We start from the raw sequence: 56,802 nt of genomic DNA on the forward strand, positions 1-56,802 counted from the left end.
CGGGCCAAGTTCTTAGAGCCTGTTCATAATTAAGCCCAGGTTCGGCGACTTTGGCGGCGTTAGCGGCCGTTCCCAGATCCACTGTGGGAGCGCGCCATGCGCGCGAAAAATCGCGGGCATGGACTAGGCGTCCCCGCCCGCTCCCACAGATATTGCGCTGATGTCCGCTTCTGCCTTGGCGTTGCCGCTTCATGCGCAGATAAGACTTTGAACAGGCTCTAAGCGCCCAGAGAGTTTAGAAGGTACCGCGAAGGGTCAACATGTAGTTGCGCGGTGCACCGTACCAGTTGCCTTTGGCACTGCTATCGACAGTCTGGTAGTAGGTCTTGTCGAACAGGTTGTTGCCGTTTAGCGCCGCTGTCCAGTGTTCATCGAGGCGGTATTCGACCAGTGCATTCCAAACTGCATAGCCAGCTTGGGTGTAATTGTAGCTGTTGGTGCTGGGGCTCAGCGAGCCGTCGCCCAGGCGACGCTGGACATTGCCGCTAACGTAGTTGCTGCTCTGCACCGTCGCCCCAAGGCCGAGCTTCCAGTCTTCGAACTGGCCAGGCAGCTGGTAGGTGGTGAAGAACTTGAACAGGTGCTTTGGCGTTTGCGTACTAAGCGGCTTGCCAACTGCAGTGTCGTCTCCGACTTTACGCTGTTCGTTGATGTTGAAGGTGTAACCGGCGGTCAGTTGCCAGCCTGGTGTCAGCTCCCCGGATATCTCGGTATCCAAGCCCTTGCTGATATTTTCTCCGCCCGCGACATAGCAGCAGTTGTTGGCGGATGAGCCCTCGTAAAACTGCTGGATCGCGTTGTTTTCCTGTTTGGCGTAGTACAGCGCCGAAGACAGCTGAAGGCGCCCGTTGAACAGCTCGCCTTTGGTTCCCACCTCGTAGGTGTCACCGGTGATTGCTTCAAGTGGAGCGTAGGAGCTGTCGAGGAATTCAGTCTGTGACTTGTAGATTTGTGCGTAGCTCGCGTACAGCGACCACGCCGGATTCATTTCATACACGACTCCGCCATAGGGCGTGACGATGCCACTTTCGCGACCGCCATTCTTGCGGTCCGTGCCGAACGATGGCACGAGAACGTCGACGGTGTTGGCGTAGTCCGAGTAGCGAGCGCCGATTATGAGTTTAAGAGGGTCGGCAAGGTGCAGGCGGACGGTCGAATAGGCGCCACTCTTGCGGATGTTCCACGCAGGGTTTTCGTAATACAGCGGCGGGGTTCCCGGTTTCGGCAACGACCCGACATCAGTAGCGAAAATGTCGACCGGAGTCGTTACCGTCCAGTCACTGAGGTCCGAATAGCTGCGCTTGATATCGGAGTAGTCAACGCCGAAGAGCACTTCGTGGCTGCGACCGAATGCAGCGAACGCGCCCTGCAGGTTGGCGTCGAAAAGATCCTGATCATTGGTATAACCGCGGATGAAACGCTGGAATGTCGGGCCTGCCAGGGTGTCGGGATTGACGGGCTCCTCGACCTGGCCGAGGTCCTGCTGGGTATCGTATTTGGCGCGCATGAAACTGGCGTTGATTTTCCAGTCTTGCGTGAAGTTGTGGTCGACTTTTACGAAGGCTTCAGTTCTTTTGTAATTATTGCTCGACCAGTCCGCCGAGAGCTTCGTGCTGCGTGACAGACCCAGCGCTTCGCCAGTGCTGAAGCGCGGCAGGCCACTCTCCCAATAACCGTCCTGGTCACGCCATTCGTAGATTCCGCCGACACTCACTTGAGTGTCAGGAGTCAGGTCAGCTTCTAAAACACCGTAAAGCACATGCTTGTCGCTGTCGGCGCCACCGTAGAAATAGCGCTTGTCTTCTTGCGAGGCCGCCAGCCGCCCGCGCAGTGCACCGTCGAAGGCGAGTGGGCCGGTGACATCCACCTCGGTGCGGTAGTTGTCCCAGCTCCCGGCTGAAGTGCTGGCCTTTAGCTGTGGCTCGGACAGTGCGCGCTTGCGTACCAGGTTGATGGCGCCCGCAGGCTCGCCGGTTCCCCCGAACAATCCGTCGGAGCCGCGAAGCACCTGAATGCTGTCGTAGGCCGTCGTGTCTGCCAGGGTGTCGTAGGTCTGTTCCCTGAATGCCGGAGCGCCGCCATCGACCTGGATGTTGGTGAGGTTGAAGCCACGCGAGAGGATCTTGGTATTGCTGTCGTTACCGCCGATCAGGGTGATGCCGGTGGTTTGATCGAGCACTTGAGCCAGATTGGTCAGGTTCTGATCCTCGATTCGCTGGCGCGTAATGACGGAGACGGACTGCGGCGTTTCACGCAGGCTATGCGGTGCTTTACTGCCCACTGCGACCGAACCTGTAGTGTAGGAACCGGTGTTCTCGGTCGCTCCGGTCAGGTCGGTAATGCCGGTAATATCCGTGCCGGGCAGCTCGATGCTCCCGGCCGAAGCCGTACTCGGCGCTGGCGCCAGACGGTAACCGCCTTCACCCAGTTTTACTGCCTGAAGACCACTGCCTACAAGCAATTGCTTTAGTGCCTCGTCGAGGCTGTAGCTGCCATGTAATCCAGCGCTGCGCTTGCCTGCCAAATCGGCGGATTCGAAGGCAATGTTCAAACCGGTATCACGGCTCAGCTGAGTCAGCGCCGAATCCAGCGAGCCGGCGGAAATGGCCAACGCATGGTTCGCGCTGTTGGGCTGCGCCGCAGCCACGATCGGAGCGAAGGTAAGGCCGAGTCCGACACACAAGATGGCACGGCGGATGGCGAGGCATAGCGATGAGTTGTTGGGCACGATGATTCTCATTGGCATTCGGAGTGTTCTGACCTGTATGCCGGACCAGAACGAAAACTCCTTCACGATCACGAGATTTTTTGCGTGTGCATCGCGCTAAGCGCTCAGGCGGATCCAGTAACGAGTGAGAGCGTGCATACGCAGGCCCTGCGCCTGCACCAGAAAAAGTAGGGTGGCATCGGTATCGGCAAGATTGAAGTTGCCGTTGATACGGCGCTCAGCTATCTCGGGGGCGCACCCGAGATAGCCATTGCGATGGCGGCCAAGTTCGCGCAGAACCTGGGCCAATGGCATATCGCGCGCCACCAGCAGGCCATCGCACCAAGCGGCCACATCTGCTGCATTGCCCGGTTCCTGCTCAACGCCGGAAGTCGTCAGCCGCCAGATTTGGCCCGCTTGTGCGATGGTTGGATTACCTACTCGCGGCCGGATACCAACCTGACCTTCCATGACACTCAGACTGCAGGTCTGATCGTCCAGGCGCACGCTGAAGCGGGTGCCCAGCGCCTCGAATGCTCCGAGTGCAGTGGACACGGTCAACGGTCTACGCAAAGACGTTTTCGAATCACTGCCACTGATCACGTGCAGCTCACCTCGCAACAGTTCAAGCTCTCGGCTGACTGCGTCGAAGCGCAGACGCACAGCGCTGTCAGTATTGAGATCGAGCAGGCTGCCGTCCTCCAGATGCCAGCGTCGGCGTTCGCCAACCCTGGTGCTGAAGTCGGCCACCAGTCGCTGCCACGGCGTGGTCTCGTAAGCTGTCCAGCTTGTACCGCCTGCCGCCGCGAACAAGGTAAGAAACTTGAGCATCTGCCGACGTTGCAGCCTTGCCTCCGGCAGCCTGTCCATGGCCTGCATGGCCAGCCCGGCAGGCATACCTGCAAAACGACCACCCAGACTCTGGATGCGCTCCCAGGCTTGCCGATGCTCTTCTCCTCGGGCAAGCCAATCATTGAACGCCAGACGGGTGGCCTCTTCGGGCTGATTGTAAGTCAGGCGAATGGACCACTCGATGGCTTGATCGACTATCTCTTTCGGGAGCGCAGGAGGTGCCACGCCGCTCACGGGTTAATCTCGAACGCCAGTCGGTAGCAGTTGCGCAAGGCCATTGCAATGTCGCGCTCGACCGTGGACAGAGATACGCCCAGGCGCTCGGCGATTCGTGGACAGGTCATGCCGTCCAACTGAGCGAGCAGGAAGGCTTCCCGAGCCCTGGGCGGTATCTCATCGAGTAGCTGATCGATGGCAATCAGCGACTCGATTGCCAGGGCACTGGTTTCAGGTGAAGGCACTTCGACCTCAGGCAGATGTGCGAGGGTCTCCAGCCAGGCGCGTTCGACATCGCGTCGACGCCAAAGGTCGACCGCCAGCCCACGGGCGATGGTGCGCAAGTAAGCACGGGGCTCAAGCAAAGCTTGTGCATGGCGGCGCTGTAATACCCGCACGAAGGTATCTTGAGCGAGGTCGGCAGCATCGGCAGCGTTGTTCAACCGATGATTCAACCAACCCCGCAGCCAGCTGTGATGCTCGACATAGAGATGCTCGATGGGATGTCTGCCGGACATGCTATTCCTGCCAAAAGGCTGATAAATGATAAGCGATCGCATTATTGCTGGCATCATGCCGGTAGGCTAGCTCTTTTGGTAGTACGGCAATCGTTCAGCGCCCGAATCAGCCAATTGAGACCGATTGCTCCCATCTCAAAATCCCACCGTATAGGCGGCAAGGTCACAGCCCGCGCGCTACCTTTTGCTGGCAAAGCACTCATTTCCAGGGCATGTCATCAGGAATGTTCAGCGTCTTGACGATTGACTCAGCTGTAGAAGCTCGAAGGCGCCACGCCGAACTGCCGGCGGAACGCGGCGGCGAACGCACTCTGGCTTTCGTAGCCGTGCTGCAGCGCGACTTGCAGCACGGGTTGGCCTTCGGCCAGGGCTTCCAGCGAGAGCAGCAGGCGCGCCTGTTGGCGCCAGCGGCCGAAGGTGATGCCGGTGCTGCTCAGGAAGCGGCGGTGAAAGGTTTTCGGGCTCATGGCCAGGTGGTCTGCCCAGTGCTCGGCGCCATCGGCCTGCGCCGGGTTTTGTGCCAGTGCCAGGCACACGCGGGCGATGCGTTCGTCCTGCGGCCAGGGCAGGTGAAAGGGCAGTACCGGCAGGCTGCGCAGTTCATCGAGGAGAAAGCGCATCAGGCGTCCGTCCCGGCTGTCGGCGCTGTACTGGGCGGGCACCTGTGTGGCCGCCAGGATGAGTTCGCGCAGCAGGGGCGATACATCGATCACGCAGTTGCCGGTCGGCAGCCCGTCGACGGCATCGGGGTTGACGAACAGGCTGCGCATGCAGGCCTTGCCGCGGATGCGCAGGGCGTGCTCGACGCCTGCCTGCACCCACACGCCGCGGGTTGGCGGTATGACCCAGCGGCCCGCCGCGGTCTCGACCGACAGGATTCCGGATATGGCGTAGATCAGCTGCGCGCGCGGGTGGCTGTGGGCGGGCACCTGATGACCATTGGGATAGTCGACCGAAACGCCGGTAACCGGCATCACCAGGGATTCATAGGGCAGGTGGCTGTGGTCGACCATGGGCGCGTCCATTCTGTGCGGTCTGCCAGCTTAGCGGCAGTGATGACCATTTGGCGATAACGACGGACCATTTGTCGTGAGTGGTCAGCCGCCCGGCTGCCTATGCTGGGCACCTCTCTGACCGGAACCGCGCCATGAACCTTCTGCTGCCCTCGCTACCGCTACTAGCCCTGGGCTTCGGCCGGGGTCTGTCGCCGCGTGTGTGGCGCCGACTTGCGATCTCCCCCAGATCCCGGCCTTGAACAGCTCGCCATAGCGGGCAGGGGAGGTCGGCAACGCCCGTCTCCCGTTCGAGGTTCGCCCAATGCTGCGCAATCCACATTCCAAGTACCGTGCCTTTCCTTCTATCGACCTGCCCAACCGACGCTGGCCGTCGCGCCGTATCAGCCAGGCGCCGGTGTGGCTGTCCACCGACCTGCGTGACGGCAACCAGGCGCTGTTCGAGCCGATGAACCGGCAGCGCAAGCTGCAGCTGTTCGGCGAGCTGGTGCGCCTCGGTTTCAAGGAGATCGAGATGGGCTTTCCAGCCGCCTCGCGCACCGATTTCGAGATCATCCGCCAGCTCATCGACGAAGGCGGCATTCCCGACGACGTCACGCCCATGGTCATGACCCAGCTGCGCGAAGACCTGATCGACGAGACCGTGCGCGCCGTGGCTGGCGCGCGGCGGGTGATCGTGCACCTGTACAACGCCATCGCACCGGTCTGGCGGCGGGTGGTGTTCGGCCTGTCGGTGGACGAGGTAGAGCAACTGGTGGTGCGCCACGTGCAATTGCTCAAGGAAAAGGTGGCGACGCACCCCGAGACCGAATGGGTGTTGCAGTATTCCCCGGAAACCTTCTGCATGGCCGAACTGGAGGTATCGCTGCGCATGTGCAACGCCGCCATTCGCACCTGGGATGCCGGCCCCGGTCGGCCAATCATCATCAACCTGCCGACCACGGTGGAAGTGGCGACGCCCAACGTGTTCGCTGACCAGATCGAATGGATGCACGAGCGCCTGGCGCGCCGTGAGCACGTGGTGCTCTCGGTTCACCCGCACAACGACCGCGGCACCGGCGTGGCCTGCGCTGAACAGGCGCTGCTGGCTGGCGCCCAGCGGGTGGAAGGCTGCCTGTTCGGCAATGGTGAGCGCAGCGGCAATCTCGATCTGGTCACCCTGGCGCTGAATCTCTATACCCAGGGCGTCGACCCGCATCTGGATTTTTCCGATATCGCCGGTGTGGCGCGAGTCGCCGAAACCTGCACCGGGCTGCCGATCCATCCGCGTCATCCCTATGTCGGTGATCTGGTGTTCACCGCCTTTTCCGGCTCGCACCAGGATGCCATTGCCAAAGGCTTCGCCGCCCAGGATCCGGCGGGTTTCTGGGAAGTGCCGTACCTGCCGATCGACCCGAAAGACCTGGGGCGCACTTACGACAGCATCGTGCGGCTCAACAGCCAGTCGGGCAAAGGTGGCATCGCCTACCTGCTGCAGCGCGACCACGGCGTGTCGATGCCGCGGCGCATGCAGGTCGAGTTCAGCGCCATCGTGCAGAAGATGGCCGACAGCAGCGAAACGGAGCTGGCCAGCGCCGAGCTCTGGGCCCTGTTCCAGCGCCACTATCTGGCCCCGGCACGTGCCGGTGGCGAACTGGCCTATCTCGGCCACCAGTTGTTCAAAGACGAAGCGGGCCAGGGCGTGACGCTGGAGATCATGCTGCCGGACGGGCGCCGGCAGACGCTGCGGGGGATCGGCACTGGCCCCATCGACGCTGCCGTGGCGGCGCTGGGCCTGCCGATCCGTGTCGACAGCTACGAAGAGCGCAGCCTGGGTGGCGGTGCTGCCGCCGATGCCCTGGCGCTGGTCGAGGTGGCCTGGCCAGGTGTGGCCGGCTCGCGCTTCGGTGCCGGCAGCCACGCGAACATCGTCGTCGCCTCGATTCAGGCATTGCTGGTGGCGGTGTCACGTTTCGACGGCGGCCCGGCGCAGGTGATGCAGGGGCTGAGCTAGATCGCGGGTCGGTAGCCGTGATGCCGCAGCAGCGAAAGCGGGCGCCGCAAGGTGCTCGCCTTACACCGCCCCTTGGTAGCCTTCAATGCACAGGGCTTGCAGCAGCCTGGTTCTCCTGCGTCTGCTCGCCGGGCACGAAACGCTCGATGTCGATGACATCGATCTGGTCGGGGTGCAGGTGGCGCTGGGCGTAGCGCATCGGCAGTTCGCTGCGCAGGAACAAGGCGAACAGGTCGGCATCGATATGCCCCTTGTCGCGTAGCGTGGCGAGGATGGCGATCGACTCCGAGAGGGTCTTGGCCTGCTTGTAGGGGCGGTCGGAGGCCGTCAGCGCTTCGAAGATGTCGGCGATGGCCATGATGCGCGCCGGGATGGATAGCTGGCTCTTGTCCAGCTTGCGCGGGTAGCCGGTGCCGAGCAGGGTTTCGTGGTGGGTGCCGGCGTATTCCGGCACGCGCTTGAGGTTCGACGGCAGCGGCAGGTTTTCCAGCATGACGATGGTCTGGATGATGTGCTCGTTGATCTTGAAGCGCTCTTCGGCGGTCAGGGTGCCCTTGCTGATGCTCAGGTTGTAGAGCTCGCCATGGTTGTAGAGGTGCTCCGGCACGCTGACCTGGAAGCCGTACTTGGGGTCGAAGTCCTTGGTTTCGGGGCGTGGGAAGATGTGCTGTGGCTTGTCGGCCAGCAGCCGCTCGCGCGCCGGCAGTGGCTCGGCGGGCAGTTCGGCCACGCGCATCAATTCGGCCTGGGACAACCCCAGGCGATCATCGAAATGCCTGAGCCAGGTGCGCTCGGCAGCCTTTTGCAGGGTGCCGACGTGCTCGGGGTTCATCAGTTCGCTGCCGATGTTGCAGCCGGCGATGAAGGCGAATTCGTCCTGCAGCGCCTGGGCGGTAGCCTGGTATCGGGCGTCCGCCTGCGCCGGCTCCTGCCCGTCCCGTAGCTGCTGCAGCCGCTCGATCTGCGCGTCGCGCAGGAGCACCTCGAAGCGCATACGCACTTCGTGGATGCGGTTGTAGATGGTTTCCAGCTTGGTGGCCTTGTCGACTACGTGCTCGGGCGTGGTGATCTTGCCGCAGTCGTGTAGCCAGGCGCCGATACGAAACTCACGCCACTCGTCTGCGGTGGTGAAGCGAAAGCCCGCCAATGGCCCTTCGTTCACTTCACTGGCGGCCTCGGCAAGCATCATCGCCAGTTCCGGCACGCGCTCGCAGTGGGCGCCGGTGTACGGGCTCTTGGCGTCGATGGCGCCAGCGAGAATCTCGATCATGCCGTCGATCAGCGCCCGCTGCGAATCGATCAGGTTGTGGTTTTCCAGCGCCACGGCGGCCTGGGAGGCGAGGGCGCCGATGAAAGCGACCACTGGCGGCGAGAAGGCGATGACCTCGTCGGTCTCGACGTCCAGGGCGTTCATGAACTGCAGCACGCCGATCACTTCGCCGCCGCGGGGCGCCAGGGGCACGGTGAGCATGGAGACGGTATGGAAGCCCGAATCGCTGTCGAAGCGACGCGTCCCGCTGAGGTCGAAGCGGCTTTCGGCGTACACGTCGTCGATCACCACGGTTTCGTTGTGCAGCGCCGCGTAGGTCGACACGTGCCGTTCATTGGGTGCGCCGCTGTGCGGATCGTGCAGGGGAATCTCGACCGTCGGCAGCTCGTCGTCCATCGAGCGCAGGGCGAAGCGCAGCGTACCGTGTTCGGTCTTCAGGTACATGGTGGCGGCCTGGGCGTTACAGGTGCGTTTACCCTGCATCAGGATATGGCGCAGCAAGGCGTCACGGTCGCGTTCGGAGGACAGCAGCAGGCCGTTTTCCACCAGGCTGGCGAGCTTGAGCTGCGAGGCCTGCAGTGCCTGAGTCTGGCTTTGCAGGGCGGCCTTCATGTCGATGTGATTGCGGTTGAGGGTTTCGATCTCGGCGAACAGCGACGCCGGCGGCAATTCGCCGGAGAAATCCATCTGGCGGATTTTTTGCGTGTCCTGCACCAGCAGATCGATGGTGCGATCTATGCTCTGCATACCGCCCAGCACCAGCGGCATCGTGCACAACAGGATGCCCACGGACAGGCCCAGCACCAGCAATGGCGGGGCACCCAGCGTCAGGGCGAGCAGAGGCGCCAGCTGCAGCAGCAGAAACAGGGTGACGACCAGGCTCCTGCTCCTGAAGCGGAGTCTGAATCGCTGCTTGATTTGCCCTGATGACATACTGCAACCTGCGCTACGGTCCCATCGTGTACTTCACGTACCATCCGACCAGGCAACGGTGCTGCGGCTGGATGTGCAACGCTCAGTTCGACTCAGGGAATGAGAATGAAGAAGGAGAGTACTGTGTTTGCACCTTTCAGGATATGGCCACTAGCTGGCGTATTGCTAGTAAGTTCGGTTTTTGCCGCTGAACCCAGTTCGTCGATCGGTTACGTGATGAAGGTTCAGGGTGAGGCTAGCGTCACCCAGGGCGGATCGAGCGAGGCCGCGACGATCGGCACGCCGCTGTACGTCGGCAGCACGGTGAAGACCGGCCCGGCGGGCTCCATGGGCGTGACCCTCAAGGACAACACGGTGATGTCCTTCGGCCCCAACAGCGAGCTGACCCTAGACGAATTCATCTTCGACCCCGCCCAGGACGATCTGAAGCTGAGCGCCAAGATCACCCACGGCACGCTCGATTACATTTCCGGCACCATCGCCAAGCTCAAGCCGGAGGCCGTCGAGATCAACACCCCGACTGGCACCATCGGCGTGCGTGGCACGCATTTTCTCGTCAAGGTTGATTGAGGCCGACACGGCATGTTTTCCAATCCGATGCGCGCCGCTGCGCTCCTTTTCTGCGCCCTGCTGAGCACTGGCTGCGCCTCCAAATCCTACGTGGTGCTGATGGAGAGCCCCGATGGCAGCACCGGCGCCATCGAGGTTCGCACCGACAGGGGCCTGGCCCGCGTGGATCAGAAGGGTTACGGGGTCAATCTCGATGGCCGCAGCGCCACGCCGTATCAGGTCGAGCAGCCGCGCATCGACAAGGACTTCTCCGCCGCGCGGGCAGCCCAGCCGGCGCTGCCCAAGAGCTACCTGCTGTATTTCCGGACTGGCGGCGCCAAGCTGACTGCGAAATCCCAGGCGGAAATTCCCGAGATCTTGCAAACCGTGCGTGACCGCGGGCCGTCCGCGGTTTCGGTGATCGGCCATACCGACACCGTTGGCAGCAAGCTGGACAACGAAGACCTCGGCCTGCTGCGCGCCCGGGCCATCGCCCGCCAATTGCAGGACAACGGCCTGCAGGCACTGGAACTGGTGGTGACCTCCCACGGCGAGGGCAACCTGCTGGTGAAAACCCCGGACAACACGCCGGAGCCTGCCAACCGCCGGGTGGAAATCACCATCCGCTGAGCCCGCGTCACTTGCTGGCCATCACCAGCCGGCTGCCATGCTCGCCATGGCGCAGCCGTTGCAGGTGATAGGCCACCAGGCCGTCCCGGGGGCGCTGCTCGGCGAGGGTTTCGAACGCGACCAGGGCTTCGCTGGCGCCGCTCGCCAGCAGCCCGTATGCCGCTTCATAGGCGTCATCACGCTCACTCATCGGCACGACCATGGCCTCCAGCGGCTCGAACACCTGCACCGCCTCGGCCTTGCCCTTGAGCACCACCTCGCCGACCGGACGCATCGGCACCTTTGGACAGTGCTCGCGGATTGCGCCAGAGACGCAAAGCAGGGTGCCGACCTGCCCGTTCAGGCTTTCCAGCCGCGAGGTGGTGTTCACCGGATCGCCCAGGGCGCGGTAATCGAAGATCACCGAGCCGCCGAAGTTGCCCACCACCACGTCACCGCTGTGCACAGCGATGCGCGTCTGGCCGAAGGTGATGCCGCGTTCGCCCAGGGCGGCTACGTAACCCTGGGCGAAACGGTTGATCTCCAGGGCGCAGGCCAGGGCGCGCTGCTGATGATCGGCCTGGGGGATCGGCGCCGAGAACATGATCGCCACCGCATCGCCGACGATGCGATCCAGCGTACCTTCGTGGCGAAAGGCGATGCCGATAACCTGTTCCAGGTAGTCGTTGAGCAGGCTGACTGCTGCCTCGGGCGCCTGGCGCTCCATCATCGCGGTGAAACCGGTGATGTCGGTAAACACGAAGCTGCAGCTTTGCCGCTGCCCGCCGAGGGTCAGTTGCTCCGGGTGGGCGACCAGATGATTGACCAGGTTGGGCGACACGTAGCGTGAGAAAGCCGCCTGGATCCAGCGCTGCTCGCGCTCGGCAGCCATGTGGCGAACGATGCTCGCGGCGCCGTAGACCAGCATCAGGCCGAGCGACGGCGTGAACAGGTCGAGCAGTAGTCGGTGGGTCACGAAGCCGTACCAGGCCACCGCGTTCAGCGCGGCTACCAGCATGAGCATCAGTACGGCTGACACCAGGGCCGGCGCGTAAAGTGCCAGTATGCCGAGCAGCACGCCACCCAGCAGCAGGGCCAGGGCCTCCACGGCCAATGCCCAGCCGGGGCGCAGCAGCAAGGTATCGGTCAGCACCTGTTCTAGGGCCTGGGCGTGCACCTCGACGCCGGGAATGATTCCGCCCAGCGGGCTGAAGCGCAGGTCCTGCAGGCCCTGGGCCGAGGTGCCGACAAGAATGATGCTGCCGTCGACCGGCGGCGCCGAGCCGTCCAGCACCTGCCAGGCAGGAATGCTGCGACTCGCCTGCGGCCGGGAGAAATACACCCACAGCTCGCCGCTGGCTGCGGTGGGAATCTGCACACGGCCGATATCGACACGCTGCACGCCGGCCTCGCTGCTGACGATCCGGTAGCGCCCCGTGCGCTGCGCCACACGCAGCGCCTCGGCCACCAGCGAGGGGCGCAGCTCGCCGTTCAGCGACACGAAGAGCGGCACCCGGCGTACCACGCCGTCGGCGTCGGGCCTGAAGGTCATGGCGCCGATACCGCGGGCGGCCTGTTCCAGTGCCGGCAGCGGGCGCGCGGCGCCCTGGAAGGCGGGCACGAAGGCGATGGGTGAGGGGCCTTGCTGCACCATGCCGAAGCGGCTCAGCGGTGGCCCGCCATTGCGGGGGCTCTGCTCGGCGGCGAAGCCGAGCACGACATTGCTGCGCTTCAATACCTCGGCGAACTGCCCGTCATGGGCCGGCAGGGTTGCCAGCTGCGTGGCCAAGGTCGGCGGTAGCAGGTTGCCGCGAATGAGCTGCTCGGGCGAGGTGCGATCAGGCTCGGCGAACAGCACGTCGAACACCACCGCTGCCGCGCCAGCCTGCTCGAGCCGCTCCACCAGCGCCGCTACCTGGGTGCGCGGCCAGGGCCATTGGCCGATGCGCGCGAGGCTCTGCTCATCCAGGTCGACGACGCGCACCGGCGCTTCCTGATAAGGCCGCGGCTGCAAGCGTTGATACTGATCGAACACCGCATGGCGGGCCTTCTGCACCGGCACCGGGTCGAGCAGAAACACCATGAGCAGGCCCAGCAATACGGCCAGGCAGAGGCCGCCGCCTGTGCTGAACAAACGGGATCTAGGCATGCGCAAGGGCTCTGGGTGGGATGGGGAGCTGCAGCTGGGGCATGGGTTCGTACCTGAGATGCCGGGCGGACTGGGCGGCTTACCCAGGCACGAGCCTGTCGCGCAGCAGCCGTTTCCCGTTTCATCTGGCCGAGTCAGTCAGCGCGGCGATTCGCTCGGGTGCGACTTTGCCACATAAACCCCATTCATGGATGCTCAGCAGGGCGCCGCCTTGACGAAATCGATAAAGGCCCTGAGCGGCGAGGGCAGGTAGCGGCGCCCCGGGTAATACAGAAACGGGCCCGAGAAAGTCTGCCACCAGGGTTCCAGTACCGGTTCCAACGCGCCGCTCTGCAGGTGCGGGCGCAACCAGTCCTCGAACAGGTAGACCAAGCCCAGGCCATCGATCGCCGCCTGCACGGCCAGGTCGACGGCGCCGCCGATGCGTACGATCAGCGGCCCGGCGGGGTCGACGCTGATGATCTCGCCGTCGCGTTCGTACTCCCACAACGGCATCGCGCCGCTGGGGAACTTGCCGCGCAGACAGGCGTGCTGCAGCAGGTCGCGCGGGTGTTCGGGGCGGCCGTGGGCGTCCAGGTAGGCGGGCGAGGCCGCGGTGGCGCAGCGCTGCAGGCGCGGGCCTATGGGCACGGCGATCATGTCCTGTTCCAGGCGATCGTCGTAGCGAATGCCGGCATCGCAGCCAGCCGCCAGCACGTCGACGAAGCTTTCCTCGGCGATCACTTCAACGCGGATGTCGGGGTAGGCTTTCAGGAACGGGGTGATCAGCGTGGGCAGGACCAGCCGCGCGGCGCTCAGTGGCACGTTGAGTTTCAGGGTGCCGGTGGGGCGGTCGCGAAAGTCGTTGATCACGTCCAGCGCCGAGGTCACTTCGCCCAGCGCCGGTACGATGCGGTCCATCAGCAGGCGGCCCGCTTCGGTCGGCAGGATGCTGCGCGTAGTGCGATTGAGCAGGCGCACGCCAAGGCCGGCCTCCATGCGCCGCACGGCGTCGCTCAGGCTGGAGGCAGATTTGCCACTGAGCCGCGCACCCTCGCGAAAACCGCCGGCGTTCACCACGGTCACGAAGGCCAGCAGGTCCTGAATGTCGGTGCTCACTGTTCGCTCTCCCGTACGACCTGTGCTGATTGCACTCGATTATCGGCGCAGTGGTCAACGCCTATAGTGGCCTCGACATCCACTGATCGAGGCAGATGACATGAGCAACGCCAGCCAGGCCGGTACCTTTACTCTCGGTGAACGCACCGTCAATCGCATGGGCTACGGTGCCATGCAGCTCGCCGGGCCCCATGTGTTCGGCCCGCCCCGGGATCGCGCTGCGGCGTTGGCGGTACTGCGTGCCGCGCGCGATGCCGGGGTCGACCATATCGACACCGCGGACTTCTACGGCCCGCACGTCACCAACCAGCTGATCCGCGAAGCATTGCACCCCTATGGCGATGAGCTGGTGCTGGTCACCAAGGTCGGTGCCCGGCGTGAAGCGGATACATCCTGGCACCCGGCCGCGACGCCCGCCGAACTGACGCAGGCCGTGCACGACAACCTGCGCAACCTGGGGGTCGAAGCGCTGGACGTCGTCAATTTCCGGGCGTGGGGTACGCTGCATGCCCCCGACGAAGCGTCCATCGAGGAGGCGTTCGGCACCCTGGCCGACTTGCAGCGCCAGGGGCTGATTCGTCAGCTGGGCCTGAGCAACGTATCGGCGGTGCAGATCAGCCAGGCCCAGCGCATCGCGCCGGTGGTCTGCGTGCAGAATCACTACAACCTGTCGCACCGCAACGACGAGTCGCTGATCGCCGAACTGGCCCGCCAGGGCATCGCTTACGTGCCGTTCTTCCCGCTGGGTGGTTTCTCGCCGCTGCAATCGGAGGCGTTGTCCAGCGTGGCGGCGCGCCTGGAAACGTCGCCGCTGCGGGTGGCGCTGGCCTGGCTGCTGCAGCGCAAGCCGAACATCCTGCTGATTCCGGGCACTTCCTCGGTGGCGCACCTGCAAGAGAATCTCAGCGCCAGCGAGCTGATGATTCCCCCTGCGTTGCTGGCCGAACTGGACGCCCTGGCCTGAAAGAGGAGCGTTAAGGCTATAGCGCCTTCTTGTAGCCGATATGCGAAGCCTCGAAGCCCAGCCCTTCATAGAAGCGCTGGGCGTGCTTGCGGGTGTGGTCGCAGCTCAGCTGGATCAGTTGGCAGCCGCGTGCGCGGGCTTGCTCGAAGGCCCACAGGAACATCTCGCGGCCGATGCCGGCGCTGCGGCAGTTCGGGTCGATGTGCACTGCCTCGATCTGTGCGCGCCAGGTACCCAGGCGCGAAATGTTCGGCAGGAAGGTCAGCTGCAGGGTGCCGATCACCCGGCCCGCTTCAGCGACCACCGCCAGCACCTGGTTCGGCTCGGCGTCGATGGCCTCGAAGGCACTGACGTAGGCCGCTTGCAGTGGCGTGGAGGCATCTTCGCGAGCCTGGCCGAGCGAGTCGCTGGCCAGCAGGGCGACGATGGTTTCCAGGTCGGCGCGCTGTGCTTTGCGAAAGGTCAGGGTCGACATGGGGCGGTCTCCGGGACAGGCGATGGATGTTCGTTGCTGGAAAACTACATTAGCGCTAATGTATTTGGCAAAGGTGCTGATGGAGCCGTCGATGACCATGAAGATCGAACCCGGCCTGGGTGAGTTGCTGCGCTACGTATCCGAGTTGGTGGAGCGGGGCGCCGAGCAGCATTATCAGGACATGGGCCTCACCTACCGCGCGCGCTATACGCCAGTGCTGCGCGCCATCGAGGCGGGCGCGCAGACCATCACCGAGATCACCGCACGCACCCACCTGACTCAAGGGGCGATCAGCCAGACGGTGAGCCAGATGGAGGCGGACGGCCTGATCACCCGCCAACGCGGCGCCGATGCGCGCAAGAGCGAGATCCACCTGGCACCGGCCGGGCAGCGGCTGATGCCCGTGCTGATCGGCCATTGGGCGGCGACCTTCCGTGCCATAGAACGGCTCGAGCAGGAGATCGGCCATCCACTGCGCCTGGTGTTGCAGTCGGCTGCCCAGGCGCTCCAGGACCAGAACTTCTCGCAGCGCCTGAGCGCCGCCAAACGACCCACAGCAGCAGGAGTGACCAGCAATGCATGAGCCCCTTTCGACAGGTATCCGCGTAGAAGGCGGCGTGGTGGCCTTTCCCGTGCACTTCATGCGCGGCGGCACCTCGACCGGCCTGGTCATCGACGAGCGCTTCGCCCCTCAGGACATCGCCTTGCGCGAAGAACTGCTGCGTCACCTGATGGGCGTGCCGCTACATGGCGAGGCGCCCGGCAACCGCCAGCTCACCGGCCTGGGCCGCGGCCCGGCGACCAGCAACAAGGTGTTCTTCGTCGAGCTGGAAAACGTCGAGGGTCAGTTGCGCCTGGTCAGCACCCTGGCGCAACTGGCCGCCAGCCACTCGGCCATCGACTGGAGCGTGAACTGCGGCAACATGTCGTCGGCGCTGCCGCTGTGGGCGCTGGACGTAGGCCTGGCTGACGGCGCGAACGGTGATTTCGAGATCGATATCCGCAATACCAACACCGGCGTGATCACCACCGGGCGGGTGCTGCGCGACGCCGACAACGCGCTGCGCAAGGTGGCGATTCCCGGCGTGCCGGGGCAGTTTCCCGGTGTCGACCTGTTTCTGCATCACCCGGTCGGCGCCAAGACCGGTGCCTTGCTGCCGACCGGCAATGCGCTCGACGAGATTCTCGGCCATCCGGTGTCCTGCGTGGATGTGGCGGTGCCGATGGTGATCATCGACGCAGCATCCTTTGGCAAGACTGCACGCGAGCCGCTCGCCGAGCTGGAAGCCGATAGCGCCTTCATGTACGCGCTGCGCGAAGTGTGGATCGAGGCGGGGCTGCGCATGGGCCTGAAAAAGCGCAGTGGCGAGCCGATGAGCCGCGAGGACATCAGCCGCAGCGAAACCATCCCCAAGGTGTGCATCATCGGCCCGGCTGTGAACGGCGGCACACTCTCGGTGCGCTACTTCACCCCGCAAACCTTGCACGTCTCGATGGCCGTGTCCGGCGGCTGCTGCCTGGCCGCTGCCACGTTGATACCCGGCACCGTCGCCGCCCGCCTGGCCGCCGCCACACCGCAAGTCGGCGAGCAGTTCGCCGAATATGCGGTAGCCATGGAAAACCCCGCCGGTATTCTCGACGCCACGGTGGTGGCTCGCGATGCCGGTGCCGGGTTGGAGGTCAGCACCGTCGCCTACCGCCGCAGCGCCCAGGTGCTGCAGCGCGGGCACGTGCCGTTGTACAACGCGTCGCAGGAGTTGGCGGCGGCGCTGGTGCAAGGGGCATAAAAAAGAGCCGCAAACTCTCGCTTGCGGCCCTTTGTGCTCAGCCAAACGATCAGTTGGGCAACTGCGCAGCGGGCGCCTTTCTGCTGAACAGCGGGCGCAAGCCGAGGAGCAGCACGAATACCGTGAAGGCCAGTACGGTGGCGCTGATCGGGCGGTCGATGAAGGTCGAGAAATCACCGCGCGACAGCAGCATGGCGCGGCGGAAGTGTTCTTCCATCATCGGGCCGAGCACGAAGCCCAGCAGCATAGGTGCGGCGGGAAACCCCAGCACGCGCATGCCGTAACCAATGGCACCGAACACCACGACCAGCAACACGTCGAAGGCGCTGTTGTTGACGCTGTAGGTGCCGATGCAGATGAACATCAGCACCGCCGGAAACAGCAGCTTGTAAGGCACCATCAGCAGGCGAACCCAGAGGCCGATCAGCGGCACGTTGAGGATCACCAGCAGCACGTTGCCGATCCAGAAGCTCATCACCAGCCCCCAGAACAACGACGGCTGATCGGTCATCAGCTGTGGGCCAGGGGCGATGCCGTGGATCATCAGCGCGCCGAGCATCAGCGCCATGGTGGCGCTGCCGGGAATGCCCAGGGCCAGAGTGGGGATGAAGGATGTCTGGTCGGCCGCGTTGTTGGCTGACTCGGGGGCCATGATGCCTTCGATGGCGCCCTTGCCGAAGCGCTCGGGCTGTTTGGCGACGCGGCGTTCCACTGCGTAGGCCATGAAGGCGGCAATCGATGGGCCGGTGCCCGGCAACGTGCCGAAGAACGAGCCGATGGACGAGCCGCGCACCATCGGCATCCATGAGCGTTTGACGTCATCGCGCGTGGGCTTCATGGCGGACAGCTTGAGGCTGCTGCGGTCTACGCGGCTGCCGTCGACCTTGCCGATGCTGGAGATCACCTCGGCCACGCCGAACAGACCCATCGCCAGCGCCACCAGGTTGATGCCGTCAGCCAGGTCCAGAACGCCGAAATCGAAACGCCGAGTGCCGGTGTAGATGTCGCTGCCCACGGTGCCGAACAGGATGCCGAAGGTCACCATGATCAGACCCTTGATCACCGAGCCGCCGGAGATATTGGACGCCGCCACCAGCCCCAGCAGCATCAGCGAGAAGTACTCGGCCGAGGAGAAGTTCAGGGCGTAGGCGCTGATGGTCGGCGCGAAGCTCATCAGCAGGATGATGCCGATCGAGCCACCGCAGAATGAGGCCACGGTGGTCATCAGCAGCGCGATACCGCCGCGGCCCTGCAGGGTCATGGGGTAGCCGTCCAGGCAAGTCACGGCGTTGGAGGGCGAGCCGGGCACGTTGAGCAGGATGGACGCCGTATTGCCACCGTAGGACGTGCCGTACCAGATGCCCGCCAGCATGATCAGCGCGGCGGTGGGCTCCAGGTGGAAGGTCATCGGAAACAGCATGGAGATCGCTGCCAGCACGCCGATGCCGGGAATCACCCCCAGCAGAGTGCCGAGAAACACGCCCACGAAGCAGTAGAACAGGTTGTACATCGAGAACGCGGTCTCGAGGCCGAGCAGTATGTTTTCAGACATCAGAAGTCCCACCGAATGAGGACGAAGTTCATGCCCAGGCCGACCTGGAAGATCAGGTAGGCCAGCGCGCAGAGCACGGCGCCGAGGATCGCCACCTGAGCGATGCGGGCCTTGTTCTCGGCGAACGAGGAGACCAGCACCACCGCCAGCACCGCAGGTAGCAGGCCCAGCGTCTTGACGCTGACGGCGAACAGGGTGACTGCGATCAGCACCAGCGCAGCAGGCCGCCACTGCACCTCGATGGGTCTGACCACCTGCGTGCGCAACAGCGAAACCAGGCTCAGTAACAGGCCGAGAAATACCAGAAGGCCGCCCATTGCCAGGGGAAACATACCGGGCCCCATGCGCTGCAGGGTGCCGGCGTTGAAGGCGCTCGATGAATAGGCGGCCACAGCGAAGCCGCACAGGGCGATAAGGATGCCGACGACGACATCCTGATAATTGCGAGCCGGCATATCGGGCTCCTCAGCATCAGTGGGGTTAGGGTGACTCTCGCGCCCTCATGCAGCCGAGGAAGGCGCCGGCCGGTTTCAGTTGACGGTCGCGCCCGAGGTCTTGATGACGCTTGCCCAGCGCTCCAGCTCCTGGGAGAGCAGCGTGGAGAACCATTGGCTGTCCTCGACCACCACGGTGCTGCCTTCGGCTTCCAGCGAGCTGCGCAGCGGCTCGGATTGCAGGGCCTTGTTGATCGCGGCGTTGAGGCTCGCCACTTGCTCGTCGGTCATGCCGGCCGGCCCGACGACACCTTTCCAGTCACTGGTTTCGAAGTCCGCGAAGCCCGATTCGGCCACGGTGGGGACGTCCGGCAGCACCGCGTTGCGCTCAGCCGAAGTAACGGCCAGGGCACGGATCGAGCCGGAGCGGATGTGCGGCAGAACACTGGGCAGGCTGCCGATGTACACGTCGACCACGCCACTCATCACGTCCGAGATGGCCTGGGCGATGCCGGGATAGGGCACGTGGGTAAGCTCGATACCGGCTTCGCTCGACAGCAGCTCGACCGACAGGTGGGCGACGGTGCCCGAGCCCGGTGTGCCGAAAAGTACGCTGCCCGGGGCCTTCTTGGCGGCCGTGAGGAAACCTTCCATATTCTCGATTGGCGATTTGGCATGGGTCACCAACACCATGGGCTGGGTAGAGATGACCGCGATGTGTTTGAAGTCCTTCATCGAATCGTACGGAATGTCCTTGTACAGCGATGGGTTGACCGCCAGGTTCGAGGTCTGCCCCATGCCGATGTACTGGCCATTGGCGGTGGCGCGCGCCAGCTGCGCGAGGCCAATGTTGCCGCCCGCGCCTGGACGATTCTCGACCACGAAATTCCAGCCGGTTTCCTTGCCGATCTGCTGTACCAGCAGACGCGAGGGTATATCGGTACCGCCGCCGGGCGGGAAGGGCACGACGAAGTTGATGTTGCCCTGCGGGTAGCTGTTCGCCTGGGCGGGCAACACGGTGGCGGCGATAGCGAATACCGCGCATGCCAGCATCTTGCGTGGAGTGTTCATGGCCATGGTCGGGTTCCTGTCTGTGGCGGATCTACGAAGACGCTCGTACCGCACTTTTTGTTGTCGATGGCAGAGGCTGCCGGGGTGTCTGGTGAGTGAACGCGGGATCGCGAATGCAGCAGAAGTTCTGGCCTGTGCGCCAGGAGCGGGCGTTCATCTCGGGGTTGGTAGAGGATTGCTCATGGCAGACCGATGCTGACCATGAAGCATGCCGTTCTAGTCGCTAAGTCGGGTTGCGCAAGGCGTCGAGCGCGGGCTCGGGGTGTGATCGCGAAGGCGCAGGCAGGTGCGCGAAGCGATGGTTTGCGCCATAGGGGCTGTCGCGGTGTGGAGCGTGGATGGGCTCATGGTGGGATCCTTGTCTTTTTATTGATCGCCGGCCGCTGTCGCTCTCAGGCGTCGCAGCATTTTGCGAGACTAAACATAACAGAACGTCATTTCAATATTGGCGGTCCGGCAAATGACTCCATGGCATGCAGGCATTTTGACCAGCGAGCACTCTGGGATTAGAACGCGATAATTGGCTGCAGCTGTCGCGTCAGCAATGGTGTGGGCTCCAGCTGATGGACGCTCGATCCAGCATCGCCGTTAGCACCAAAATCTAGGGTTTGAAACTTTGTTTCATTATGTTTTTGCGGTCCTTTCTAGCTGCGCTGCCGTCCGGGTACCAGAGAGAGGCCACCCAGGTTGGCCGCACGCCTGGACCCTGTCGGCGCGAAGCGGGGTGCGACCGGCCGTGTTCGGTGCATCTATGGCAGGGCGTGCGGTGTTGGCGGATAATGCGCCGCTGTCCCGAACGCGGGGCCAATGGCAAATTGATGAGGAATCACTGATGGTGAAAGCGCGGCCGCGTCCGGCGGTAAACGGAGTGGCTTCGGCTGACCGGGTTCTGACCGTTCTGTCTGCCTTTCAGGTCGGCGATACGGCGTTGAGTCTGGTAGAGCTGGTGGAGCGTACCGGGCTGATCAAGAGCACGATCATGCGACTCATGGTGTCGCTGGAGGATCACGGCTTCATCAATCGCATGGCCGACGGGCGCTATCAACTGGCCAGCGAGGTGATGCGGCTCAATGCGGTGTACCAGGAGGCGCTGGACCTCGAGCGCCACGTGATGCCCAGGCTGCAGGAACTCGCCGAGTACTCGGGCGAGACGGCGTCGTTCTACGTTCGCCATGGCGCCTACCGGATGTGCCAGTTCCGGGTCAATTCACGGCACCGGCTGCGCATGAACATGCAGCCAGGCGACATGCGCCCGATGGATGAGGCCGCGGGTGCGCAGGCCCTGCGTGCGTCTTATGACGTCGGCAGCAAGCTGGACAAACCTTATTACTCGCGGGGCGCTACAGATCCCCATGCTTCGTCCATCGCGCTGCCCATTTATGGCGCCCAGCAGGAGCTGATGGGCGCGCTGGTAATCTCCGGGCCGGCCAGCCGCTTGACCGAGGAGGCGGCGGCGAGCCTGCGCCAGGTGTTCCTCGACACCGCCCGGGATCTCATGCGCAGCCTCGGTTTCAAACCGGCCGACGGCAAGACAAAGACCTCAGAAACCGTAAAGTGACACCGGGTTGTCGCGCAGGATCAGGCTGAGCGCCTTTTCGTCAGGCGCCCAGTCGGCCAGCAAATCGAGCACCCTGGCGTCATCGGGTTTCTGGTCTTCGGCGAGGGTCGGGTGGGGCCAGTCGCTGCCCCACAGCATGCGTTCCGGGTTTTGGCCGATCAGCGCCGTGGCGACCTTGCCCGCGTCTTCATAGCCGGGGCCGCCGACCTTCGAGCGTACGTAGGGTGCAGACAGCTTGACCCAGACCTTGCCGTTGTCCACCAGGCGGCTGAGGGCGGCGAAGGCATCGGAGTGAATGCCTTCGGGTTGCGGCACGTGGCCGAGATGATCGATGACCACCTTCGCCGGCAATTTGGCCAGCCGGTTTTCCAGCTCGGCGAGCAGGTTGCCGGCTGCGAATTGCACGTTCCAGCCCAGTTCGTTGACCCGCGCCGCCAGGGTTTCCAAATCATCGAGGCCTACCCCGCCCGTGCTCAGATTGAAACGAATGCCCCGTACGCCGGCCTCGTGCAGACTGGCCAGTGCGTCGTCGTCGATCGAGTTCTCGATCACCGCGACGCCGCGCGCATCGCCATGGCTGCGTAGCAGGCCGTCGAGCATCAGGCGGTTGTCGGTGCCGTAGGTCGACGGGGTGACGATGACCATGCGCCGAATGCCCAGGCGCTTCTGTACGGCGCGGTACTGCTCAAGAGAGGCATCGGGCGGAAACAATGTGGCCGTCGGTGAGGTGGGGTAGCGGCTGTCATAGAGGTGCATGTGGCAGTCAACGCTGCCGGCTGGAGGCGTGAAGCGCGGGCGTAGCTCGGCGTTGTTCGAGGGCTTGCTGGCGAGGGCGTTGAAGGCGAGGGTAGCGCCCAGGGCGCCCCCTGCCTGCAGGAAGCGACGTCGGGAAAACTGCATGGTGGTTCTCTTTTCTTGTTGTGTGGGATGAGGACGCCAATCCTGCGCGGGGCAGGATTGGCGTCTTGCTGCGCATGCCGTCAGCCGGCGCTTGCCGTGGCCCCGGCCTGCTGCTGCTCGCGTTGGCGCTTGCGGCCAATCACCAGCACCATGATGCCCGCCAGCGTGCAAAGCGCGGCCAGCGGCATCAGCGCCAGCGAGTAGCTGCCCGTGGCGTCGTGGATCGCGCCGTAGGCGTTGACCATGATGCCGCCGCCGACCAGATTGGCCACGGCGCCTACGGCTGCCAGGCCGGCAGCTGCCGTCGACGACGACAGCCACCCGGATACCAGCGCCCAGAAGGGGCCCTTCATCGAGTAGGCACCCACCAGCACCATGGTCAGCATCACTACCGTGGCGGTCAGCGAATCGGTGAATAGCGTCATCAGCAGGCCTGCCGCAATCAGCAGCAGGGTCAGTGCCGTGTGCCAGCGGCGCTCGCCGGTGCGGTCGGAGCTGCGACCCCAGAGGATCATCAGCAGCGAGGCGATACCGTAGGGAATGGCGTTGACCAGGCCAATCTGCTGAGCGCTAAGGTCGAAGGTCTTGAGCAGTTGCGGCGCCCAGACGCTCATGGTGCTGCCGGCCGCCGAGGCGCCCGAGTAGATCAGCGCCAGCACCCAGATATCCTTGTGGCGCAACAGCTTCCACAGCGAGATGTGGCCGATGGCCGTTTTCTTCGCGGCCTCTTCGCGCAGTCGTCCGGTCAGCCAGTTGCGTTGTTCGTCGCTCAGCCACTTGGCGTGTTCGGGACGATCAGTGAGCACGAACAGGCAGGCAATGCCGAGCAGCACTGCCGGAATACCTTCCAGGATGAACAGCCAGTGCCAGCCACGCATTCCCAGCCAGCCGTCCAGGCCCAGCAGCAGGCCCGAGAGCGGCGAGCCGATGAAGTTGGCGGCCGGGATGGCGACCATGAAGATGGCCACCATGCGTGCGCGGTAGGCGGAGGGCAGCCAGTAGGTGAGGTACAGCAGCACGCCAGGGAAGAAGCCGGCCTCGGCGGCGCCGAGCAGAAAGCGCATCACGTACAGCGAGTAAGGGCCGACCACGAACGCCGTGCCGGCTGAGACCAGGCCCCAGGTGATCATGATTCGGGCGATCCACATGCGCGCGCCGAACTTTTGCATCGCCAGGTTGCTGGGCACTTCGACCAGAAAGTAGGCGAAGAAGAACAGGCTGCTGGCAAAGCCGAAGACCCGTGCCGAGAGGCCCAGGTCATCGTTCATTTGCAGCGAAGCCATGCCGATGTTGCCGCGGTCGATGATCGCGATCAGGTAGCAGAGAATCAGAAACGGCAGGATGCGCCAGGCGACCCGGCGCATGGTGACGCGCTCGAGCTCGCTCACCGCTGGAGTAGTGGCAGTCATGGTGCTCTCCACTAGGGCTGGAGGTTGACGGACTCAGTTTAAAGCGCTGCCTGAGGGCCAGGCAGCGCTTGATCTGTCAATTATCGAGCAAATGCCGATTGACGACGCAGCGCGGATCGAGCGCGACGCCGTTGCAGACGTCGAGGATCTGCCGCAACGCGACCTGGGCAACCCGGTCGCGGGCTTCCGAGGTATTGGCGCCGATGTGTGGCGTGGCGACCAGGTTCGTCAGCCCCCATAACGGGCTGTCGGCGGGTGGGGGTTCGGGGCTGAAGGTGTCCAGGCCGGCGCCGGCGATCTTGCCGTCGCGCAGGGCCTGAACCAGAGCCTGGGTATCGATCAGCTCACCCCGGGCGGTGTTGATGATGATGCTGTCCGGGCGCATGCGCGCCAGCTGTGGCGCGCCGATCAGGTTGTGGTTGCTGTCGGTCAGTGGGCAGTGAAGGCTTATCACGTCGCAGTCGCTGAACAGCCGGTCGAGGTTCTCCTCGCGCTCGACGTGCGCGCGCTGAGGAAGCTCCTTGAGGTAGGGGTCATAGACCTTGACGGTCATGCGCAGCGGCGCGACCAGGTCCATCAGGATGCTGCCGATCGAGCCCAGGCCGATCAGGCCAAGGGTCTTGCCGGACAGTTCGATGCCGTTGGCAGTGGACTTGTCCCAGTGTCCCTCGCGCATGCGGGCAGTAAGCAGCGCAGTCTGGCGGGCGACGCTGAACATCAGCGCAAAGGCGTGCTCGGCCACCGACTGGGCATTGGCACCCATGGCGATGGTGACCGGCACGCCGCGCTCGGCGGCAGCCTGAATATCGATGGTGTTGTAGCCCACACCGTGCTTGGCGATCACCTTGAGCTTCGCCGAGGCGCCGATCATCGCGCGGGTCAGCTGGCCCTGGCGAACGATGATCGCGTCGGGTTGCTCGGCCTGGATGATGGCCTGCAGCTCATCGGCAGGCAGGTAAGGCGTGGTGGGGATGATCCGGACGCCCTCGGCGGCGGCGAGGGTCATGGCATCGGTCGCCAGTTCGGGACCTGTTATCAGAACGGTGCGGGACATCGTGAATACCTTGTTCTTATCTGAGTGTCGATGCTGGCGCTAGAGGCGACAGTAGCGGCTAAACCCTACCATATCGAAACGACGTTGCAATATTATCTTTCAATGTCGATTTGGGTGGTGTTGGGACGGATGATAAAGCTGTTGATTGCATTCAAATGAAATGCAATTCTAAAAATAACAAAGACAACAGCTGAGGGTTCGTCACATGAGTATTGGTTTCCAGGTACTGGAGCGCGCACGCAAGGTCAGCGCCGAATGGGTTGCCCGTTATCGGGAGTTGCCGGTCGCCAACGTCAGCGACTCGATGAATCGCATGACCGCAGGTGGGGCGCGTCTGCGGCCCATGCACAAGGAGGGCGGGCTCGCCGGCCCGGCACTGACGGTCAAGGCGCGCCCAGGAGACAATCTGATGCTGCACTACGCCCTGGATATCGCAGAACCCGGTGACGTGATCGTGGTCGATGCCGGCGGTGACCTGAGCAACGCACTGATCGGCGAAATGATGGTGGCCTATGCCGTGAAGCTCGGTGTAGCCGGTATCGTCATCAACGGTGCGATCCGCGATGCGGCAAATATCGGCGCCGGTGACTTCCCGCTGTTCGCGGCTGGTGTATCGCACCGCGGTCCATACAAGGACGGTCCCGGTGAAATCAACGTGCCCATCGCCATCGACGGCATGGTGATCGAACCGGGCGACCTGGTGATCGGCGACGATGACGGCCTGCTCTGCGTTCCTTTCGCGCATGTGGAAAGTGTCTATGCCCGCGCGACAGCCAAGTACGCCGCCGAGCAGAAGCAGATGGGGCAGATCGCCGAGGGCACCAATGATCGCAGTTGGGTCATCCAGGCGCTGAAAGCCAAGGGCTGTGCGCTGCCAGGCGACGCCTGATTCCTGCGAGGCGCGCCTGCCGCCAGGCAAGGCGCGTCTATCAGGCCTTGCGCCGCTAATCCCCTGATGCCTGATCGCTGCAATGGCGTGCCGGGCTTGATCACGGCGATACCGTTCTTCTCCACCGTCGGCCCGCACGCGGCTGGACCACACATCGATCTCTCGCTGCGGTACTCCCATCAAGCCGGGCTGGCTCACCGCGAGCCAGTGTTGCTGGCGTTTGTTCGGGTGTGAGCGCTTATCCGGAAACAATATTTTATTTTCATCATTTTGATGGGCGGGCCAATTCCCCCGGCTTTTCCCTTCAACAGGCTATTTACGGGGATCATTCTTCAGCTCGCCTGGCGATGAAAATTACTCAAAAAATTGTATTTTAAAATGACATTCCATTCTGATAGATTTTGCTGACTGGCCCGAAACATCAATAAAAAACACAGGTCATCCCATGGCGCTTATCTACAGCCCTCATCATGCCCCGCCCCGATTCGATGGGCCGCGCAAGCAGCGGCGCCGCTCGCATTGATCTGTTTCGTTCCGCACCAATAAAAACAAAGAGGAATCCTCCATGAACACGTTCAAGTCCTGCGCGCGTGCCGCGCTCGTCACACTCGCCTTGTTCACCGCGAATGCCCATGCAGCCTGGCCGGAGGATCGGCCGATAGAATTTCTGGTCGCCTACGCACCGGGTGGCAGCACCGATGTGATGGCCCGCGCCATGCAACCGTTTCTGGAAAAGCGTCTGGATGCCAAGATCGTCATCGTCAACCGCCCCGGCGCGGCGGGCGAGATCGCCTACACCGCGCTGAGCAAGGCCAAGCCGGACGGCTACACCTTCGCGTTCATCAATACTCCAGGCTTCGTCAGCACCCGGGTGCAACGCAAGGTCGGCTACGAGGAAACCGCCATCCGCCCGGTGGCGCGGATCGTCGACGACCCCACCGTGCTGGCGGTGCCCAACGAATCGACCTACAAGAGCCTCGATGACTTCGTCCAGGCCGCCAAGGCCGCGCCTGGAAAGCTCTCGGTAGGCACCTCCGGTGTCGGCACCGATGATCATTTGATGATGGTGCAGCTCGAACAGTTGACGGGCATCACCCTCACCCATGTGCCCTTCGCCGGCGCGTCCGAATCGGCCACCGCGCTGATGGGCGGGCACATCAGCTCTGCCGGGCAGAACATCAGCGAGCTGAGCGACGACAGCAAGTACCGCGTGCTGGCGCAGTTCTCCAGTGAGCGCATGCCTCAGGAACCGGAGCTGCCGACGGCTAAAGAGCAGGGCGTGGATCTGGTAATGACCTCTGAACGAGGCATCGCCGCACCCGCCAAGGTGCCGAACGACATCGAAAAGCGCATGGCCGACGCCGTGAAGGCCGTGCTGGAAGACCCTGCATTTCTCAAGAAGGCCAAGGATCTGTCGCTGCCCATCGCCTACCTCTCCGGTGAAGACTGGCAGAAGGGCCTGGATGAGCAGAAGACCCGCTATCAGGCGCTGTGGGACAAGTCGCCATGGGTGAAGTAACCATTCGCGGCAGCCGGCCAGATCTTCTGGCCAGCGCCATCTTCATCGGTCTGGGCGTTCTGGTGTTGTGGTCGACTCGCGACCTTACCGCCGGCAGCGCCGCGATGATGGGGCCGGGCTACATGCCCAGGATGATCGGCTTGCTGACCGTCATCCTTGGGCTCGTCGTCGGCCTGATCGGACTGTTCAAAGGTGGCGAGCCGATCGGCACCGTTCAGTTACGGCCCCTGGTGATTCTGCTGGCCTCCGTCGCAGGCTTCGCGCTGGCCGCCGAGTCGGCGGGCTTCATCATCGCGGCAGCCGGCCTGATCATTTTCGGCAGCATGGCCGACCGCGAGTGGCGGATGCGTGAGGTGCTGATCTCAAGTACCCTGCTGACGCTCTTCGGCCTCGTCGTCTTCATCTATGGACTGGACGTCCAAATGCCAGTGGGGCCTTTCTGATGGAGTTTCTCGATCTCCTGTATCTAGGCTTTTCCGAAGCCCTGAGTCCGACCAACCTGGCGTTCTGTCTGATCGGTGCCCTGTTGGGTACGCTGATCGGCGTGCTGCCTGGCATTGGCCCGACCGCCACGGTAGCGATCCTGCTGCCGATCACCTACTTCCTGCCCCCGCTGGCTGCGTTGATCATGCTCGCCGGCATTTTTTACGGCGCCCAGTACGGCGGTTCGACCACGGCGATCCTGGTCAACCTGCCGGGGGAAGCCTCGGCGGTGGTGACTGCGCTCGATGGTCATGCCATGGCCAAGAAGGGCAGGGCGGGAGCTGCCCTGGCAACGGCGGCGTTGGCATCGTTCTTCGCCGGCACCGTTGCCACGGTGGCGCTCGCGGTTGCGGGGCCGGTGCTGTCGAAGTTCGCGTTATCCTTCGGGCCGGCTGAATATGTGGCGTTGACGGTATTCGGGTTGCTGGCGGCGACCATCCTGGCCAGTGGTTCGGTGATCAAGGCCGTGGCCATGGTGTGCCTGGGCCTGCTACTGGGGATGGTCGGCATGGACGTCAGCAGCGGTACCACGCGTCTGACCTTCGGTTCGACCGACCTGTACGACGGTATCGACTTCGTGGTCATTGCCGTTGGCCTGTTCGGTATCGCCGAGATTGCCGTCAACCTGGAACAGCGCGAAGCCCGTGGCTCGCTGGCCGGCAAGATCACTCGCCTGTGGCCGACCCGCGAAGACTTTCGCAGAGCCTGGCCGGCAACCCTGCGCGGCACGGCGCTGGGTACCTTCCTGGGCGTATTGCCGGGCGGTGGTGCGACCCTGAGTGCGTTCAGTGCCTACTCGCTGGAGAAAAAGGTTTCCAAGACTCCGGAAAAATTCGGCACCGGCCTGGTGGAAGGCGTCGCCGCGCCAGAGGCGGCCAACAATGCCGGGGCGCAGTCGTCGTTCATCCCGTTGTTGACGCTAGGCATTCCGTCCAACTCGATCATGGCGATGATGTTGGGTGCCATGATGATCCACGGCATCACTCCAGGGCCTTCGGTGATCAACCATCAGCCGGCGCTGTTCTGGGGACTGATCGCCAGCATGTGGATCGGCAACGTGATGCTGCTGGTGATCAACCTGCCACTGATCGGCCTGTGGGTGCGTTTGCTCAAAGTGCCTTACCGGCTGCTGTTCCCGGCGATCCTGCTGTTCTGCTGTGTGGGCGTTTACAGCGTCAACAACCGCGGCTTCGACGTGGCGCTGGTGATCATCTTCGGCCTGCTCGGTTACCTGTTCCGCAAGGCCAAATGCGAGCCCGGCCCGTTGCTGCTCGGTTTCGTGCTGGGGCCACTGCTGGAAACCAACCTGCGCCGCGCGCTGCTAATTTCCCAGGGTGACCCTGCGGTGCTGATCGAACGCCCGATCAGCGCGGTGCTGTTCGCGGCATCGGCGATCCTGCTGGTCATGATGGTCTTGCCGGCATTTCGCAAGAAGCGAGAGGAAGCCTTCCAGGAGGAAGAGGCCTGAGGTCAGTCGCTGTGAGTCCAGCCGCGAGTCTTTTCATTGAGCTTGCCGCTGCGTTGTCTCATGGCTAGGCACGATCGCTGCCTGGCGCATGAGGTGCGGCGGTGACCCTCCTCCTGCCGGTATAGGCGGCCTCAAGCCCCCACAGCCTTCATGCCCGGCCAGATCACCGCCTGGGCGACGATCACGTCCTTGCCGTTGAAGGTGAGGGCCGGAGCGCCGTGAAGTTGGTAACCCATCTCCAGGGCGGCACTGACCCGCCGGCAGAAATTGGCGTCGTCGGGGCCGGTCAATACGCGGTAGATGGGCAGGTCGTCTGGCGGGCGGGGCATGGGCTCGGTTCCTGGAGGCGCTTGGGCATGCGTTTATGAGCGTCGGGCCGGGCGCCGTCAAGCGCTTGCGACGCGAGGGCTTTCAGTCCGCCAGCTGTTGCCGAGGACTGGCCGATTTGCGGTGCTGATTCGATCCTCAACCACACTCGCCACCATTGGCCACACCATCGAGCAACCACTGCCGGAACACCCCTAGCGCCGGCAGCACGGCATTGCGTTTGGGGTAGGCGAGGAAATAGGTGCGGCCACTGGCAACCGGCGTGCCGGTGGTGCGCAGTTGGCCCTGGCGCAGCTCTTCCTCGACCAGCACTTGAGGTACCAGGCCGACGCCGATACCGGCACGTACAGCCTGGATCAGGTGCGAGGTCAGCTCGAAGTTGGGGCCGTCTTGCAGTTGCGCGCTGTTCACCCCATGCCGTGCGAACCAGGTCGACCACATCGGCGGGTGGCTGGCGACCTGCAGCAGCAACTGCCTGGCAGCCAGCTCGGGCGTCAGCGGCTCGCCGGCCGCGAGAATCGCCGGGCTGGCGATCAGCACCATGGATTCCTCGAGCAGCGGGTGGGCCATCAGTTCCGGCCAGGCGCCGTCACCCACGCAGATTGCAGCGTCGAGCTGACCGTCGCTGAAATCAGCCTGGATGCGCGAATGGATGTGCACCTGCACGCCCGGGTTGGCGGCGTAGAACTCGTGCAGCCGCGGCAGCAGCCATGTCGAGCCGAAGGTGGGCAGCAGTGCCAGGCGCAGGGTACCGCTACCGGAGCCGTAGTCGATGGCCTGCAGCGTCGCGTTGCGAATGCGCGCCAGGGCGTCGGACAGGGTGTCGGCGTACAGCCGGCCCACGTCGGTGAGCACCACGTTGCGGCCTTCGCGCTGGAACAGGGTGATGCCCAGGAAGGCTTCCAGCGCCTGCACCTGGCGGCTTACCGCGCTCTGGGTCAGCGACAGTTCGGCGGCGGCGCGGGTATAGCTCTGGTGGCGCGCTGCCGACTCGAAGGCCAGCAGCAGGGACATCGAGGGCGTCAGTCTGCGCAGATTCATTCATAAAACTCATGGGTTGCCACGGCAAATACCCTTGTAGCACAGGCGCAGGCTGCCGAAAATGCTGCCATTACCTGAACTGTCTGATGCAATCGCCCGTTAGAGGCGTGTAGCTCAATGGGAGATAACCGATGATCGCCAGCCTGAGTGCTCCACAACCGACCCAGGCCCTTTACCTGGCCTTTCTCGACGCGCTCGGCGCCGCCGGCTTTCGCGGCGAGATCGCCCGTGACCACGCCAGCCGCACGGTGCTGGCGACCGACAACTCCATCTACCAGCGCCAGCCTCAGGCTGCGGTGTTCCCCCTCGATGAGGACGACGTGCAAGTGCTGGCGCGGGTGGTCAGCGAGCCTGCGCACCGCAGCGTCAAGCTGACGCCACGCGGCGGCGGTACCGGCACCAATGGCCAGTCGCTCACCGACGGCGTGGTGGTCGACCTGTCGCGGCACATGAACCGCATCCTGGAGATCAATGCCGAGGAGCGCTGGGTGCGGGTACAGGCCGGGGTGGTCAAGGACCAGCTCAACGCCGCGCTCAAGCCCCATGGCCTGTTTTTCGCCCCGGAGCTGTCGACCTCCAACCGCGCGACCATCGGCGGCATGATCAATACCGACGCCAGCGGCCAGGGCAGCTGCACCTACGGCAAGACCCGCGACCACGTGCTGGAGCTGACCACCATCCTGCTCGGCGGCGAGCGCCTGCACAGCCACCCGGTGAGCGAGTCGACCCTCAGCGAACAACTGGCCCGCAGCGACCGCACCGGCCAGGTTTACCAGTGCGCCGAGCAGATCCAGCGCGAGAAGGCGGCGCTGATCGAGGCGACCTTTCCAAAGCTCAACCGCTGCCTGACCGGCTACGACCTGGCGCACCTGCGCGAGGCGGATGGGCGCTTCAACCTCAACAGCGTGCTGTGCGGCTCCGAGGGCTCCCTGGGCTTCATCGTCGAGGCGCGCCTCAACGTGCTGCCGATTCCCCAGTACTCGGTGCTGGTCAACGTGCGTTACGCCGGCTTCATGGACGCGCTGCGCGATGCGCGCAACCTGATCACCCTGCAGCCGCTGTCCATCGAGACCGTGGATTCCAAGGTGCTGCTGCTGGCGATGAACGACATCGTCTGGCACGGCGTCGCCGAGTACTTCCCCGAAGACCCCCAGCGGCCGACCCTGGGCATCAACCTGGTGGAATTCAGCGGCGACGACCCCGATGAGGTCAATGGCCGCGTCGAGCGTTTCATCCAGCATATTCAGCAAGACACCAGCGTGGTGCGCCTCGGCCACACCCTGGCCAGCGGGCGGGCGGCGGTGTCGCGGGTCTATGCGATGCGCAAGCGCGCGGTGGGCTTGCTCGGCAACGTCGACGGCGAGGTGCGACCCCAGCCATTCGTCGAGGACACGGCGGTGCCGCCGGAAAACCTCGCTGACTTCATCGCCGAATTCCGCGCGCTGCTCGACGGCCACGGCCTGACCTACGGCATGTTCGGCCACGTCGACGCCGGCGTGCTGCACGTGCGCCCGGCGCTGGACATGAAGGATCCGAAGCAGGCCGCGGCCATCCGCCCGATTTCCGATGCGGTGGCGGCCCTGACCCAGCGCTACGGCGGCCTGCTGTGGGGTGAACACGGTAAGGGTGTGCGCTCGGAATACGCGCCGGCGTTCTTTGGCGAGCTGTATGCCTCGTTGCAGGCGCTCAAGGCCGCGTTCGACCCCTACAACCAGCTGAACCCCGGCAAGATCGCCACCCCCCTGGGCAGTGACGAGGCGCTGCTGAAGATCGACGGAGTGACCCTGCGCGGCGACCTCGACCGGCATATCGACGAGCGTGTGTGGCAAAGCTACGGCACCGCGGTGCACTGCAACGGCAACGGCGCCTGCTACAACTTCGACCCGGACGACGCCATGTGTCCGTCCTGGAAGGCCACGCGCCAGCGCGTGCATTCGCCCAAGGGCCGTGCCTCGCTGGTGCGCGAATGGCTGCGCCTGCAGGGCCAGGCCGGGGTGGACGTGCTGGCGCCGATCGCCAGTGGCCCGCTGGATTTCCTGCGCAGCCTGCCGAGCCGCTGGCGCCATTCCCGCGCAGGCGATGATGACTTTTCCCACGAGGTCTACGAGGCGATGGCCGGTTGTCTGGCGTGCAAATCCTGTGCGGGCCAATGCCCGGTGAAGGTCAACGTGCCGGAGTTTCGCTCGCGCTTCCTGGAACGCTACCACCAGCGTTACCTGCGCCCGCTGCGCGACTACCTGATCGGCTCGCTGGAATTCAGCCTGCCGCTGTTCGCCCGCATGCCGCGGCTGTACAACGGGGTGATGGGGTCGCCCCTGGTGACGCGCCTGCTGGCCGAGCGCATCGGCATGGTTGACAGCCCGCTGCTCAGCGATTTCGACTTCAAGGCCTTGGTGGCGCGCCATCGCCTGACGATCGCCACGCCAGCCGAACTGGCGCACCTGAGCGCGGCGCAGCGGGGCAAGAGCCTGATTCTGGTGCAGGACGCCTTTACCCGCTATTTCGAGACGCCGGTGTTCGCCGCCTTCATCGAACTGGCCAGCCGCCTTGGCTATCGCGTGTGGCTGGCGCCGTTCATGGCCAACGGCAAGCCGCTGCACGTGCAGGGCTTTCTGCCGGCCTTCGAGCGCACCGCACGGCGCACCGCGAAAGGCCTGCAGGCGCTGGCCGGTTTCGACATCCCGCTGGTGGGGCTGGACCCGGCGATGACCCTGGTTTACCGCCAGGAGTACCGCAAGATCGCCGGCCTCGAATGCCCGGACGTGCTGCTGCCCCAGGAATGGCTGCTCAAGGCCCTCGACGGCCAGCCCAAGCCGCCGGCCAAGAGCGTGGCGTTCCGGCTGCTGGGCCATTGCACCGAGAAGACCAACGCGGCGCCCAGTGCGGCGATGTGGGTGAAGGTGTTCGAGCAGGCCGGGCTGCAGGTGTCGGCCGAGGCCACCGGTTGCTGTGGCATGTCCGGCACCTACGGGCACGAGGCACGCAACCTGGAAACCTCACGGACGATCTTCGCCCAGTCCTGGGAGCTGGCGCTGGATTCCGGCGCCCCCGCCGAGCCCCTGGCGACCGGTTATTCATGCCGCAGCCAGGTGGCGCGCCTGAAGAGCGCCACGTTGCGCCATCCGATTCAGGCGTTGCTGGAGCATTTGCAATAACGGGCTGGTTGGTGATGCTTCCTGCCACGAGGTAGGGGCAGAGAGCATCGCTGCAAACTCGGGATTTTTGCGGGCACGGACCAGGCGTCCCCGCCGCTCTCGAAGGGAGGGCGGGCCTAGGAACTGTTCATAATCCTTAAGCCCAGGCGGCGGTTAAGTGGAGGGAGCGGCCGTATCCGATCCATTGTAGGAGCCGCGACCTCGCGGCGATTCGCTCAGGCACCGCCGAAATAGACAGTCAGGCTGCAATCGTTTCGCCCCGAGGTCGGGGCTCCCACAGGTTGGTTTGAGTGTCTGCTTCTGCCTTGTAGTTGCCTCTTAATGCGCATACAAGACTTTGAACAGGTTCTAAGAACTCGGCCCGTTTTTGTAGGAGCCGCGACCTCGCGGCGAATCGCTCAGGCACCGCCGAAATAGGCAGTCAGGCTGCAATCGTTTCGCCCCGAGGTCGGGGCTCCCACAGGTTGGTTTGAGTGGCCGCTTCTGCCTTGTAGCAGCCTCATCAGCGCCGCCTGAAAAGATCGTGAGCAGCCTCTAAAGGATCACCCGCAGGCACTGGCCAGCGTGGTACAGCGAGAAGCCGGCTTCGTAGTAGCAGGCGCGCAGCCCGGCGGTACGTAGCGCTTTCATCCGCGACAGGGGAATGGGCAGCACGCTGGTGTCGCTCTTGAGCAGGTAGTCGGCCAGGGCGTGGCCCACCACGGTGCCGGTGGTGTTGCCGCGGCCGTTGTAGCCGGTCACCGCGACGACGCCAGGCGCCGGCTCGAACAGCTTCATCAGGTGATCCGGGGTAAAGTCGATGCAACCGGTCCAGTGCATTTCCCAGTCGAGCTTGCCGAGCTGCGGGAAGTAATGGCCCTGGATGCGGTCCGCCCAGCTGCGCACGAACCAGTCCGGCTTGTTGCTCGACTTGCCCATGCTGCCCAGCAGCAGGCGGCCCTGATCGTCACGGCGGATGCTGCTGAGCACCGTGCGGGTGTCCCACGAGCCCTGGCCGTGGGGCAAGACGGCGTCGGCCGCCGCGCCGCTCAACGGTTTCGAAGCGACCTGGTAGTAATAGCCGCGGAAGAAGTTGCGCTGCACCTCGGTCCAGTCACCCTCGGTGTAGGCGCCGGTGGAAATCACGATCTTCTCGGCCGTGACCGTGCCCAGGGCGGTGCGCACCAGCCAGCCGTCGGCCTGCTTGTGCAGCTCGGTGACCGGCGATTGCTGATGCAGGGTACCGCCCAGGCGCAGCACGGCAGCGGCGAGGCCCTTGGTGTAGCCCATGGGGTTGATGGTGCCGGCGCGGCGATCCAGCAGCGCGCCGGTGATCTTGTCGGTGCCGCAATGCTCCACACAGGTCGCGCCGGTCAGCAGCTCGACATCCGCGCCACGGCGGCGCCACTGCGATTCGCGGGCCTTGAGATCGTCCAGGCCGGCGGCGTTGTGGGCCATGTGCAGGGTGCCTTGATGGCGCGCCTGGCAGTCGATCTGGTAGCGCTCGATGGCTTCGAACACCTTGGCCGGCGCCTCGCCCAGCACCTTGTTGAGGCGGCCGCCGACCTTTTCGCCCAGTGTGGCTTCCACGTCGTCGGGCTTGATCCAGGTGCCGGCGTTGACCAGCCCGACGTTACGCCCCGAACCGCCATGGCCGACCTCGAAGGCCTCCAGCACGCACACGCGCTTGCCCGCCTCGAGCAGTTGCAGCGCCGCCGACAGCCCGGTGATGCCGCCACCGATCACGCAGACATCGGCCTTCACCTCGCCAACCAGGGCGCCGGCGTCAATCGGCGCCGGCGTCGCCACTTCCCACAGACACTGTTGCTGGAAGCCACTCATCACGCTTTCTCTCCAGATATCGGTGGCGGGGGCGACACCGGTTTGCCATGCGGCTCCGTGTGTTGGCTGGAACCTATCCATAAACCGATCAGGTTGGTTTATCGCAATTACGGGTTGACGCGAGTCCTGTGGGAGCGGGCCATGCCCGAGATTTCGCTCGTATAAATAGTCGTCCCAGCCCACTCCCACTGTGTCGATGTAATGCTCGCAATCAGTCGAACACGATGCCCTGGGCCAGCGGCAGTTCGCGGGAGTAGTTGACGGTGTTGGTCTGGCGGCGCATGTAGGCCTTCCAGGCATCGGAGCCGGACTCGCGACCGCCACCGGTTTCCTTTTCGCCGCCAAAGGCGCCGCCGATCTCCGCACCGCTGGTGCCGATGTTGACGTTGGCGATGCCGCAGTCGCTGCCGGCCGCGCCCTGGAAGGCTTCGGCCTCGCGCACGTCGGTGGTGAAGATGCACGAGGACAGGCCCTGGGGCACTTCGTTGTTCAGGCGCAGCGCCTCTTCGAAGTCGTCGTAGGCGAGCACATAGAGGATCGGCGCGAAGGTTTCATGACGCACCACCGCGCTCTGGCCCGGCATCTCGACGATGGCGGGGCTCACGTAGTAACCGTTGGGGAAGCTGTCGGCCAACTGGCGCTCGCCACCGAACACCTGGCCGCCTTCGTCGCGGGCCTTGGTCAGGGCGTCCTGCATGGCGCTGAACGCCTGCTTGTCGATCAGCGGGCCGATCAGGTTGCCCTGGCGCGGGTCGCCGATGCGTACCTTGGCGTAGGCGGCTTTGACGCGGGCGACCACCTCGTCCTTGATCGAGCGATGGACGATCAGGCGGCGCAGGGTGGTGCAGCGCTGGCCGGCGGTGCCCACGGCGCTGAACAGGATGCCGCGCACGGCCAGGTCGAGGTCGGCGCTGGGGGTGAGGATCATGGCGTTGTTGCCGCCCAGCTCCAGGATGCTGCGGCCGAAACGGGCGGCCACTCGGGGCCCGACTTCACGGCCCATGCGGGTGCTGCCGGTGGCGCTGATCAGCGGCACGCGGGGATCGTCGACCAGCACTTCGCCGGCTTCGCGGTCGCCGATCACCAGTTGCGCCAGGCCTTGCGGGGCGTCGTTGCCGAAGCGCTCGAGAGCCTTGTCGAGCAGCGCCTGGGAGGCGAGGGCGGTCAGCGGGGTCTTTTCCGACGGCTTCCAGATCACTGCGTTGCCGGCGACCAGGGCCAGGGTGGTGTTCCAGGCCCACACGGCGACCGGGAAGTTGAAGGCGCTGATCACGCCGACCACGCCCAGCGGGTGCCAGGTTTCACGCATGTGGTGGCCCGGGCGCTCGGAGGCGATGGTCAGGCCGTAGAGCTGGCGCGACAGGCCGACGGCGAAGTCGCAGATGTCGATCATTTCCTGCACTTCGCCCAGGCCTTCCTGAGTGATCTTGCCGGCTTCGATGGACACCAGCTCGCCGAGATCGGCCTTGTGCTCACGCAGCACCTCGCCGAACAGACGCACCAGCTCGCCACGGCGCGGCGCCGGCACCTTGCGCCAGGCCAGAAAGGCGTCGTGGCCGGCGGTGATCTTGGCGCGCACGGCGTCGGCGCCCTCAAGGGTCAGGCTGCCGATCTGGCTGCCGTCGATCGGGGTGTAAACCGCGTGACTGCCGTTCTGGTAGGCGTTGGCGCTGACACCGAGACGTTCGAGTAGCGAGTTGACCATGGCGATCTCCTGAGTCGTGAAGTTGAAATCCGGGATGAGGATCAGTATTAATCCCGAATCTGCGCTCAACAAACGACGTTTACGCACCATATCATTCCGTCATGGAATCAAGTCGCCCCGTCTGATCTCGAGAAACCCATGTCAAAACGCCTGCTGCCAACCATGACCGCCCTGCAATGTTTCGAGGCCGCAGCCAGGCACCTGAGCTTCACCCGCGCCGCCCAGGAATTGCACCTGACCCAGAGCGCGGTGAGCAAGCAGGTGGCGCAGCTCGAGGACATGCTTCAGCACCCGCTGTTCCATCGCGTGCGCCGCCGCCTGCAACTGGCGCCAGCCGGCGAGCTGTACCTGGCCGAGGTGAACAAGATCCTCACCCAGGTGGATATCTCCAGCCGCTACATCCTCTCCTACGGTGGCGAGACCGAGGTGCTCAAAGTGGCCACCCAGCCGACCTTCGGCGCACGCTGGCTGGTGCCCAACCTCAAGGGTTTCTCGAAGCGCCACCCGACTATCCACCTGGACATCAAGAACGAACTCGAGCCCTTCGACTTGGTGCAGGCCAAGGCTGACGTGGCGTTCTTCTACGGCACCGGCTCCTGGCCGGGCGCTATCTGCATCGAGCTGTTCGGCGAGGATGTGATCCCGGTGTGCGCACCGGACATCCTGCCCAATGAGCCGCTGTTCGATGCCGGCGACCTCACCAGCCTGGTGCTGCTGCAATGCACCTCGCGCCCCGGCGCCTGGCACGAGTGGTTCGAAGAGCAGGGCATCAGCACCGAGAACAGCTACCACGGGCCGCGTTTCGACACCTTCTACATGTGCATCCGTGCCGCCGAGTCGGGCTGCGGCGTGGCCCTGGTGCCGCGCTTTCTGGTGCTGGACGAGCTGCAGGAAGGCAAGCTGGTGATCCCCTGGCAGCACTACAAGCCCAGTCAGGGCGCCCACTTCATCGCCTTCGCCGAGCAGTACGCCGAGGTGCCCAAGGTCAGGGCGCTGATCGACTGGATTGTGGAAAAGGCCAGGGCCGGGGCCGGCGGCGTTCAGCCAGTTCCTGAATTTAAGGAATGACGGCAGCACTTTATTTCGCTTGTGGCAGGCCCGCCTGACTCGCTTTGATAGGCGCATCGTTTCCAGGCACAGCTGCCTGTCATCGCGCCGCGGTGATGGTGGCCCAGGTAGGTAATCCATGAGTGCTTCGCCCATCAGCCCGTCCATTTCCGTGGTTCATCCAATCACGTTGTCCCACGGCCTGAACGCCCAGGTGTGGGATACCGAGGGCAAGTCGTACATCGACTTCGTCGGTGGCATAGGCGTGCTCAACCTCGGCCACTGCAACCCGCAGGTGGTCAGCGCCATCACCGAGCAGGCCGGGCGGCTGACCCATTCGACCTTCAACGCCGTACCGCACCAGGGCTATCGCGAGCTGATGGATGCGCTGGCGGCCTTCGTGCCGGCCAGCTATCCGCTGGCGGGCATGCTCACCAACAGCGGCGCCGAGGCCGCCGAGAATGCCCTGAAGGTGGTGCGTGCGGCGACCGGCCGTAGCGTGGTGATCGCCTTCGACGGTGGCTTCCACGGTCGTACCCTGGCCACCCTCAACCTCAACGGCAAGGTGGCACCCTACAAGCAGAAAGTCGGCGTGTTGCCCGGTCCGGTCTACCACGTGCCGTACCCGAGCCCGGATACCGGGGTGACCGCGGACGAAGCCTTCAAGGCCATCGAGCGGCTGTTCAGCGTCGAGGTGGACGTCAACGATGTCGCCTGCTTCATCATCGAACCGGTGCAGGGCGAGGGCGGTTTTCTGGCTCTGGATGCGGACTTCGCCAAGCGCCTGCGCCGCTGGTGCGACGAGCACGGTGTGCTGCTGATGCTCGATGAAATCCAGTCCGGCTTCGGCCGCACCGGGCAGCGCTTCGCCTTCACCCGCCTGGGCATCGAGCCCGACCTGCTGCTGCTCGGCAAGAGCATCGCCGGCGGCCTGCCGCTGGGCGCCGTGGTTGGCCGGGCCGAGCTGATGGGCGCACTGCCCAAGGGCGGGCTGGGCGGCACCTACTCGGGCAACCCCATCGCCTGTGCGGCGGCCCTGGCCAGCCTGCGGCAGATGACCGACGCCAACCTGGCCACCTGGGGCGAAGCCCAGGAGCAGGCGCTGCTGCGCCGCTACGAGCAGTGGCGCGCCAAGGGCCTGTCGCCTTACCTGGGCCGGCTGACCGGGGTTGGCGCGATGCGCGGTATCGAGCTGCTTACCCGCGACGGCCAGCCCGGCACCGCACAGTTGGCCGAACTGCTGGAGGCGGCGCGGGCCAGGGGCCTGCTGCTGATGCCCAGCGGCAAGAACCGCCATATCGTGCGTCTGCTGGCACCGCTGACCATCGAGCCGGCGCTGTTCGAGCAGGGCCTGGATATCATCGAACACTGCCTGGCCAACCTCGGCTGAGCGTATTCGCCAACTTTCAGGCCGGCGAGTACCACCACGGCCAACCGACAAGCGCGACAGGAGATTCGCCCGCTATGAACACCTCAGGATTCGTCGACCCCTCGCAAATCCGTGCGCAGTTTTCCAGTGCCATGTCCGCCATGTACCGCGCCGAAGTGCCGCTCTACGGCGATCTGCTCGACCTGGTGGCGGACACCAACGCCCAGGCGCTGGCGGGTTCTGCCGCGCTGAAACAGCAGCTTGAGTGGACCGGGGAAATCGAGCGCCTGGCCATGGAGCGCCACGGCGCGATTCGCGTCGGCACCGCCGAGGAACTGTCGACCATCCGCCGCCTGTTCGCGGTCATGGGCATGCAGCCGGTCGGCTACTACGACCTCAGCTCGGCCGGCGTGCCGGTGCATTCCACCGCCTTTCGCGCCGTACATGAAACCGAGCTGCAGGTCAGCCCGTTTCGTGTGTTCACCTCGCTGCTGCGCCTGGAGCTGATCGAGGACGAAGCGCTGCGTGCCCTGGCCGCCGAGATTCTCGCCAAGCGCAACATCTTCACCCCGCGCGCACGGGCGCTGATCGAGCAGTGCGAAGCCCAGGGCGGCCTGAACGCCGCCGATGCCGAAGAGTTCGTCAAGCAAGCCCTTGAGACCTTTCGCTGGCACACCGAGGCCACCGTCAGCGCCGCCGAGTACGACAGATTGCACGGTCAGCACCGCCTGATCGCCGACGTGGTGGCCTTCAAGGGGCCGCACATCAACCACCTGACGCCGCGCACCCTGGACATCGATGAAGTGCAGGCGGCCATGCCCCGGCGCGGCATCACGCCCAAGGCGGTGGTCGAGGGCCCGCCCCGGCGCCAGTGCCCGATCCTGCTGCGCCAGACCAGCTTCAAGGCGCTGCAGGAACGCGTGGCGTTCGTCGGTCAGCTCGACGCGGCGGGCAGCCACACTGCGCGCTTCGGCGAGATCGAGCAACGCGGTGCAGCGCTTACCCCGGTCGGTCGCGCGCTGTATGACAGGCTGCTCAACGAGGCGCGCGACGATCTGGGCGAATTCCCCAACGAAGCCAACGCCCAGCGCTATGCAGACTTGCTGGCGCAACGCTTCGAAGCCTTCCCCGACAGCTACGCGGCCATGCGCCACGAGGGCCTGGCCTACTTCCGCTACTTCGTCACCGAGGCGGGCAAGGCAGCGCGCCGAGACGAAACCGCACCGCGCAGCCTGGACGCCCTTGTCGAGGCCGGCCATGTGCATTTCGAGCCGCTGGTCTACGAGGATTTTCTGCCGGTAAGCGCTGCCGGCATCTTCCAGTCCAACCTCGGCGACGATGCCCAGGTCAGCTATGGCGCCACCTCCAATCAGCAGGCCTTCCACGCGGCCCTCGGCGCCGAGGTGCACGATGAATTGGCGCTGTACGCCGAGACCCAGTGCCGCTCGCTGGCCGAGTGCGCGCGCGTGTTGGGGCTCGAGTCGCTGGGCTGATTACAAGCTGAGCGGACGGGGCAGTCGCTTGGCGCCTTTTACTGGCAGTGATGGCCGTCGGTACGGCATTGTAGATCCGCCGACGGGTTGCTCGCTGTGAAGCGCCTGGTTGATCGGAATTTCAATCTGGAAGAATCGGAAGACCCATGGATATCCGCGCCACCCAAAAGGAAGACTGGACGCTACTGAAACGGATCCGCCTCGCTGCCCTGCAGGACACGCCGACCGCCTTTGGCGTGAGTTACCAGACGGCAGCCGCCGACAGCGACGCTCAGTGGCAAGCGCGGGCGGCGGGCGAGAAGACGCGGTTCTGGCTGGCGCTCGACGGTGGCAGGCCGGTCGGCCTGGTAGGTGCAGGCTTTCGGGATCCCGGTCGTTACGAGCTGATCGCCATGTGGGTCGAGCCGCCGGCTCGCGGTTCAGGCGCGGCGGATGGGCTGGTGGCGGCCGTGAAGGCAGGTGCGATGGAGCTGGACCTAGGGTCTGTTCCCGTTTCACGCACGGCCGCGCCGGAGCCAGTTTTTGTGCGAGGCAAGGCACGAGATGCGAAGTTTGGCAGGTCAAATGAGCCATCGAGTAACGCCGCATCGCACAAAAACTGGCCCGGCCCTTCGGGTTGCGCGGGAAATGGCCTCCGCTGTCGTTACAGGACTTGGCAAGGGAGCAACCATTCCCTGCGTCCTGCGTCTAACCGGAGGCCATTTCTCGCGGCAACGCGGCTCGCGCTGAAACGGGAACAGACCCTAGGCTCCATGCCATGAGCCTGCAGGAGGTGCGGCATGGATCCATTCACCGGCGGCTGCCTGTGCGGCCAGATCCGACTCTCAGCGGCAGGCCAACCTGAGCGAGTCGGCATCTGTCATTGCCTCGACTGCCGCAAGCACCATGGCGCGCTGTTCTACGCCGCGGCGATCTTCATCCGCGAGGCCGTGACGGTCAGCGGCGCAACCCAGAGCTACGCCGGGCGCCACTTCTGTCCGCGTTGCGGCTCCTCGCTGTTCGCCCGCAGTGGCGATGAAATCGAAATCCACCTGGGCGCCCTCGACGCACCCGATCAGCTGCAGCCCTCCTACGAATGCTGGACGAGCCGGCGCGAAGCCTGGCTGCCGGCCTTCCCTCTCGCCAAGCGCTATCCCCAGGATCACTCCTGAGTCATCTGCCAGCCGGAAAAATGTATATACAGTGATAACGTCACACGCCTCTAAATGTGCCGATAATAGTGCACAGGGCTTGACCATCTGAGGCATTTCGCTTAATTGTATATACATTACAAAAAAGGCGATCTGCAATGGCTTCCTCCCAGTCCACTCCCCTGCTCTGGCGCAACGTCACCCTGTTCGATGGCCTCGAACAGCTCCCCGAGCCGATGGCCGTGCGGGTCGAGCATGGGCGTATTGCCGGTCTTTGGCCGGAAAGCGAGTTCGACCCGAGCCTGGCCGGTGGTGCCAAGGATGCGGCCAGCGGCGGCGTGATGACTCCCGGCCTGGTCGATTGCCATAGCCACCTGGTGTATGCCGGTGATCGTGCCGGCGAATTCGAACAGCGCCTCGAAGGCGTCAGCTACGAAACCATCGCCCGCAACGGCGGCGGCATTCTCAGCACCGTGCGGGCCACCCGCGCCGCGAGTGAGGAGGAGCTGATCGAAGCCAGCCTGCCGCGCCTGGATGCCCTGCTGGCCGATGGCGTCACCACCCTGGAGATCAAATCCGGCTACGGCCTGACCCTACACGACGAACTGAAGATGCTGCGCGTGGCGCGGCGCCTGGCCACCTTGCGGCCGGTGCGCATCAGCACCACGCTGCTGGGCGCCCATGCCCTGCCGCCGGAGTACGTCGACGATGCCGACGGCTATATCGAGCTGGTCTGCGAGCAGATGATTCCGGCCGCCGCCAGCCAGCGCCTGGCCGACGCAGTGGACGTGTTCTGCGAAGGCATCGCCTTCTCCCCGGCCCAATGCGAGCGGGTTTTCCAGGCTGCACAACGCCATGGCCTGGCCATCAAGGCTCATGCCGAGCAGTTGTCCAACCTGGGCGGCAGCGCGTTGGCCGCCCGTTATGGCGCCTGGTCCGCGGACCATATCGAGTACCTGGACGAGGACGGCGTGCGCGCCATGGCCGAGGCCGGCACCGTTGCCGTGCTGCTGCCCGGGGCCTTTCACGTGCTGCGCGAAACCCGCCTGCCGCCCATCGAACTGCTGCGCCGCCACGGCGTGCCCATGGCAGTGGCCAGCGACGCCAACCCCGGCACCTCGCCGATCTGCCTGCCCACGCTGATGACCAACCTGGCCTGCACCCTGTTTCGCCTGACCCCACGCGAAGCCCTGGCCGGCATGACCGCCCACGCGGCGCGTGCCCTCGGCCGCCCGGAGCTGGGCCGCATCGCGATTGGCGCAGTCGCCGACCTGTGCCTGTGGGACGTTCGCCAACCAGCCGAGCTGGCCTATGCCGTGCAGGCCGGGCGCCTGCGCCAGCGCGTCTTCAATGGAGTCATCAGCCATGCACGCTGACCGTTTCACCATGGCCCCGTGGACCGGCCGCGTCGACCCCGAACCGGACAGCGCCCGCTGGCACCAGCGCATCCAGCCGCTGCACGCCGGTGCCGAGCCCGGCATCGCCTTGCTCGGCTTCGCCTGTGACGAAGGCGTGCAGCGCAACCATGGCCGCGTGGGTGCCGTGGGCGGCCCCGCAGCGCTGCGCAAGGCACTGGCCAACCTGGCCTGGCACCGCGACGCGCCGGCCTTCGAAGCCGGCGATATCGTCTGCGAAGACGGCGACCTGGAGGCCGCCCAGACGCGCCTGGCCAACGGCGTGTGCGCGTTGCTCGACAGCGGACACCTGCCGCTGGTGCTCGGCGGCGGACACGAAGTGGCCTACGGCAGCTGGTCCGGGCTGGCCGGACACCTTGAAAAACGGGCCGCCCCGCGGAAGGCCGCCCCGCGGAGGGCCGCCCCGCGCATAGGCATCATCAACTTCGATGCCCATTTCGACCTGCGCGACCCGGCGCACGTGCACTCCTCGGGCACGCCCTTCGCGCAGATCGCCGAACAGTGCGCCGCGCGTGGCTGGCCGTTCAATTACGCCTGCCTGGGCATCAGCCGCGCCAGCAATACCCGCGCGTTGTTCGATCGCGCCGCCGAGCTGAACGTGCTGGTGCGCGAAGACCGCGAGATTCGTGAGGCCACCCTGGAGGCCATCGGCCGCGACCTGGACGCCTTCATCTCAGGCTGCGACCTGCTTTACCTGACCCTGGACATCGACGTACTGCCGGCCTGCGAAGCGCCCGGCGTCAGCGCGCCAGCCGCCCGCGGCGTGCCCCTGGCGCTGCTCGAACCCCTGCTGCTGCGCCTGAAGGCCAGCGGCAAGCTGCGGTTGATCGACGTCGCCGAGGTCAACCCAGAGCACGACATCGACAACCGCACCGCCCGCGCTGCCGCCCGGCTGTTACACCTGCTCACGACGAGCGACTGAGCGCTCGCTGCCCACTTCTCCCATAACAACAAGCACGGAGATTGCCAATGTTCATCAAAGCCCTGACCACGCCAGCCGACGCGTCGAGATGACCAGCGCAACGCCCCTGAGCGCCCCGGTGGCCATCGCGCGCCTGCTCGGCAACAGCCTGGTCGGCATCCTGCTGTTCTTCGTGCCGATGGAACTGGCCGGGCGTTCCAGCCTGCTGCTCGACCACGCCGCCTCGGCCCTGCAAACCCATGCACGGCCGCTGGTGATCATCTGCGCCCTGCTGTTCATGCTCTACGGCGCGGTGATGCCCTGGTTCGACGGTTCCTGGCGCAACAGCGTGACCACCATCCTGTTCAGCGTGCTCAGAAGCCTCGGTCTGCTGGTGGGCATCGCCTACCTGCTTGAGCTCGGCCCGGCGGCGCTGTATCAGCCGGACATGTTGCCCTTTCTGTTCGAGAAGCTGGTGCTGAGCCTGGCGGTGATCGTGCCCCTGGGCGCCCTGGCGCTGGTGTTTCTGATCGGCTTCGGGCTGCTGGAGCTGGTTGGCGTACTCATGCAGCCGGTGATGCGCCCGCTGTGGCGCACCCCGGGCAAATCGGCGATCGATGCCATCGCCTCGTTCGCCGGCAGTTATTCGGTGGGGCTGCTGATCACCGACCGTATGTACCGCGAAGGCCAGTACAACCTGCGCGACGCGGCGATCATCGCCACCGGTTTCTCCACCGTGTCGGTGCCGTTTCTGGTGGTGGTGGCCAGGACCCTGGACCTGATGGAGCACTGGAACCTGTATTTCTGGAGCACGCTGCTGATCACCTTTCTGGTCACTTCGGTCACGGCGCGCCTCTATCCATTGGCTTCACTGTCTGCCGAGCGCCTGCCGGAAGCCGAACTGGAACAGGGCGAGAACCGCTTCGCCAGTGCCTGGCGCGCCGGGGTGGCGCGGGCCGCCTGCGCGCCTTCGCTGCACGTGTCGCTGTGGGGCACCTTCATCGATGGTTTGCGCATGACCGCGTACATCCTGCCAAGCATCCTGGCCGTCGGCCTGCTCGGCCTGCTGGCTGCCAAGTACACGCCGCTGTTCGACGCCATCGGCCTGCTGCTCTACCCGCTGACCTGGCTGTTCGGCCTGGAGCAGCCGATGCAGGTGGCCAGCGCCCTGGCCTCGGGCCTGGCGGAAATGTTCCTGCCGGTGATCCTGCTCAAGGATGCCGACCAACTGGTGCGCTTCGTGACCGCCATCGTCTCGGTCAGCAGCGTGCTGTTCTTCTCCGCCTCCATCCCCTGCATGCTCGCCACCCGCATTCCCCTGCGCCTGCGCGATCTGCTGCTGGTGTGGCTGCAACGCTGCTTGCTGAGCCTGCTGTTCAGCCTGCCGCTCGGCCACCTGGCCCTACACCTGGGGTGGCTGTGATGCCGCCCGCCCCTACTGCCCCTGCAATCGAGGAACCCGCCATGACCACCTTTCGCGATACCGTCATCCGCGCCCCGCGTGGCACTCAGCTCACCGCCAAGAGCTGGCTGACCGAAGCGCCGCTGCGCATGCTGATGAACAACCTCGACCCCGAGGTGGCGGAAAATCCCAGGGAGCTGGTGGTCTATGGCGGCATCGGCCGGGCAGCGCGCAACTGGGAATGCTTCGATGCCATCGTCGAGAGCCTCAAGCAGTTGAACGACGACGAAACCCTGCTGGTGCAATCCGGCAAGCCAGTGGGCGTGTTCAAGACCCACGCCAATGCGCCGCGGGTGCTGATCGCCAATTCCAACCTGGTGCCGCACTGGGCGACCTGGGAGCACTTCAACGAGCTGGATGCCAAGGGCCTGGCCATGTACGGGCAGATGACCGCCGGTTCGTGGATCTACATCGGCAGCCAGGGCATCGTCCAGGGCACCTATGAAACCTTCGTCGAGGCCGGGCGCCAGCACTACGGCGGCGACCTCAAGGGCCGCTGGGTGCTCACCGCCGGGCTCGGCGGCATGGGCGGCGCGCAGCCACTGGCCGCCACCCTGGCCGGCGCCTGCTCGCTGAACATCGAGTGCCAGCAAAGCCGCATCGATTTCCGCCTGCGTACCCGCTACGTCGACGAGCAGGCAGAAGACCTGGACGACGCCTTGGCGCGCATCGGTAGGTACACAGCCGAAGGCAAGGCGATCTCCATCGCCCTGCACGGCAATGCCGCCGAGATCCTCCCCGAGCTGGTGCGCCGCGGGGTGCGCCCGGACATGGTCACCGACCAGACCAGCGCCCACGACCCACTCAACGGCTACCTGCCGGCCGGCTGGACCTGGGAGCAGTACCGCGACCGCGCCGCAACCCAACCGGCCGAGGTGGTCAAGGCCGCCAAGCAGTCCATGGCCGTGCACGTGCAAGCGATGCTCGCCTTCCAGAAGATGGGCGTGCCGACCTTCGACTACGGCAACAACATCCGCCAGATGGCCAAGGATGAAGGCGTCGCCAACGCCTTCGACTTCCCCGGCTTCGTGCCGGCCTACATTCGCCCGCTGTTCTGTCGCGGCATCGGCCCGTTCCGCTGGGTGGCGCTGTCGGGCGACCCGCAGGACATCTACAAGACCGACGCCAAGGTCAAGGAACTGATCGCCGACGATGCCCATCTGCACCGCTGGCTGGACATGGCCCGCGAGCGCATCGCCTTCCAGGGCCTGCCGGCGCGTATCTGCTGGGTCGGCCTGGGCCAGCGCGCCAAGCTGGGCCTGGCCTTCAACGAGATGGTGCGCAGCGGCGAGCTGTCGGCGCCGGTGGTGATCGGCCGTGACCATCTGGACTCCGGCTCCGTGGCCAGCCCCAACCGCGAGACCGAGGCGATGATGGATGGCTCCGACGCGGTATCCGACTGGCCGCTGCTCAATGCCCTGCTCAACACCGCTGGCGGCGCCACCTGGGTGTCGCTGCACCATGGCGGAGGCGTGGGCATGGGCTTCTCCCAGCACTCGGGGGTGGTGATCGTCTGCGATGGCAGCGACGAGGCGGCCGAGCGCATCGCCCGCGTACTGACCAACGACCCGGCCAGCGGCGTGATGCGCCATGCTGACGCCGGCTACCCAATCGCCATAGAGTGCGCCCACGAGCAGGGCCTGAACCTGCCGATGATCACCCGAGGAGCCTGATTGATGACCACCCTGAACCTCAAGCCGGGCGCGCTGACCCTGGCCCAGCTGCGCGCCGTGTACCTGCAGCCGGTCAACGTCACGCTCGACGCCAGCGCCCACGCCGGCATCGACGCCAGCGTCGCCTGTGTCGAGCAGATACTCGCCGAAGGCCGCACCGCCTACGGCATCAACACCGGCTTCGGCCTCCTGGCCTCGACGCGCATCGCCCCGGACGACCTGGAAAAGCTGCAGCGCTCGCTGGTGCTGTCCCACGCTGCCGGTGTCGGCGAGGCGCTGGACGACGCCATGGTGCGGTTGATCATGCTGCTCAAGGTCAACAGCCTGGCGCGCGGCTTCTCGGCCATTCGCCGCACGGTGATCGATGCGTTGATCGCGCTGATCAACGCCGAGGTTTACCCGCACATCCCGCTCAAGGGCTCGGTGGGTGCGTCCGGCGACCTGGCGCCGCTGGCGCACATGTCGCTGCTGCTGCTCGGCGAGAGCAAGGCCCGTCACAAAGGCCAGTGGCTGCAGGCAAGTGAAGCGCTGGCGGTGGCCGGCCTGCAGCCGCTGACGCTGGCCGCCAAGGAAGGCCTGGCCTTGCTCAACGGCACTCAGGTATCGACCGCCTACGCATTGCGCGGGCTGTTCGAGGGCGAAGACCTGTTCGCCGCGGCCACCGTGTGCGGCGCCTTGAGCGTAGAGGCCATGCTCGGCTCGCGGGCGCCCTTCGATGCGCGCATCCATGCCGCCCGCGGCCAGCACGGGCAGATCGACGTGGCGGCGGCCTATCGCGACCTGCTCGGCGACAGCAGTGAAGTGGCGCGCTCCCACGCCAACTGCGACAAGGTGCAGGATCCCTACTCGCTGCGCTGCCAGCCCCAGGTCATGGGCGCCTGCCTGACCCAGCTGCGCCAGGCCGCCGAGGTGCTGCAGATCGAGGCCAACGCGGTGTCCGACAACCCGCTGGTGTTCGCCGAACAGGGTGACGTGATCTCCGGCGGCAACTTCCACGCCGAGCCGGTGGCCATGGCCGCCGACAACCTGGCCCTGGCCCTGGCCGAGATCGGTGCCCTCTCGGAGCGCCGCATCTCGCTGATGATGGATCGGCACATGTCGCAGCTGCCGCCTTTCCTGGTCGAGAACGGCGGAGTCAACTCGGGCTTCATGATCGCCCAGGTCACTGCCGCGGCCCTGGCCAGCGACAACAAGGCCCTGGCCCACCCGCATAGCGTCGACAGCCTGCCGACCTCGGCCAACCAGGAAGATCACGTGTCCATGGCACCCAACGCCGGCAAGCGCCTGTGGCCGATGGCCGAGAACGTACGCGGTATCCTCGCCATCGAATGGCTGGGCGCCTGCCAGGGCCTGGACTTCCGCCATGGTCTGAAAAGCTCGGCGAAACTGGAACGCGCGCGCCAGACGCTGCGCGCCAAGGTGCCCTACTACGTCGAGGATCGCTTCTTCGCGCCGGACATCGCCGCCGCCGACGAACTGCTGGCCGAGCGCGTGCTGACGCCGCTGCTGCCGGCCGGCTTGCTGCCGTCGGTAGGCTGAGCCGAGCCAGGGTCTTTGTAGGTGCTGTGCCTCGCGGCGAATGATGGACACACTGCGGGTTGTGCTGAGTGGCCACAACCGCTTCGCCCCGGGGCGGGGCTCCTACAGAGTGAATCGCGCGCTATCATCCGCGCACCCGGTCTTGCCAAGGAGCTTTCGTGACCACCACCCCGCGCTACAAGGCCATCGAGGATTTTCTGCTCGAGCGCATCGGCAACGGTGACTACCCGCTGCATCACCAGATTCCTCCCGAGGAACAGCTGGCCAGGGACTTTTCGGTCAGCCGGATGACCGCCAACAAGGCCATCAACAACCTGGTGCAGCAGGGTTACCTGATCCGCCAGGCGGGCCTGGGCACCTTCGTCACCGACCGCAAGTCCGAGTCGTCACTGCACGATGTGATGAACATCGCTGCCGAGGTGCGCGCCCGCGGCCATGCCTATGCCAATCGCATCCTGCGCAGCGAAGCGCTGGCCGCCGATGACGAGGTGGCGCTACGCCTGGGCCTGCGCATCGGCGCCGAGGTGTTTCACAGCATCCTCGTGCACCTGGAAGATGGCGTGCCGATCCAGCTCGAGGATCGCTTCGTCAATCCACGCTGGGTGCCCCATTACCTGAGCAGCGACTTTTCCAAGCAGACGCCCAACGAAGTGCTGGTCGCCAGTTGCCCGATCAGTGATGTAGAGCATGTGGTCGAGGCCGTGCACGCCGACGCCCGCACCGCCGAATGGCTGGATATCGCCATCGGCGCCGCGTGCCTGTCGATGATTCGCCGCACCTGGTCGGGCGAGCACCTGATCAGCTACGTGCGCCTGACTCACCCGGGCGAACGCTACAAGCTGCGCTCGAGCACCAAGCACCGCTGATCACAGCCGAAAATGCTGATGAATGGCCTGGGCCAACAGCTCTAGGGCCTCGTCGTGCTGCGCCTGGGCCGAACGCAGGAACATCACCTCGTGCTCGGCAGCCTGGGGCAGTTCCTCGACGATGCGCATGGCGCTGCTCATCTTCGCGCGGTCCATCAGGGTAATCGCCAGCCCCGATTCGACACAGGCCCTGATGGCCTGGCTGGACGGGCTTTCCAGCACCACCCGCCAGGCGTGACCCGCCGCTTTAAGCGATTCCAGCATCAGGCTGCGGTACGGGCATTCGGCTGCATGGATGGCCAACGGTAGCGTCTCCTTCCAGGCCTGGGGAAAGGCCGCCGCCGCGACCCACACCGGCGTGGTGGCGACCAGCACCTGGGCCCTTGGCTCGCGCTGGCCCAACGGCAGGGTGAGCACCGCACCGTGCAGCTTGCCGGCCTGTACCTGCTCGCGCAGCGTGTAGCTGGGGGCGGTTTTCACCTCCAGCACCACGTTGGGCCAGGCCGCCGCGAAGATCGGCAGGATGTCGCGGATCACGTGGGCGGCGTACTCATCGGGTATTCCCAGGCGGATGCGCCCGACCAGCCGTGGCCCATGCAGCTCGGCGAGTACCCGGTCATGGGTGCTGAGCAGTTCGCCTGTCGAGCGCAGCAGCCGCTTGCCCAGCGCGGTCAGCGCCACCGACTGGTTGTCGCGATCGAACAGCCGGCCGCCGGCGACAGACTCCAGGCGCTGGACATGCACGCTGATCGCCGCCGGGCTCTTGTGCAACTGTTCGGCAGCCGCCTTGAAGCGCCCACTACGCGCCACGGCGTGAAAGGTGCGGATGAGTTCGATGTCGAGTACGGCGCTCATGATTCAAAAACTCCGAACGACTAATTCAATACATTTTGATTTATTAGATTACGCCACCTTCGTAGGCTGGACCTACACCCTTCATCCGGTTTACCGCCATGTCCGTTCGACTGACTGCTCGCCTCTGGCCCGTCGCGATTCCCCTGCTGCTGCTCGAAGCGGCGCTGGTGGTGATCTGGAGCTCGGGCTTCATCGGCGCGCGCTTCTCCATCGAGCATGCGCCTGCCATGCTGGTGGTGTTCTGGCGCAGCCTGCTGTTCGCGGTGCTGCTGGCACCCTGGGCACTGCCGCGCCTGCGCAACGCCTCGCTGGCCACTTTGCTGCGCCACGCCGGTATCGGTTTGCTGGCGATGGGCGGCTACCTCGCCGGTGTGGTTCAAGGCATCGCCCTTGGCGTACCTGCTGGCCTCGCCGCCCTGCTGGCCGACCTGCTGCCCATCGGCGTAGCCCTGCTCAGCGTGCTGGTGTTCCAGCAGCCTCTGGGCGGGCGCACCTGGCTCGGCCTGATCGTCGGCCTGACGGGCGTGGTGCTGGTGACCTCGGACGCGCTGGCCTGGGGTGATGCGCCGTTGTGGGTGTACGGTTTGCCGCTGCTAGGCATGTTCTCGCTAGCGATTGCGACCTTGTGGCAGAAACGCACCAAGGCCACGGCGTCGCTCGACCTGCTCGGCAACCTGTGGCTGCAATGCTGCATCTGCTGCGTGCCGTTCGCGCTACTGGCTGCGATGGAGGGCAGCCTGATGCCGGTGCCCTCAGGCGGCTTCGCCCTGAGCGTGTTGTGGACGAGCATCTCCACCATCGGTGGCTACGGCTTGTACTGGCTGTGCCTGAAGCGCTCGACACCGACCCGGGTGGCCAGCGTGCTGTACCTGAGCCCCGCGGTGACGCTGGTGTGGGCCTGGGCGATGTTCGGCGAACCGCTGTCCTGGCTGATGGGCCTGGGCACGCTGATTTCGGGGCTGGGAATCTGGCTGGTGATACGTAATGAACCGAAGGAGCGCGATGACGGGCCCGTGCAGGTGAGCCCGTCATCGGCAACCGTCAAAGCAGCTTGTCGAGGGTGATCGGCAATTGGCGGATGCGCTTGCCAGTGGCGTGGTAAACCGCATTGGCGACCGCCGCGGCAACGCCGACGATACCAATCTCGCCTACGCCCTTGGAGCCCAGCGGGTTGATGATGCTGTCGTTTTCCTCGACGAAGATCACTTCGATATTGCCGATATCGGCTTGCACCGGCAGGTGATAGTCGGCCAGGTTGTGGTTCATGCAGCGCCCCAGGTCGTGGTCGATCATCGCCTCCTCATGTAGGGCCATGCCGATGCCCCACACCACGCCGCCGAGAATCTGGCTGCGTGCGGTTTTCGGGTTGATTACCCGACCCGCGGCGATGGCGCTGACCACCCGGGTGACGCGCACCGTACCCAGCGCTTCGTCCACCTGCACCTCGACGAACACCGCCGAGTGGCTGGCACTGGCGTAGCGCTCACGCTGCTTGCCGGGCTGCGCCTGCACCTCGGCTTCCAGGCTGCCGTGCCGAGCGAGCAGCGCGCTCAGCTCCACCGCACGGCTGGCATCCTCGCCCTGCTGCACGCGGCCTGCGTTGAAACGCAGCGCCGCTCCATCGCTGAACGGCGCTTCGGGCCACTGTCGCGCCGCCTCGCAGAGTTTGTCGGCCAAGGCCAGGCACGCCTCACGCACCGCACTGCCCACCGACGACACGGTGAACGAGCCACCCTGCAGCGGCGCCTTGGGCAGGTTGGAGTCGCCGAGGCGAAACTCCACCTGGGACGGGTCCATGCCCAGCACGTCGGCGGCGATCTGGGTCATCACCGTGGCGGTGCCTGGGCCGATGTCGCAGGTCGCGCTGGCGACGATCAGGCGGCCATCGGCGGTGAAACTGGCGCGGGCGCTGGCCGGCATCTGCATGGCTTCCCACACGCCGGTCGCCATGCCGTAGCCGATCAGCTGATTACCCTCGCGCATGCCCCCCGGCTGCGGGCTGCGCTTGCTCCAGCCGAAGGCCTCGGCACCCTGCTGGTAGCAGGCGCGCAGCTCCTTGCTGGAATAGGGCTTGCCCTCGTTCTGGTTGGTTTCGGCGTAGTTGGTCAGGCGCAGTTGCACGGGGTCGACACCCGCCGCCCAGGCCAGCTCGTCCATCGCCGACTCCAGGGCATAGAGCCCGGTCGCAGCACCGGGCGCGCGCATGTCCAGCGGCGTGTAGACATCCAGCGGCGCCAGCCGATAAGCCAGGCGCACGTGATCGCAGTGGTAAAGCATCCCCGACCATTCGGCGACGTGCTCGGTGAAGTCTTCGAAGCGCGAGGTCTGGGCGATCACCTCGTGCACCAGGCCCTGCAACCTGCCACTTTCGTCAGCGCCGAGCTGCAGGTGCTGCACCGCCCGCGGGCGATAGCCGAAGGTGAACATCTGCTGGCGGGTCAGGGTCACGCGCACCGATTGCTGCAGCTTCAATGCCGCCATGGCGGCCAGCGGCAACTGGTACTGCGGGCGCAGACCGGAACCGAAAGCGCCGCCCACGAAGGATGATTTGATGCGCACGCGGCTCGGGTCGAGCTTGAGCACATCGGCCAGATACCGCTGGCTGTTCTGTGGGCCCTGGGTCTTGTCGTGCACCAGCAGGCTGCCATCGGCCTGGTAGATTACCGTCGATGCATGGGGCTCCATCGGGTGGTGATACTCGCACGGCAGCTCGTATTCCAGCTCCAGGCGCAGCGGCGCGCCGGCAATCACACCGTCGGCATCGCCACGGGGCTTGGGCAGTTCGGCCGGCGCGGCGTGAGCCTCGCTGAGGGCTTCGCGCAGGTCGGTGGCATGGGGCTGCTGCTCGTAGCTGATGCGCACCAGCGAGCCGGCATGACGGGCCAGCTCAAGGGTGTCAGCGACCACCAGCGCCACCGGCTGTCCGCTGTAACGGATGCGCTCGTTGAACAGCGGACGAAAGGGCGAGCCGTCGGCGGCATCGTCATCCTCGTAGCTCTCGTCGTCCTGGGCCATGGGCGGGCGATTGAGGTGGCTGAGCACCAGCTTGACGCCAGGCAGCGCCAGGGCCGCCGAGTCATCGATGGCGGTGATGCGGCCGCGGGCAATCACGCTGCAAATCACGCTGCCGTGCAGCAGGTCATCGGCCGGATGCTCGGCGGCATAGCGCGCCTGGCCGCTGACTTTCAGCGGGCCGTCGACACGGTCCAGGGGTTGGCCGAGGGTTCGCGCGTTCATGGGCGGGCTCCTTCTGCGGCGGTGGACAGGGCGCGAACCACGGCGCGGCGCGCCAGTTCGACCTTGAAGGCGTTGTGGGCCAGCGGCTGGGCATCCTTGAGCAGCAGCTCGGCGGCCGCCTTGAAGCGCTCGGGCGTGGCGGCCTGCCCAACCAGGCTGGCCTCCACGTCCGCTCGCCGCCACGGTTTATGGGCCACGCCGCCCAGGGCGATGCGTGCTTGGCGGACCTGCCCGTTTTCATCCAGTTGCAGCGCTGCGGCCACCGACACCAGGGCGAACGCGAACGAAGCACGGTCACGCAGCTTGAGGTAGGCGTGATGACTGGCGAAATCTTCAGCCGGCAACTCGATGGCGAGGATCAGTTCGCCTGGCTCCAGCACCGTGTCGCGCTGCGGGGTATCGCCCGGCAGGCGGTGAAAGTCGCTCATGGCTACGCGGCGCTCGCCTCTCGGGCCGGTGATCACCACCTGAGCGTCCAAGGCAGCCAGCGCCACGCAGAAGTCCGACGGGTGCACCGCCACGCAATGCTCGCTGGCGCCGAACAGCGCATGGTTGCGGTTCAGCCCCTCGCGGGCCGGGCAGCCACTGCCGGGCTCGCGCTTGTTGCACGGCACCTGGGCGTCGTAGAAGTAATGGCAGCGGGTACGCTGCAGCAGGTTGCCACCGGCGCTGGCCATGTTGCGCACCTGGGGCGATGCACCGGACAGCAGTGCCTGGGCGAGCAGCGGATAACGTCGCTCGATCTCCGGGTGCCAGGCCAGCTCGGCGTTGCCGACCAGTGCGCCGACGCGCAGGCCGCCATCGGCGGTGACAGTCACGTCACGCAGCGGCAACGCATTGATGTCGATGAGGCGCTTGGGCCGCACCAGGTTTTCCTTCATCAGGTCGACCAGGTTGGTGCCGCCGGCGATGAACAGGCTGTCGGGCCCGGCCAGGCGCACCGCTTCGTCGATGGCCTCGGGCTTGCTGTAGGCGAAGGGGGTCATGGGCGCACCGCCTTTTCGCTCTCGGGCAGCGCTTCTTCGATGGCGGCCAGGATGTTGCTGTAAGCGCCGCAGCGGCACAGGTTGCCGCTCATGCGCTCACGGATGTCGGCGGCGTCGCCGACCCGCCCTTCATTGGCCAGGCCGACCGCCGAGCAGATCTGTCCCGGTGTGCAGTAACCGCATTGAAAAGCGTCGTGCTTGACGAAGGCGCGCTGCATGGGGTGCAGCTCGTCGCCGGCGGCCAGGCCTTCGATGGTGGTCAGCTCACGACCGTCGAGCATCACCGCCAGGGTCAGGCAGGCGTTGACCCGCCGGCCGTCCACCAGCACCGTGCAGGCGCCGCATTGGCCGTGGTCGCAACCTTTCTTGGTGCCGATCAGGTCGAGCTGCTCACGCAGCAGGTCGAGGGCCGTGATCCACGGGTATACCTCGACTTGAGTAAGGCTGCCGTTCAACGACAGGGAAATCGTCCGGCGCTCGGCGCCAGCTGTGATGGTCTCGCTCATGGGGCTACCTCGGTTCGCTCGGATGTCTCGTGCATCCGTTCAAAATCTGAGGTGAGGCCCGCCAAAAACGTTCAGGTTGGATCACGACCGTAGGGCGGTTCGTTGAGGAACCTGTTCACGATCTTTTTGGGCGACATTGATGAGGCGGTTACAAGGCAGGAGCAGACACTCAAACCAACCTGTGGGAGCCCCGACCTCGGGGCGAAACGATTGCAGCCTGACTGCCTATTTCGGCGGTGCCTGAGCGATTCGCCGCGAGGTCGCGGCTCCCACAATGGATCGGATAACTGCCGCTACCGCCACTTTGCGGTCAAGCGCTAAGGCCGAGACGAAAGATCGTGAACGGGCCTTAAGGCGTGAGCTTCTTCAAGGGGTAAATGTCGTAACGGCTGGACTTGCCCTCCAACGCATAACCCGGCTTTGCACCCTCGATGACCGGCGCCTTGCGCGGGCGCTTGACCACCACGCGATGGCTGACGAGTTTGAGCGCGGCCTCGAGCAACGCCGGCGCATCCAGGTCGTCGCCGACGAAGGGCCGGAACAGGCGCATCTCCTTCTTCACCAGGGCGCTCTTGTCGCGATGGGGGAACATCGGGTCGAGGTAGATCACTTGCGGCGCCTCGCCCTGCCAGCCGGCCATCAGCTCGATGGCGTTGCCCTGCAGCAGGCGCATGCGCGCGACGATACTTACCACCTCGGCGTCCGCCGCCGCCCGCTGCAGGCCGTCTTCGAGCAGCGCACCGATCAGCGGCTGGCGCTCGATCAGGTCGACCTTGCAACCCAGGCTGGCCAACACGAACGCGT

47 protein-coding genes (1 of these 47 only partly in view) are annotated in these 56,802 nt (G+C 65.0%); 24 read left to right on the forward strand and 23 right to left on the reverse strand.

Annotated elements, in window-relative coordinates:
• Positions 1-235: 235 nt before the first annotated feature.
• The 4 genes from BVH01_RS13955 to BVH01_RS13970 form a co-directional block, all read right to left on the reverse strand.
• Positions 236-2,740 carry a TonB-dependent siderophore receptor gene (locus tag BVH01_RS13955; RefSeq protein ID WP_075930860.1) on the reverse strand — a complete coding sequence of 835 codons (2,505 nt, stop codon included), beginning with the start codon at positions 2,738-2,740 and terminating at the stop codon, positions 236-238.
• Between the two features lie 84 nt (positions 2,741-2,824).
• Positions 2,825-3,793 carry a FecR domain-containing protein gene (locus BVH01_RS13960; protein ID WP_075930861.1) on the reverse strand — a complete coding sequence of 323 codons (969 nt, stop codon included), beginning with the start codon at positions 3,791-3,793 and terminating at the stop codon, positions 2,825-2,827.
• The gene (locus BVH01_RS13965; RefSeq protein ID WP_075930862.1) at positions 3,790-4,293 is read right to left on the reverse strand and encodes a sigma-70 family RNA polymerase sigma factor; all 504 of its coding nucleotides are present in this window, start codon (positions 4,291-4,293) and stop codon (positions 3,790-3,792) included. Before BVH01_RS13965 ends, BVH01_RS13960 begins: the two co-directional genes overlap by 4 nt.
• 248 nt (positions 4,294-4,541) lie before the next feature.
• Positions 4,542-5,306 carry a helix-turn-helix transcriptional regulator gene (locus BVH01_RS13970; protein WP_083659474.1) on the reverse strand — a complete coding sequence of 255 codons (765 nt, stop codon included), beginning with the start codon at positions 5,304-5,306 and terminating at the stop codon, positions 4,542-4,544.
• 304 nt (positions 5,307-5,610) lie between these two features.
• On the opposite strand from BVH01_RS13970, the gene BVH01_RS13975 reads away from it, so the two are divergent.
• Positions 5,611-7,299 (forward strand): 2-isopropylmalate synthase, encoded by a 1,689-nt coding sequence (locus tag BVH01_RS13975; RefSeq protein WP_075930864.1) that lies wholly within the window; start codon positions 5,611-5,613, stop codon positions 7,297-7,299.
• 82 nt (positions 7,300-7,381) lie between these two features.
• Here the strand turns inward: BVH01_RS13975 and BVH01_RS13980 are convergent, their stop codons facing one another.
• On the reverse strand, positions 7,382-9,502 hold the full coding sequence (locus BVH01_RS13980; protein WP_075930865.1) for an HD domain-containing phosphohydrolase: 2,121 nt from the start codon (positions 9,500-9,502) through the stop codon (positions 7,382-7,384).
• Between the two features lie 216 nt (positions 9,503-9,718).
• Here BVH01_RS13980 and BVH01_RS13985 point away from each other — a divergent pair, with 216 nt between their 5' ends.
• On the forward strand, positions 9,719-10,072 hold the full coding sequence (locus tag BVH01_RS13985; protein WP_256562777.1) for a FecR domain-containing protein: 354 nt from the start codon (positions 9,719-9,721) through the stop codon (positions 10,070-10,072).
• Positions 10,073-10,084: 12 nt separating this feature from the next.
• On the forward strand, positions 10,085-10,681 hold the full coding sequence (locus tag BVH01_RS13990; RefSeq protein ID WP_075930867.1) for an OmpA family protein: 597 nt from the start codon (positions 10,085-10,087) through the stop codon (positions 10,679-10,681).
• A 7-nt stretch (positions 10,682-10,688) separates the two neighbouring features.
• Here BVH01_RS13990 and BVH01_RS13995 read toward each other — a convergent pair whose 3' ends face one another.
• Both BVH01_RS13995 and BVH01_RS14000 read right to left on the reverse strand, forming a co-directional pair.
• A complete protein-coding gene (locus BVH01_RS13995) occupies positions 10,689-12,809 on the reverse strand; it encodes a CHASE2 domain-containing protein (protein WP_075930868.1) in 2,121 nt (706 codons plus the stop codon).
• Between the two features lie 195 nt (positions 12,810-13,004).
• Positions 13,005-13,907 (reverse strand): LysR family transcriptional regulator, encoded by a 903-nt coding sequence (locus BVH01_RS14000; RefSeq protein ID WP_075930869.1) that lies wholly within the window; start codon positions 13,905-13,907, stop codon positions 13,005-13,007.
• A gap of 100 nt (positions 13,908-14,007) precedes the next feature.
• On the opposite strand from BVH01_RS14000, the gene BVH01_RS14005 reads away from it, so the two are divergent.
• Positions 14,008-14,871 (forward strand): oxidoreductase, encoded by an 864-nt coding sequence (locus BVH01_RS14005; protein ID WP_075930870.1) that lies wholly within the window; start codon positions 14,008-14,010, stop codon positions 14,869-14,871.
• A gap of 16 nt (positions 14,872-14,887) precedes the next feature.
• On the opposite strand, the gene BVH01_RS14010 is transcribed toward BVH01_RS14005, so the two are convergent.
• Entirely contained in the window at positions 14,888-15,346 is a 459-nt protein-coding gene (locus tag BVH01_RS14010) for a GNAT family N-acetyltransferase (protein ID WP_075930871.1), read from the reverse strand.
• 91 nt (positions 15,347-15,437) lie between these two features.
• Between BVH01_RS14010 and BVH01_RS14015 the strand changes: the two genes are divergently transcribed.
• Entirely contained in the window at positions 15,438-15,929 is a 492-nt protein-coding gene (locus tag BVH01_RS14015; RefSeq protein ID WP_075931042.1) for a MarR family winged helix-turn-helix transcriptional regulator, read from the forward strand.
• Positions 15,922-17,133, forward strand: a complete 1,212-nt coding sequence (locus tag BVH01_RS14020; RefSeq protein WP_075930872.1) for a PrpF domain-containing protein — start codon at positions 15,922-15,924, stop codon at positions 17,131-17,133. Before BVH01_RS14015 ends, BVH01_RS14020 begins: the two co-directional genes overlap by 8 nt.
• 49 nt (positions 17,134-17,182) lie before the next feature.
• On the opposite strand, the gene BVH01_RS14025 is transcribed toward BVH01_RS14020, so the two are convergent.
• The 3 genes from BVH01_RS14025 to BVH01_RS14035 form a co-directional block, all read right to left on the reverse strand.
• Positions 17,183-18,685 (reverse strand): tripartite tricarboxylate transporter permease, encoded by a 1,503-nt coding sequence (locus BVH01_RS14025; RefSeq protein WP_075930873.1) that lies wholly within the window; start codon positions 18,683-18,685, stop codon positions 17,183-17,185.
• Complete coding sequence (locus BVH01_RS14030; RefSeq protein WP_075930874.1) at positions 18,685-19,140, reverse strand: tripartite tricarboxylate transporter TctB family protein; 456 nt, start codon at positions 19,138-19,140, stop codon at positions 18,685-18,687. Before BVH01_RS14030 ends, BVH01_RS14025 begins: the two co-directional genes overlap by 1 nt.
• Positions 19,141-19,215: 75 nt before the next feature.
• A complete protein-coding gene (locus BVH01_RS14035) occupies positions 19,216-20,196 on the reverse strand; it encodes a tripartite tricarboxylate transporter substrate binding protein (RefSeq protein ID WP_075930875.1) in 981 nt (326 codons plus the stop codon).
• Positions 20,197-21,022: 826 nt separating this feature from the next.
• Between BVH01_RS14035 and BVH01_RS14040 the strand changes: the two genes are divergently transcribed.
• Positions 21,023-21,748, forward strand: coding sequence for an IclR family transcriptional regulator (locus BVH01_RS14040; RefSeq protein WP_075930876.1), 726 nt, complete (start codon positions 21,023-21,025; stop codon positions 21,746-21,748).
• On the opposite strand, the gene BVH01_RS14045 is transcribed toward BVH01_RS14040, so the two are convergent.
• The 3 genes from BVH01_RS14045 to BVH01_RS14055 form a co-directional block, all read right to left on the reverse strand.
• A complete protein-coding gene (locus tag BVH01_RS14045) occupies positions 21,731-22,648 on the reverse strand; it encodes an amidohydrolase family protein (RefSeq protein WP_075930877.1) in 918 nt (305 codons plus the stop codon). The two genes, BVH01_RS14040 and BVH01_RS14045, sit on opposite strands and share 18 nt — an antisense overlap.
• Before the next feature lie 80 nt (positions 22,649-22,728).
• A complete protein-coding gene (locus BVH01_RS14050) occupies positions 22,729-24,057 on the reverse strand; it encodes an MFS transporter (protein WP_075930878.1) in 1,329 nt (442 codons plus the stop codon).
• Positions 24,058-24,133: 76 nt separating this feature from the next.
• Positions 24,134-25,111, reverse strand: coding sequence for a hydroxyacid dehydrogenase (locus BVH01_RS14055; protein WP_075930879.1), 978 nt, complete (start codon positions 25,109-25,111; stop codon positions 24,134-24,136).
• Between the two features lie 205 nt (positions 25,112-25,316).
• Between BVH01_RS14055 and BVH01_RS14060 the strand changes: the two genes are divergently transcribed.
• The 4 genes from BVH01_RS14060 (at position 25,317) to BVH01_RS14075 (ending at position 29,470) form a co-directional block, all read left to right on the forward strand.
• Positions 25,317-26,000, forward strand: a complete 684-nt coding sequence (locus BVH01_RS14060) for an RraA family protein (protein WP_075930880.1) — start codon at positions 25,317-25,319, stop codon at positions 25,998-26,000.
• A gap of 565 nt (positions 26,001-26,565) precedes the next feature.
• Positions 26,566-27,519: a tripartite tricarboxylate transporter substrate binding protein gene (locus tag BVH01_RS14065; RefSeq protein ID WP_075930881.1), complete on the forward strand. Its 954-nt coding sequence runs from the start codon at positions 26,566-26,568 to the stop codon at positions 27,517-27,519.
• Positions 27,507-27,962: a tripartite tricarboxylate transporter TctB family protein gene (locus tag BVH01_RS14070; protein WP_075930882.1), complete on the forward strand. Its 456-nt coding sequence runs from the start codon at positions 27,507-27,509 to the stop codon at positions 27,960-27,962. The genes BVH01_RS14065 and BVH01_RS14070 overlap by 13 nt, the downstream gene beginning before the upstream one ends.
• On the forward strand, positions 27,962-29,470 hold the full coding sequence (locus tag BVH01_RS14075) for a tripartite tricarboxylate transporter permease (RefSeq protein WP_075930883.1): 1,509 nt from the start codon (positions 27,962-27,964) through the stop codon (positions 29,468-29,470). Before BVH01_RS14070 ends, BVH01_RS14075 begins: the two co-directional genes overlap by 1 nt.
• A 131-nt stretch (positions 29,471-29,601) precedes the next feature.
• Here BVH01_RS14075 and BVH01_RS14080 read toward each other — a convergent pair whose 3' ends face one another.
• Together BVH01_RS14080 and BVH01_RS14085 are read right to left on the reverse strand one after the other, a co-directional pair.
• Positions 29,602-29,799, reverse strand: a complete 198-nt coding sequence (locus tag BVH01_RS14080; protein WP_075930884.1) for a DUF1737 domain-containing protein — start codon at positions 29,797-29,799, stop codon at positions 29,602-29,604.
• Positions 29,800-29,935: 136 nt separating this feature from the next.
• Positions 29,936-30,838: a LysR substrate-binding domain-containing protein gene (locus tag BVH01_RS14085; protein ID WP_075930885.1), complete on the reverse strand. Its 903-nt coding sequence runs from the start codon at positions 30,836-30,838 to the stop codon at positions 29,936-29,938.
• Positions 30,839-30,969: 131 nt separating this feature from the next.
• Here BVH01_RS14085 and BVH01_RS14090 point away from each other — a divergent pair, with 131 nt between their 5' ends.
• Positions 30,970-33,993 carry an FAD-binding and (Fe-S)-binding domain-containing protein gene (locus BVH01_RS14090; RefSeq protein WP_075930886.1) on the forward strand — a complete coding sequence of 1,008 codons (3,024 nt, stop codon included), beginning with the start codon at positions 30,970-30,972 and terminating at the stop codon, positions 33,991-33,993.
• A gap of 534 nt (positions 33,994-34,527) precedes the next feature.
• Here the strand turns inward: BVH01_RS14090 and BVH01_RS14095 are convergent.
• Together BVH01_RS14095 and BVH01_RS14100 are read right to left on the reverse strand one after the other, a co-directional pair.
• On the reverse strand, positions 34,528-35,814 hold the full coding sequence (locus BVH01_RS14095; RefSeq protein WP_075930887.1) for an FAD-binding oxidoreductase: 1,287 nt from the start codon (positions 35,812-35,814) through the stop codon (positions 34,528-34,530).
• A 211-nt stretch (positions 35,815-36,025) separates the two neighbouring features.
• Complete coding sequence (locus BVH01_RS14100) at positions 36,026-37,519, reverse strand: aldehyde dehydrogenase family protein (RefSeq protein ID WP_075930888.1); 1,494 nt, start codon at positions 37,517-37,519, stop codon at positions 36,026-36,028.
• A gap of 138 nt (positions 37,520-37,657) precedes the next feature.
• On the opposite strand from BVH01_RS14100, the gene BVH01_RS14105 reads away from it, so the two are divergent.
• From BVH01_RS14105 to hutC, 11 genes are all read left to right on the forward strand, one after another.
• Positions 37,658-38,587, forward strand: a complete 930-nt coding sequence (locus BVH01_RS14105) for a LysR substrate-binding domain-containing protein (RefSeq protein WP_075930889.1) — start codon at positions 37,658-37,660, stop codon at positions 38,585-38,587.
• A gap of 118 nt (positions 38,588-38,705) precedes the next feature.
• A complete protein-coding gene (locus BVH01_RS14110; protein WP_075930890.1) occupies positions 38,706-39,956 on the forward strand; it encodes an aspartate aminotransferase family protein in 1,251 nt (416 codons plus the stop codon).
• A 74-nt stretch (positions 39,957-40,030) separates the two neighbouring features.
• The gene (locus BVH01_RS14115; protein WP_075930891.1) at positions 40,031-41,428 is read left to right on the forward strand and encodes a VOC family protein; all 1,398 of its coding nucleotides are present in this window, start codon (positions 40,031-40,033) and stop codon (positions 41,426-41,428) included.
• 146 nt (positions 41,429-41,574) lie between these two features.
• Positions 41,575-42,189, forward strand: coding sequence for a GNAT family N-acetyltransferase (locus tag BVH01_RS25230; protein ID WP_371915597.1), 615 nt, complete (start codon positions 41,575-41,577; stop codon positions 42,187-42,189).
• Positions 42,190-42,207: 18 nt separating this feature from the next.
• Positions 42,208-42,579 (forward strand): GFA family protein, encoded by a 372-nt coding sequence (locus BVH01_RS14125; RefSeq protein WP_075930892.1) that lies wholly within the window; start codon positions 42,208-42,210, stop codon positions 42,577-42,579.
• Positions 42,580-42,716: 137 nt separating this feature from the next.
• Positions 42,717-43,934: an imidazolonepropionase gene (hutI, locus tag BVH01_RS14130; protein ID WP_075930893.1), complete on the forward strand. Its 1,218-nt coding sequence runs from the start codon at positions 42,717-42,719 to the stop codon at positions 43,932-43,934.
• Positions 43,924-44,895 (forward strand): formimidoylglutamase, encoded by a 972-nt coding sequence (gene hutG / locus BVH01_RS14135; protein ID WP_075930894.1) that lies wholly within the window; start codon positions 43,924-43,926, stop codon positions 44,893-44,895. Before hutI ends, hutG begins: the two co-directional genes overlap by 11 nt.
• An 88-nt stretch (positions 44,896-44,983) precedes the next feature.
• The gene (locus tag BVH01_RS14140) at positions 44,984-46,297 is read left to right on the forward strand and encodes a YjiH family protein (protein WP_075930895.1); all 1,314 of its coding nucleotides are present in this window, start codon (positions 44,984-44,986) and stop codon (positions 46,295-46,297) included.
• A 41-nt stretch (positions 46,298-46,338) separates the two neighbouring features.
• Positions 46,339-48,009 (forward strand): urocanate hydratase, encoded by a 1,671-nt coding sequence (hutU, locus tag BVH01_RS14145; RefSeq protein ID WP_075930896.1) that lies wholly within the window; start codon positions 46,339-46,341, stop codon positions 48,007-48,009.
• Between the two features lie 3 nt (positions 48,010-48,012).
• Positions 48,013-49,548 carry a histidine ammonia-lyase gene (gene hutH, locus BVH01_RS14150; RefSeq protein WP_075930897.1) on the forward strand — a complete coding sequence of 512 codons (1,536 nt, stop codon included), beginning with the start codon at positions 48,013-48,015 and terminating at the stop codon, positions 49,546-49,548.
• 158 nt (positions 49,549-49,706) lie between these two features.
• A complete protein-coding gene (gene hutC / locus BVH01_RS14155) occupies positions 49,707-50,414 on the forward strand; it encodes a histidine utilization repressor (protein ID WP_075930898.1) in 708 nt (235 codons plus the stop codon).
• Here the strand turns inward: hutC and BVH01_RS14160 are convergent, their stop codons facing one another.
• Complete coding sequence (locus BVH01_RS14160) at positions 50,415-51,269, reverse strand: LysR family transcriptional regulator (protein WP_075930899.1); 855 nt, start codon at positions 51,267-51,269, stop codon at positions 50,415-50,417.
• Positions 51,270-51,367: 98 nt separating this feature from the next.
• On the opposite strand from BVH01_RS14160, the gene BVH01_RS14165 reads away from it, so the two are divergent.
• Positions 51,368-52,333, forward strand: coding sequence for a DMT family transporter (locus tag BVH01_RS14165; RefSeq protein ID WP_075930900.1), 966 nt, complete (start codon positions 51,368-51,370; stop codon positions 52,331-52,333).
• Here BVH01_RS14165 and BVH01_RS14170 read toward each other — a convergent pair.
• The 4 genes from BVH01_RS14170 to BVH01_RS14185 all read right to left on the reverse strand — a co-directional run.
• Positions 52,311-54,506, reverse strand: a complete 2,196-nt coding sequence (locus BVH01_RS14170) for a xanthine dehydrogenase family protein molybdopterin-binding subunit (protein WP_075930901.1) — start codon at positions 54,504-54,506, stop codon at positions 52,311-52,313. The two genes, BVH01_RS14165 and BVH01_RS14170, sit on opposite strands and share 23 nt — an antisense overlap.
• Complete coding sequence (locus BVH01_RS14175; protein ID WP_075930902.1) at positions 54,503-55,492, reverse strand: xanthine dehydrogenase family protein subunit M; 990 nt, start codon at positions 55,490-55,492, stop codon at positions 54,503-54,505. The genes BVH01_RS14170 and BVH01_RS14175 overlap by 4 nt, the downstream gene beginning before the upstream one ends.
• On the reverse strand, positions 55,489-55,998 hold the full coding sequence (locus BVH01_RS14180; protein ID WP_075930903.1) for a (2Fe-2S)-binding protein: 510 nt from the start codon (positions 55,996-55,998) through the stop codon (positions 55,489-55,491). The genes BVH01_RS14175 and BVH01_RS14180 overlap by 4 nt, the downstream gene beginning before the upstream one ends.
• 349 nt (positions 55,999-56,347) lie before the next feature.
• Positions 56,348-56,802, reverse strand: partial view of a class I SAM-dependent methyltransferase gene (locus BVH01_RS14185; RefSeq protein ID WP_371915604.1) — the 3' portion only. The gene runs 292 nt beyond the window's last position; only the last 455 of its 747 coding nucleotides appear in the window; its start codon lies beyond the right edge, outside the window; the stop codon is at positions 56,348-56,350.

The organism is Pseudomonas sp. PA1(2017) (assembly GCF_001945375.1).
In the GTDB taxonomy this organism is placed as follows: Bacteria; Pseudomonadota; Gammaproteobacteria; order Pseudomonadales; family Pseudomonadaceae; genus Aquipseudomonas.

What these genes read in the sequence shown, in the direction of transcription:
- BVH01_RS13955 (WP_075930860.1), bottom strand. Translation starts at nt 2,740, where the DNA reads ATGAGAATCATCGTGCCCAACAACTCATCGCTATGCCTCGCCATCCGC.
- BVH01_RS13965 (WP_075930862.1), bottom strand. Translation starts at nt 4,293, where the DNA reads ATGTCCGGCAGACATCCCATCGAGCATCTCTATGTCGAGCATCACAGC.
- BVH01_RS13970 (WP_083659474.1), bottom strand. Translation starts at nt 5,306, where the DNA reads ATGGTCGACCACAGCCACCTGCCCTATGAATCCCTGGTGATGCCGGTT.
- BVH01_RS13975 (WP_075930864.1), top strand. Translation starts at nt 5,611, where the DNA reads ATGCTGCGCAATCCACATTCCAAGTACCGTGCCTTTCCTTCTATCGAC.
- BVH01_RS13980 (WP_075930865.1), bottom strand. Translation starts at nt 9,502, where the DNA reads ATGTCATCAGGGCAAATCAAGCAGCGATTCAGACTCCGCTTCAGGAGC.
- BVH01_RS13985 (WP_256562777.1), top strand. Translation starts at nt 9,719, where the DNA reads ATGAAGGTTCAGGGTGAGGCTAGCGTCACCCAGGGCGGATCGAGCGAG.
- BVH01_RS13990 (WP_075930867.1), top strand. Translation starts at nt 10,085, where the DNA reads ATGTTTTCCAATCCGATGCGCGCCGCTGCGCTCCTTTTCTGCGCCCTG.
- BVH01_RS13995 (WP_075930868.1), bottom strand. Translation starts at nt 12,809, where the DNA reads ATGCCTAGATCCCGTTTGTTCAGCACAGGCGGCGGCCTCTGCCTGGCC.
- BVH01_RS14005 (WP_075930870.1), top strand. Translation starts at nt 14,008, where the DNA reads ATGAGCAACGCCAGCCAGGCCGGTACCTTTACTCTCGGTGAACGCACC.
- BVH01_RS14010 (WP_075930871.1), bottom strand. Translation starts at nt 15,346, where the DNA reads ATGTCGACCCTGACCTTTCGCAAAGCACAGCGCGCCGACCTGGAAACC.
- BVH01_RS14015 (WP_075931042.1), top strand. Translation starts at nt 15,438, where the DNA reads ATGACCATGAAGATCGAACCCGGCCTGGGTGAGTTGCTGCGCTACGTA.
- BVH01_RS14020 (WP_075930872.1), top strand. Translation starts at nt 15,922, where the DNA reads ATGCATGAGCCCCTTTCGACAGGTATCCGCGTAGAAGGCGGCGTGGTG.
- BVH01_RS14025 (WP_075930873.1), bottom strand. Translation starts at nt 18,685, where the DNA reads ATGTCTGAAAACATACTGCTCGGCCTCGAGACCGCGTTCTCGATGTAC.
- BVH01_RS14030 (WP_075930874.1), bottom strand. Translation starts at nt 19,140, where the DNA reads ATGCCGGCTCGCAATTATCAGGATGTCGTCGTCGGCATCCTTATCGCC.
- BVH01_RS14035 (WP_075930875.1), bottom strand. Translation starts at nt 20,196, where the DNA reads ATGGCCATGAACACTCCACGCAAGATGCTGGCATGCGCGGTATTCGCT.
- BVH01_RS14040 (WP_075930876.1), top strand. Translation starts at nt 21,023, where the DNA reads ATGGTGAAAGCGCGGCCGCGTCCGGCGGTAAACGGAGTGGCTTCGGCT.
- BVH01_RS14045 (WP_075930877.1), bottom strand. Translation starts at nt 22,648, where the DNA reads ATGCAGTTTTCCCGACGTCGCTTCCTGCAGGCAGGGGGCGCCCTGGGC.
- BVH01_RS14050 (WP_075930878.1), bottom strand. Translation starts at nt 24,057, where the DNA reads ATGACTGCCACTACTCCAGCGGTGAGCGAGCTCGAGCGCGTCACCATG.
- BVH01_RS14055 (WP_075930879.1), bottom strand. Translation starts at nt 25,111, where the DNA reads ATGTCCCGCACCGTTCTGATAACAGGTCCCGAACTGGCGACCGATGCC.
- BVH01_RS14060 (WP_075930880.1), top strand. Translation starts at nt 25,317, where the DNA reads ATGAGTATTGGTTTCCAGGTACTGGAGCGCGCACGCAAGGTCAGCGCC.
- BVH01_RS14065 (WP_075930881.1), top strand. Translation starts at nt 26,566, where the DNA reads ATGAACACGTTCAAGTCCTGCGCGCGTGCCGCGCTCGTCACACTCGCC.
- BVH01_RS14070 (WP_075930882.1), top strand. Translation starts at nt 27,507, where the DNA reads ATGGGTGAAGTAACCATTCGCGGCAGCCGGCCAGATCTTCTGGCCAGC.
- BVH01_RS14075 (WP_075930883.1), top strand. Translation starts at nt 27,962, where the DNA reads ATGGAGTTTCTCGATCTCCTGTATCTAGGCTTTTCCGAAGCCCTGAGT.
- BVH01_RS14080 (WP_075930884.1), bottom strand. Translation starts at nt 29,799, where the DNA reads ATGCCCCGCCCGCCAGACGACCTGCCCATCTACCGCGTATTGACCGGC.
- BVH01_RS14085 (WP_075930885.1), bottom strand. Translation starts at nt 30,838, where the DNA reads ATGAATCTGCGCAGACTGACGCCCTCGATGTCCCTGCTGCTGGCCTTC.
- BVH01_RS14090 (WP_075930886.1), top strand. Translation starts at nt 30,970, where the DNA reads ATGATCGCCAGCCTGAGTGCTCCACAACCGACCCAGGCCCTTTACCTG.
- BVH01_RS14095 (WP_075930887.1), bottom strand. Translation starts at nt 35,814, where the DNA reads ATGAGTGGCTTCCAGCAACAGTGTCTGTGGGAAGTGGCGACGCCGGCG.
- BVH01_RS14100 (WP_075930888.1), bottom strand. Translation starts at nt 37,519, where the DNA reads ATGGTCAACTCGCTACTCGAACGTCTCGGTGTCAGCGCCAACGCCTAC.
- BVH01_RS14105 (WP_075930889.1), top strand. Translation starts at nt 37,658, where the DNA reads ATGTCAAAACGCCTGCTGCCAACCATGACCGCCCTGCAATGTTTCGAG.
- BVH01_RS14110 (WP_075930890.1), top strand. Translation starts at nt 38,706, where the DNA reads ATGAGTGCTTCGCCCATCAGCCCGTCCATTTCCGTGGTTCATCCAATC.
- BVH01_RS14115 (WP_075930891.1), top strand. Translation starts at nt 40,031, where the DNA reads ATGAACACCTCAGGATTCGTCGACCCCTCGCAAATCCGTGCGCAGTTT.
- BVH01_RS25230 (WP_371915597.1), top strand. Translation starts at nt 41,575, where the DNA reads ATGGATATCCGCGCCACCCAAAAGGAAGACTGGACGCTACTGAAACGG.
- BVH01_RS14125 (WP_075930892.1), top strand. Translation starts at nt 42,208, where the DNA reads ATGGATCCATTCACCGGCGGCTGCCTGTGCGGCCAGATCCGACTCTCA.
- hutI (WP_075930893.1), top strand. Translation starts at nt 42,717, where the DNA reads ATGGCTTCCTCCCAGTCCACTCCCCTGCTCTGGCGCAACGTCACCCTG.
- hutG (WP_075930894.1), top strand. Translation starts at nt 43,924, where the DNA reads ATGCACGCTGACCGTTTCACCATGGCCCCGTGGACCGGCCGCGTCGAC.
- BVH01_RS14140 (WP_075930895.1), top strand. Translation starts at nt 44,984, where the DNA reads ATGACCAGCGCAACGCCCCTGAGCGCCCCGGTGGCCATCGCGCGCCTG.
- hutU (WP_075930896.1), top strand. Translation starts at nt 46,339, where the DNA reads ATGACCACCTTTCGCGATACCGTCATCCGCGCCCCGCGTGGCACTCAG.
- hutH (WP_075930897.1), top strand. Translation starts at nt 48,013, where the DNA reads ATGACCACCCTGAACCTCAAGCCGGGCGCGCTGACCCTGGCCCAGCTG.
- BVH01_RS14160 (WP_075930899.1), bottom strand. Translation starts at nt 51,269, where the DNA reads ATGAGCGCCGTACTCGACATCGAACTCATCCGCACCTTTCACGCCGTG.
- BVH01_RS14165 (WP_075930900.1), top strand. Translation starts at nt 51,368, where the DNA reads ATGTCCGTTCGACTGACTGCTCGCCTCTGGCCCGTCGCGATTCCCCTG.
- BVH01_RS14170 (WP_075930901.1), bottom strand. Translation starts at nt 54,506, where the DNA reads ATGAACGCGCGAACCCTCGGCCAACCCCTGGACCGTGTCGACGGCCCG.
- BVH01_RS14175 (WP_075930902.1), bottom strand. Translation starts at nt 55,492, where the DNA reads ATGACCCCCTTCGCCTACAGCAAGCCCGAGGCCATCGACGAAGCGGTG.
- BVH01_RS14180 (WP_075930903.1), bottom strand. Translation starts at nt 55,998, where the DNA reads ATGAGCGAGACCATCACAGCTGGCGCCGAGCGCCGGACGATTTCCCTG.